We start from the raw sequence: 57671 nt of genomic DNA, 5'->3' as shown, positions 1-57671 counted from the left end.
GGAGTCGATTCAGAAGGTACCGCAGCCGCTCCCGGAAGCTTGGGAGCCTGTCCGATATTCTTGAATAGGGACGGGTATTCTTTTCCCGCCTCCTCTTTCAAAATTTTAATCAGCTGCACATGGAAATCAAACGGCTGGCTGATGTTATATACGTAGTAAAATTTCTGATGAGGATCATCGATAAATTTACTTAGCTTTGAATTCTCCATGATTGCAACCCCGCGCTCTTTTTTCCGCTCGTCGGGCAAATAAGCGATTTCATCCCCTTTCTTCCAGTGGTCATTACTGACATAAAAAGATGACGGTACTTCCGGGTTATACCCCGTTGAAGCGTGCAACGCTTTGTGCAGGTCTAAAAAGGTCTGCTTCGGCAGTATATCAATCTCGCGGATGATATCATCATAATCTTCGAATGAAATCCTAAAACGATAGATAGCCATAACGCTCTCCTGTGATTATTTTTATTGTTATTTTATGCGAATATCCGAAATTAATCCCATTTCCTTCCCTTTTTCGAGCATAAACCGATATGCTTCTTCTTTGTCGTTAGCGATATCGCCCTCCAATATGGCCTCTCGGATCGCATTTTTAATAACGCCCACCTCCCGACCGGGACTCAGCTTAAATGCAGACATGATATCCTCTCCCGTTACCGGAGGCTGCCAGTTCCGGATTTTGTCCCGTTCCTCAACGTCACGCAGTTTCTGCTTTACCAATTCAAAATTCTGCCGGTACTTTTTCCGCTTGTACTCGTTTTTAGTGGTCACGTCGGCATGGCAAAGCGTCATCAGGCTATCGATGTCATCACCGGCCTCAAATAGCAGTCGTCTGACTGCAGAATCGGTAACGATATCTTGTGCCAGTACGATCGGCCTTAAGTGCAGCAACACCAGCTTTTGCACAAATTTCATCCGATCGTTGAGTGGCAACTTGAGGTCTGCAAATAACTTTGGCACCATACGCGCGCCTTTATCTTCGTGCCCGTGAAACGTCCACCCATGCCGCTTGTCAAAACGCTTGGTAGCGGGCTTGGCAATATCGTGCATAATGGCGGCCCACCTAAGCCAAAGGTCATCACTCATCGTTGCCACATTGTCTAACACCTCCAATGTGTGGTAAAAATTATCTTTATGTCCTTTTCCATCAATGACCTCAACGCCATACAGGTTGGCCATCGCAGGAAAAATCAAGGACAGCAGTCCGGAATCGAACAGATACTTAAACCCGATCGACGGCTTCGCCGCCAGAATAATTTTGTTGAGTTCGTCGATAATTCGCTCTTTGGAGATAATTTTTATTCGCTCCCGATGTTCCGAAATTGCCTTGACCGCCTGTATATCAATACGGAAGTGAAGTTGTGTAGCGAACCGGATGGCACGCATCATGCGCAATGGGTCATCCGAAAAGGTTTCTGCTGGATTCAGCGGTGTCCGGATAAGCCGGTGCTGGATATCCGTGATTCCGCCAAAGGGATCGATTAATCGCCCAAAATCATGCTTGTTAAGCGACAATGCCATGGCGTTGATGGTAAAATCGCGTCGGTTTTGATCGTCTTCCAAACTTCCGTCTTCGACGATGGGTTTACGCGATTCCGAACGGTACGATTCTTTGCGGGCTCCTACAAACTCCAGTTGCAAGGAGCCATGATTCAGCATGGCCGTACCGAAATTTTTGTAGACAGCAACCTTAACGCCTAAGCGATTTCCTACCCGGGTTGCAAAATCAATCCCACTTCCAACGACTACGATATCAATATCGTTTTTGCCTTCACGCTTCATGATCTGATCGCGTACGTACCCGCCAACCACGTAGCACTCCATCTGGGATTCGTTGGCAATATCACTCAATAAAGAGAAAATGGGATGTTGTAAAAATTCCTTCATAAATGTCTACGGTATCGCCTTGGTCAATCAATCCCGGTCACGCGTCAACCGCTTTGTAACCAACGGATTGGAAGACAATTCAGCTTGCTCTTTCCGCCGTTTGACAATATGGATCGCCGAGAATATCGCTTCCCGGAAAGATGTTTCCGAAGCCAGATTTTTACCAGCGATATCGTATCCCGTGCCATGATCCGGCGATGTGCGCACAACGGGTAGACCCGCTGTAAAATTAACGCCGCTACGGGACGCAATGTGTTTGAAGGGAATCAGTCCCTGATCGTGATACATCGCCAATACCGCGTCAAATTTGACATACGCATCCGAAGCGAAGAAACCATCTGCCGGATAAGGGCCGAAACAAAAGATTCCCGCCGATTTCGCCTGTTCAATTGCCGGAACAATTAGCTGTTCATCCTCCGAACCAATCAATCCGTGATCTCCGGCATGTGGATTCAGCCCCAATACGGCAATTTTAGGTTTTTGGATCCAAAAGTCCCGTTTCAAGCTCGCATTCATAAGCGATAACTTGGAAACAATGGCTTCGACATGTATACTCGGCGCGATATCCTTTACCGGAATGTGTCCGGTAACCACGCCAATCCGCAGATCTTCACTGATCATAAACATCAGCACGTTCTCACTGTTTGTGCGGGATTGCAGGTATTCGGTATGACCCGGAAACTCGAACTCGCTCCGCTGGATGTTGTGCTTGTTGATCGGAGCGGTAACGAGCGCATCGATCTTGCCAGCTATCAAATCATCTACGGCGTGCTTTAACGAGAGGAATGCATACTTTCCGCCAATCTCATTTTCTTCGCCCAAACTGATTTTCACTTCCTCCGGCCAACAATTGATGATATTAGGGCGTTTATGATGGGCCTGCTCGGGAGAATTGATCACATGAAAACTAAAATCATTAATTCCCAGTGCTTTGCGATGAAAAGAAGCGACCTTGGTATTTCCATACACAACGGGGGTAAAATATTCCAGTATCCGATTATCCATCAAAGTCTTGATAATAACCTCCAATCCGATCCCGTTTACATCGCCTATGGAAATTCCTATCTTCAATTTATCGCTCATATCCGTTCTGTAGTTTGGCTACCAAAAGTATGAATTTAAAGGACGCACTCAAAACAATTTACGCGCGAGCCAAATGACGAAGCTGAGTATAACGCTCAGCAGCAGCATGCTAGTGATTGGCATATAAAAATTAAACCCCGGCCTCTCGATGCGGATATCGCCGGGTAAGTTGCCGAATCCCTTTAACCGGTCGCCCAGGAAATAGACGATCAGCCCGATCACCAGAAGGGCTCCGCCTCCCAAAATCAATATTCTAGCAATTTCTTTCATGATTAAGCCGTAAAGTTACAAAAATACGTCGGCGTTCACGCAACGTGACGATCTGCGGATCACGTTATGATAACGACTGCAGCGACTTTTTGCTGAACCTTGTGTGAAAAAGAATTAAATCGTAAAATATTATCTTTGCCGCAAATCCATGCATTAATGAGCAGCGTCCGCGCAAAAAAACACCTGGGGCAGCATTTCCTGACGGACAAGAACACCGCGGCTAAAATTGTGGGAGCTCTTCGGCCCCAATTGGGATATGACACCGTGTTGGAGGTCGGTCCCGGCATGGGCATTCTATCGGATTTACTACTGACGCAAGAGCCGTATCAAACGTGGTTAATCGACGTAGATGGCGAATCCATTCAGTTTCTGCAGCAGCACTACCCCCAAATTGGTTCCCGGCTTATTCACGGAGATTTTTTGCAGCTGGATTTCGCTGCCCATTTTGAGGGAAAGCTAGCCATTATCGGCAATTTCCCCTACAACATTTCCTCTCAGATCCTATTTAAGGTGTTGGCCGAACGCCACCGTGTAATCGAAGTCGTGGGCATGTTCCAGAAAGAAGTTGCCGAGCGCTGCGTTGCCTCGCCGGGTGGCAAGGACTATGGCATTCTTAGCGTGTTTCTGCAAGCATACTACCAGGTGGAATATTTGTTTACCGTGAAAGCCGGCGCATTTAATCCACCTCCCAAAGTACTTTCCGGTGTTATTAGACTTACCCGTAATGCGATCGAAGCCTTGGATTGCGACGAGGCCCTTTTTGGGCGAGTAGTCAAGGCCGCCTTCAATCAGCGACGCAAAACTTTACGCAACGCACTAGCGTCTCTTATCCCCAAAGAGCAGATGAGCGACAATCCGCTGTACGAGCTGCGCGCCGAACGGCTTTCGGTCGCAAATTTTATCACATTGACAAACGAAATTTCTAAACGTATATGACAACACTTCCTACCAACGTCTTGATCGTGGACGACATTCATCCCGTTTTTACCGAGCGGCTTCAGGGCGAAAACATTGCATTTAACTATCAACCCGCAATTAGCAAAGAAGAGACGTTGCGTATCATACCGCAATATACCGGATTAGTTATACGATCGAAGTTCAAAGTCGATGCAGCTTTTATTGATGCAGCTCCGCAATTGGACTTTATCGCCCGCGGCGGTGCAGGGATGGACAACATTGATGAAAACTACGCCACTGAGAAGGGGATTACCTTGCTAAACGCCCCCGAAGGCAACCGAGATGCGGTAGGTGAACATATGGTGGGAATGCTCCTTGGGCTGATGAATAACCTCTATCGTGGTAACGGCGAAGTAAAGGGCGGGCTGTGGCGGCGAGAAGAAAACCGTGGCGTGGAATTAGGCGGCCGTACCGTTGCCCTGATTGGTTACGGCAATAACGGGCAGGCCATGGCTCGCAAGCTGTCCGGATTCGGGGTCACGGTAATTGCCTATGACAAATACAAAACGGGATTCAGCGATGCCTATGCCCAGGAGGCAAGCATGGAAGAGGTGGTCAAACGAGCCGATGTACTCAGTCTTCACATCCCACTCACCCGTGAGACACGCAACCTCATAGATGACGAATATCTCCGTCACTTCCGTAAACCCTTTTTCTTTCTCAACGGTGCACGCGGCGAAATTGTTAACATCCCTTCCATATTGAAAGCACTTGACGAAGGAAGGATATTGGGAGCCGCATTTGACGTACTGCCTGTTGAGAAATTTCCGGACTTAACCCGGCAGTCTTGGTTTATTCCGTTGATCAAGCATGAAAAAGTGGTGCTAAGTCCCCATGTTGCAGGCTGGAGTGTAGAAAGCTACTTCAAAATAGCTGATGTGCTGGTTGATAAAGTCATCCGGTTTTTAAAATCTCACGCTGAATAATCGCGCTTCCTCATTGTCGCCATTCAAGCGGTCATAACAAAGGCAACCCAGTTGTTCCGCCCACACGCGTGTCAACGGCTTTCAAAGAAGGTACACAAAGGGTACACAAAAGGTACGGAAGACGTGCGTATCACGTGCGGATGGGATATGTTGCATTATGCTATCCATACCGCCAGAAACTGAAGGGCCATCATTCCGTCCAATAGGAAAAAATAATAGTATTCATTTTTTTTTACCGGTGGAAACAAAATCATGACCAAGCAAAATACCGAAGTGACCGACAGTGCAAGACGAACCTGCAAAGAATAACCGCTTATCCAGATCCAGCCGGCATGCAAAACCAATAAGGCAGCCGATAAGGCCAGCGCCTTACGCTCTCCAACCATAACGGGAATGGTTTTCAATCCATAGTACCTATCCTGATAAATATCACGGATATCAAAAGGAATTGTAATGGCGACGACAAACAAAAACACCCATACAAATAATTGGGCTACCTGCCAGCCGTCGATGACAACGCCCTCATAATAGGCCCTGGCAACGGGCAGCAATACATTGCTCATTGCCCACATCAGCCCAATATAAAACAGTTTCAGTCCGGTAATCTGTCTCAATCCGACCCAATGACGTTTACCCTGTATGGGAAGCACGGGAAGGTTGTAGGCCAAACCCATTACGCCCATGACGCCCAACAACAGAAAAGCGGGCCAATGAAGCTGTAATCCCAGTGCCAGTAGCGTTACCACCGCCAAACCGGTCCACCCCCAAAGTGATCGTTCATGCTTGAACACCCAGCGGACACGACGGAAACGAGATTTCTCCGGTTGCGGTGGCTTTCCCAATATCATGCTGAAATTATAAAGCGCTAAGGTCGAGCAACCCAATATCGTGAGCACCACACCGTCGAGAGGAAGCGACAGCAATAGGTAAGTCAACCCGCCCTGGGCTACGGCACATAGGGCTATAAAGACATTACTAAACAATAAGGTGTCAACGGCACGTTGTATATAATTCCGCAGCATTTGGCAGAAAATTCTCTTTTTTACAAAAAGTACGTAAATTAGCCAGCGTTTAAAACCAAATGTAGGCCAATGTGTCCAACAAAATAACACATAAAAAAGTTAAACTAAACATGGATTTACAAATCAAATCATTTGAGGAATACCAACGGGTTTACCAAGAGAGCGTAGAAAAACCTGAGGAATTTTGGGCGGGAATTGCAGAACATTTTTACTGGAGACGTAAATGGAACCGAGTGTTGGATTGGAATTTCAAGGAACCCAAAATCAAATGGTTTGATGGTGCACGGCTCAATATCACCGAAAACTGCCTTGACCGGCATATTTACAAGCTGGGCGACAAACCCGCTATCATCTGGGAACCTAACGACCCCAATGAAGCCTTTCGGGTGCTTACTTATAAGCAATTGCTGGAAAAAGTCGAACAGTTTTCCAATGTACTCAAAAATAACGGTGTCCGTAAAGGCGATCGTGTATGCATTTACCTGCCCATGGTTCCCGAATTGGTGATTGCAGTACTTGCTTGTGCTCGCATCGGGGCTATCCATTCGGTGGTTTTTGGTGGATTTTCCGCTCAGTCCATTGCTGATCGTATCAACGACGCAGACTGCCGATTGGTGATCACTTCGGACGGTGGATTCCGCGGCACCAAAACCATTGAGTTGAAGAGCATCGTCGACGACGCATTGGTGCAATGCAAATCGGTAGAGCGCGTTATTGTGCTTACGCGCACCCGCACACCTATTTCCATGATTAAAGGACGCGATGTTTGGTGGGAAGATGAAATCAAAAAAGTCGAAACCCAGGGCAATCCAGCCTGTCCGGCCGAAGAGATGGACGCCGAAGACATGCTATTTATTCTCTACACGTCTGGTTCTACCGGCAAACCCAAGGGAGTAGTCCATACTTGTGGCGGATATATGGTTTATACCGGATACACCTTTTCCAATGTGTTCCAATACCAGCCGGATGAAGTGTACTTTTGTACCGCCGACATCGGATGGATCACAGGACATTCGTATATTATCTACGGCCCGCTGTCACAAGGCGCGACTTCGCTGATGTTTGAAGGCATTCCGACATGGCCGGATGCCGGGCGTTTCTGGGACATTGTTGACAAACACCAGGTAAACATCCTTTATACCGCACCGACGGCCATCCGATCCTTAATGGCTATGGGCGATGAATACGTCGACAGCAAAAACTTGAGCAGCATCCGGAAGCTAGGCAGTGTAGGCGAACCCATTAATGAGGAGGCCTGGCATTGGTACGACGAGAAGATCGGAAAAGGGAAAGCCCCGATAGTGGACACCTGGTGGCAAACCGAAAACGGAGGGATCCTGATCTCGCCAATAGCGGGTGTAACGCCTACGAAGCCGGGCTATGCGATGCTACCTTTGCCCGGTGTGCAGCCGATATTGGTGGACGAAAATGGCAACGAAATTACCGGCAACGACGTAAGTGGCAACCTTTGTATCAAGTTTCCCTGGCCAGGCATGCTACGCACCACCTATGGTGATCACGAACGCTGCCGCCAAACCTACTTCTCGGCGTATGAGAACATGTATTTTACCGGCGATGGATGCCTTCGGGACGAAGACGGTCATTACCGCATTACCGGTCGTGTAGACGACGTACTGAACGTATCCGGCCACCGCATTGGCACCGCAGAAGTAGAAAATGCCATCAATATGCACAGCGATGTGGTTGAATCAGCCATCGTAGGCTACCCACATCCGGTCAAAGGACAGGGCATTTATGCATTTGTCATTGCCAGCCAACACCATATCGACGAAGACCTTACCCGGCAGGATATCAATCAAACGGTCAGTCGGATCATCGGCGCCATAGCCAAACCGGATAAAATCCAGTTTGTATCCGGTCTACCTAAGACCCGGTCGGGAAAAATCATGCGGCGGATCCTACGGAAAATCGCCGAAGGTGATACGTCCAATCTGGGGGATACTACGACCCTGCTTGATCCAAGTGTAGTGGATGAAATTAAAGCGGGGGCCGAGAAGTTAAGGTCCTAACCATTTTTGAACGCGGATGACAGCCGATTGACGGATCGCGGATCTGTTAACCGGCTGTCATCCATGTTCAATTTTCTAATCCAATTCAAACGTAAACTGGTCGTAGGCTGCCGTGCGCCAGGCAAGTTGCCGGGTAGACGGAGAAATCGCAAACAAAGGCGAAAAGGTACGGACATTAACCGTCTTTCCATCGGGCAAAAACTCCAGGTAGCGCAGCCAGCCGTCGCCACCATTACCGTGCCATCCACCACCTAACGCCTGCGCATTGAAAACCATCTGTTGCACGCGTTTGCCTCCAGCGTTGGTATCCGTCCGGAATCCGATGTGCCCAAGGATATCGTCGGGTTTACCGATATGCCCACTGAATACCAGCTGGATATTCTTGGAAGGTTTGACCAGTTTTTCCCAAACTGCGGCACCATAGTTTCCATCCGTGATGGGATACCCTTCCTTCACGATATGTTCACTTTCCGAATTCAGGTACGAGTGGGTTAACAGGATGACGGTATGGTCCGCATATTTTTCTTGGTTGACAGTTTGCAACGCCCAGTTAAGCACCGTATCTCTTGGCGCGAATTCCAACACCATGACCAAGAATTTACGCCCATGGGGCGATGTGAATTCATAGGTGGCATTGGTAAGGGAGGGATAGCCTTCGGCGTCGGTACCTACATCCCGGAGCAATTTTTGAGACAATGGATTTTTATCTACCGGAAAATACTGGTTGTAATTTGTCCGGCGGTACTCGATATTTTTGACGCCATAGTCGTGGTTGCCTGTACCTGCAACATAGGGCACCTTGCCATCCAGACGGCTAAAAGCGCGAGCCACAGCCTCCCATTGCTGTTTACCTGCTTGATTCCCTTGGGTCTCGTTCGGATTCAGCCAATCGTTATGCTCTACTAAGTCCCCCGTACACAGCACCATCCCGATATTCAAAGGCTCGATCTGTTCGCTGATCCATCCGGTCATTAGCTCGAGGACGCCTTGGTTCCGTTCAAACTTCACGTAGCTCTGCGGATCAGGCAACAACACCAACGACCATGAATCGGGATTACTTAATGCGGGGGGTTGATAGGAATGCGTCTGTGCATTACTGACAAAAGGCGAAAAACTGACTAGAACAATGGCGACGAGCCGGATAAAATAGTGTTTGTACATGCTTGATAAGAATAGTTTTTATTTGGTTTTATATGTATGCATCATTTGATTCCCAATGCGGCGATTAAGTTACCTAATTGCAACGCCGTGCGTGTAAGGTTTATGCCCGTGAGCGGCAACGCTTCCGCCAATGAAGTCGGTGCGTTTCCAATCGGCATCAACCCATCAAAATACGCATTCAGTTCGTCTGCAATTTGAACAGGCACTCCGCCTGCCAGTCCGAGAACGGGCACCCCCATTTGCCGTGCGCTTTTCGCTACTCCGTAAGGTCCTTTGCCCCGCAACGTTTGGCTATCAATGCTTCCCTCGCCGGTGATGACCAGTTGGCTTTTGGACAAGGAATCGTCAAAATGCGTCAATTGCAAAAAATAATCAATGCCATTCGCCAGCTTGGCATTCAGAATTCCAACTAACCCTGCGCTGGCGCCACCAGCCACTCCACCCGATGGAAAATCAGCGATATTATGTCCGGTTACAGACTCTACGACCGCCGCAAATTGCCGCAACCTTTCTTCCAATGCTCCGACCATCTCGGGGGTTGCCCCCTTTTGCGGACCGAACACGGCTGCCGCTCCATTCTTCCCTAACAAGGGATTGTCCACATCGCACAATACAGTAATCTCGCAATCTGCCAATCGTCCGTCCATTGACGTGCAGTCCAATGAATGCAATCGCGAAAGACCGAAGGGCAGATCGGTAATCGTTGCCCCCGCTGCGTCCAAAAATCGGACGCCAAGTGCTGCGAGTATACCGCTTCCTCCGTCAACCGTAGCTGATCCCCCCATACCAATAATAATCTTTCGGACCCCGCGGTCCATCGCAGCCTTCATCAATTGTCCCGTTCCAAACGAATTCGTACGCAACGGATTCAGCTCATTCTGTTTCAAAAGGTGCAACCCCGATGCATGTGCCATTTCGATGACAGCCGTCTGCCCATCCGCTATCAGTCCGAAGGAAGCAGTTACCGGCCTTCCCAAAGGATCATCCACCCGTACCTCAACCGAATAGCCTCCCAGCCGGTCTAATATCAGCTCACCAGTCCCATTGCCACCGTCCCCTATCGGGAAACACTCGCACGTACACGTCAGTTTACTGGCTTCCAAACCGGCTTGAATAGCCAAGGCCGCTTGCTGCGCTGTTAGCGCGTGTTTAAATGCATTAGGAGCAATGAGGACATGCATGGCTACGTATTGACGACATGAATCGGTTGGCCTTGGAGGTAGGCCACCCAATTGGCGACTACTTTTTCCATCATGCGACTCCGAGCCTCCCGGGTAGCCCACGAAATGTGTGGCGTAATCAGGCAATTTTCAATACCAATTAGCGGATGGTCTGACGGAGGCGGTTCAGCCGAGAGGACATCCAGTCCCGCGCCGGCGAGTTGCCCGCGTTTCAATGCGTCGGCTAAATCTTCTTCAACGATAATCGGCCCCCTTGACGTATTCAGCAAAAAGGCACTCTTCTTCATTTTGGCTAACGTTCCTGCATGGATCAATCCCTGAGTCGCCGGTGTAAGCGGGCAATGAATGCTCACCACATCCGACTGTTCCAACAACTCATCCAAGCTGGCCCAACTAAAATTCCGGCGATGTGATTGGTCTGTATGGGTGCGGCTATAGCCCAATACCTTCATACCGAAAGCCGACGCCACATCAGCCACTCGCTGACCGATGTCACCGAATCCGATGATCCCCAGGGTCTTTCCGGATAGTTCCACCAAGGGATATTCCCAGAAACAGAAATCGGGTGATCGGGACCACTTGCCTTTTGACACGCTATCGCTGTGTCGCTGCACCCGTTGACACAACTCCAGTAAGAGCGCAAATGTCATCTGTACGACGGAATCGGTACCATATCCCGGCACGTTGGACACCACGACGCCCCGTTGCTTGGCTACGGCTACATCTATGATGTTGTAGCCGGTCGCCAATACGCCGATATAACGCAATTTAGGCAACTTCCCCAGGGTATCGGCGTTGAGAGGCACCTTATTCGTAAATACAGCTTCGGCATCTTTAGCCCGCTCCACGATGTCTTGCAAAGGGGTGCGGTCATAAACGGTAAGGTTTCCTTTTTGTTGCAGGTTGTCCCAACTTAGGTCGCCCGGATTTAACGTATAGCCATCTAATACAACTAGATTCATTTGCAATTTCCTTTGACATTTCAATAATAAGAAGAACTTTTCAAATAGCAGAAAAAGTGGAAGCCCAGCGTAAAAAAAAGAGGAATATTCACTTTTTTTCAAATTTTAAGCAATGGCGTTGGCAAAATTTATATATTTTAGTCACCCGTCAACAAAAAAGACAGATGTTAATTGCGATTCTATCAGGCCTGATTGTCTCCATTTTATATATACCCTTCGGTAAATATCTGAAGGGTAGATTCGCCATCTATGTGTCGTTTCTGCCGATCGCCTTGTTTACGTATTTTGCCAGTTTTATTCCGGTCATCGGCAGAGGGGAGGCGGTATCTTTCCATGCCCCGTGGGTTCCTTCATTGGGCATCAATTTTGATTTCCGTCTTGACGGGCTTTCGCTGTTGTTTAGTTTACTGATAACCGGCATTGGATCGTTGGTCTTTTTATACGCCGCCCCCTACTTAAAGGGCCATCGGTACCTCGATCGTTTTTACGCCTATCTAAGCTTGTTCATGGCAGCGATGCTCGGTCTTGTCTTAGCCGACAACGTGCTGCTGTTGTTTATTTTTTGGGAATTAACCAGCATCAGCTCCTTTTTCCTCATCGGTTTCAACAATGACCATGCGGAGTCGCGTAAAAGCTCATTGATTGCATTAGGCATAACCGGCGGAGGAGGATTCCTATTAATGGCGGGGTTGATTTTGATGGGGCATCTTTCCGGCAGTTATTCGATCCAGGAAATGCTTGGAGCAAATGAATACCTGAAAGGCCATGCGCTATATGGCTGGATATTGGCATTGGTTTTTGCCGGCGCATTCACAAAATCGGCCCAATTTCCCTTCCATTTCTGGTTACCGGGAGCCATGAAAGCGCCTACACCCGTATCTGCCTATTTACACTCTGCTACGATGGTGAAAGCAGGCGTTTACCTGCTGGCCCGGCTCCATCCGGTATTAGGCGGCACCGATTATTGGATGTACCCGCTGGTCGTTGTAGGCGGCGTCACGATGCTTTACAGCGCTTTCCATTCCGTATTCCGCATCGACTTAAAAGCGATACTGGCCTACTCAACGATTGCAGCACTCGGCATATTGGTCTTCCTTATTGGCATCGGCACGCCGGAATCCTTGCTGGCTGCGACCGTATTTATTCTTGTCCACGCGTTATATAAGGCTTCATTATTTCTCGCCACGGGCGTGATCGACCACGAGACAGGCACGCGTGATGTTACGCAGCTGTCGGGCTTACGCAAGGTTTTAGGGCCCCTGTTCGTTGCAGGAATGTTAGCCGCTTTGTCGAGCGCCGGAATTCCCCTTACTTTTGGCTTCATTGGCAAAGATCTAATCTACGAAGCGACTTTGCATACGCCGGGTGTATTTCCGGTCGTGCTTACCGGTCTGGCTGTACTTACCAACGTGCTGGTTCTATATGCAGGCTTTCTTGCAGGCATTAAACCGTTTACCGGTCCGCTTCCCCGACAGTATGCCGACATCCACTTACCTCACCCACTCATGTGGGCAGCCCCACTGTTGCTGGCTCTTCTGGGTTTATTATTTGGCTGTCTGCCGTCTCTCGTAGACGGCGGGTTATTGAATCCCGCGGCCCAGGCCATGCTCCATGCACCTGTAGATACGCCACTGAAAATCTGGCATGGGTTCAACCTCGTATTATTGCTCAGCGGCGTTACGTTGGCATGCGGTGTTTTACTGTATGTAATCCGAAAACCTTCAGCAAACAGCTTGGCCGCAATTGAGCGATTCAACGCCCTATCACCCCGTTATCTTTTCGGTAAGCTTGCCAGTTATGTAAAACTAATTTCTCGCCGCTATACACAGATACTTCACAATGGTTTTCTGCGGGTATATCTATTTCGCATTATTGTGTTTGCAGTCTTACTGCTTGCCTTTCGGTTATTTACCGGAGGCCCTGTCCGCTTAACCCTGGATTACCTTTCTCCAGTCGGGCTTTACGAAATTAGCGTGGCTGCGATTCTCATTGCTGCCATATTCCTGGCGGTTACGACGCCATCGCGGCTTACGGCAGTCGTGGCCACCAGTGTTATTGGCTACTGCATCTGCCTACTGTTTGTGTTTTATAGCGCTCCTGATCTGGCAATGACCCAGTTTTCCATCGATACCTTAACCGTCGTCTTATTCGTCTTGGTACTCTTCAGGCTTCCACCCTTTCTCAATTTTGCTAACCGCGCGGCCAGAATACGTGATTGGATGGTTGCGCTGGCTTTCGGCGCAGTAATCTCGCTCATTGCGCTCCAGGTGCTGAACCAACCTATTGACGGCGAGGTAAGCCGCTTTTATGGAGACAACGCCTACACATTGGCGAAGGGTAAGAACGTGGTCAACGTAATTCTCGTGGATTTCAGGGGGGTTGATACGATGTTCGAAATTGTGGTCTTGAGCATCGCAGCCATCGGCGTATTCAGTTTATTGAAATTACGGCTTAACGCATCGGAAAAAGAATAAGTATGAACAGCACTATTTTAAAAACCGCTTCCAATTACCTGCTTCCTATTTTGCTGCTCTTTTCAATATTCCTGCTGCTACGTGGCCATTATCACCCGGGCGGCGGATTCGTGGGCGGCCTTATTGCTTCCATCGCATTCGTACTGCATAGTTTTACCCATGGCACCGACGCTACCTTGCGGCTACTCCGTATCCCTCCTGGCTCGCTAATCCCGGCAGGCCTTGGGTTAGCGGCACTCAGCATGTGTGCCCCCCTGCTGGTCGGCCAGCCGGTCATGACCGGACTTTGGATGGAAGACCCGCTACCGGTAATCGGTATGGTCGGCTCCGCTTTGTTCTTTGACCTTGGAGTATATTTGGTGGTAGTTGGCGTAGTACTCACCATCTTGTTTACCATTTCTCAATACAGCGAATAGATATGGAGATTGTACTGGTTCTTTTAATAGGAATTCTCTACGCTTCAGGCATTTTCATGCTGCTTCGCCGGAGTATGGTCAAATTACTGATCGGGCTTATTCTGTTGGGCAATGGAGCCAATCTGTTGATTTTCCTGTTAGGCGGAATTACCAAGGGAAAGCCGCCGGTTATCGATGCAGCGGCGAAACTGTTTACTGACGTGTATGCCGATCCGGTCCCTCAAGCATTGATCCTGACCGCCATCGTCATCAGTTTCGGATTGCAGGCGTTTGCGATCGTTTTATTAAAACGGGTTTATGTATTGGTCAATTCGGATGACCTTGACGACTTAAACACACCGGAGGAAGAAGACATATGACGGACAACACACTCATTTCTCCGGTACTGATTCATCTGTTTACAGCCGTCATAGCCTTATTTTTTTGGCGAAAAACGGTGACACAGCGCATTATCAGCGTCGTGGGTAGCGCCTTAGCAATGTTGCTGTCCATCGAACTATTTGCGAAAGTATGGCGGGGCGGTATCCTCACCCTCCAGGCAGCCGGCTGGGACGCCCCTTTTGGCATCTCCTTCGTTGCAGATGTATTCAGCAGCAGTATGGTATTGCTCACTTCGTTTTCCGGATTTGCGGTATCCCTGTATTCGGCTACCGGAATCGCGCGTGCGCGGATGCTGTATGGCTACTTTCCTATTTTCCATTTTCTACTGATGGGACTTAACGGAGCGTTCCTTACCGGAGATATTTTTAATCTGTATGTGTGGTTCGAAGTCATCATCATCGCATCCTTTGTACTCATGACGTTGGGGGGTAGGAAAGCCCAGATCGAGGGTTCGGTCAAATACATGGCGATGAACATTCTTGCGTCAACATTTTTCCTTACCGGAATCGGTATTTTATACGGCATCACCGGCACGCTCAATATGGCCGATTTATCCCTGAAAATCGGCGTCATGGAGAATCGCAAACTGGTGGACATCACGGCCATCTTTTTTGTCATCGGATTTGGAATTAAATCGGCTGTATTCCCCTTGTATTTTTGGCTTCCCTCTTCCTATCATACCCCACCGTCGGCCGTTGCCGCGATATTCGGGGGGTTGCTGACCAAAGTTGGCATTTATGCCTTGTTCCGTATTTTTACATTAATTTTCATACCCGATAATTTCCTCAGCACGCTGCTCGTGATATTGGCAATACTCACCATCCTGACGGGCACATTCGGAGCGGTCATTAAAAACAACATCCGACGGGTATTTTCATACCTGATTGTTTGCCATATCGGCTTTATGGTAGGCGGATTGGGCATGTATTCAGAAATTGCCCTTACGGGAGCGCTGTTTTACCTGTTTCATGACATGATGGTCAAGACCAACAGCTTTCTTATTGCCGGGCTCATCCGGAAGCTGCGCGGCACAATGAATATGGAAAAATTGGGTGGGCTCTATGCAGAGTACCCCTTGCTATCGCTGCTGATTGCGCTTGTCCTCTTTTCATTGGTAGGTATACCTCCCCTATCTGGATTTTGGCCTAAAATTTATTTATTTGAAGCTGGCTTTATGGATCGTCAGTACCTATTGATCGGTGCTATTATCATCGGCAGCTTTGCAACGCTCTATGTGATTGCGAGACTGTGGGCCAAGGTATTTTGGAAGAGCTTACCGGATACGCAGGACGGCAGCTTCATCGTCGATGAATTCAAACCGACGTCCCGTTTCCGGAAGGCATTGCTGGTTGCCCCGATTGCTTTTTTGGCAGCGATTACCTTGTACATCGGGTTAGGTGCAGAGAACATTACGCAGGTTGTCCAGCATATTGCACGGGAGATGAAAGACCCTTCGCCTTATATCGAAGCCGTTTTAGGAACAAATGTATCACCGTAACACACGACGCCATGGTTAAGCAATTTTTGATGAACCTTCTGCTCGCCTTCATTTGGGTCGCCTTGACGGGGGTGCTGTATTATACAAACTTTCTGTTTGGCTTTGCCATTGGCTTTTTCCTGATGTGGCTGATGAACCGCAATGAAAGCGATCATCGCTATTTTACGCGCGTACCGAAAATCATTGGCTTTTTCCTGTACTTTCTCTACGAAATGATCAAGGCCAATTTACAGGTTGCCTATGACATGGTGACCCCGAAGTTTTTCATGAAGCCGGGAATCGTGAAATATCCAATGAATGCAAAAAGCGATGTTGAGATCAACTTGCTTTCCACGGTTATTTCGCTAACGCCGGGCACACTGATCCTTGACGTAAGTGAAGACCGGAAGGTACTGTATATTCATGTCATGTACCTAAAGGATAAGGAACAGTTTATCCAACAAATCAAAGACGGCTTTGAACGGAGGCTATTGGAAATCTTACGATGACACTGAGCACTTACATAGACTACGTAATTTTACCCATCCTGGGACTATCCTTGTTATTGGTTTTTATCCGGTTATTCCGCGGACCTAGCGTGGTCGACCGGGTCATCGCATTGGATTTGCTGATTACGATCGGCGTAAGCGTTATCGCTGTTTACAGCATCAGTACGCAGAAATCGACCTTCATTGATGTGGCAATGATCCTGGCGCTCATTGCATTTTTAGGCACCATTGCCTTTGCTTACTATTTAGAAAAGAGAGGAAGAAAATGACAGCTATTCTGATCGGCATGTTATGCACGGTAGGTGCATTAGCCATTCTTATCGCGGCAATCGGCATCTTACGGATGCCGGATTTTTACTTGCGACTATCCGTTACGGTGAAAGCTGCTACGCTGGGTGGTGGGCTATTGCTTTTATGTGCGGCCTTCTATTTTCCCGATGAGGTGTCTGTAACCACAAAAGCACTGGCTATCATCTTTTTTTTGACCCTCACCGCTCCCGTCGCCGCCCACCTTATTGCACGGGCTGCCTATTTTATCGGTACCGAAAAATGGCGGGGTACGGTGCGCGACGATCTTGCGGGCATGTACGATAAAGAAACGCACAAGCTTAGTAGCGAGGGGAATGGGGACTAGTTCCCTAGTTCACAAAAACCAAGCATACCGGCGAAGGCACCTCAATGCGTTTCCCCGTATCCGTAAGCATGCCCGTTTCCGTATCCCTTGCGAAAACGACTACCTCGTCTGTATTTTGGTTGGCCACCAAGAGATACCTATTATCCGGAGAAATTGTAAAATTTCGGGGTCCCCGGCCCAAAACCGATTGATTGCCTACTTTGGTAAGCCTGCCATCGAGGGGGTCTACCCGATAAATAGCCAACGTATGGGCTTCGCCCCGATTGGAGGCATATAAAAATTTTCCATCGAGTGATAACTTGATATCGGCCGCACCATTTTGGCCGGAAAAGCCTTCTTCATTTATCTCCACCTCTTGGATGCCTTCCAAGCGTCCATCTTTTTGCCGGTACACCCTTACTTTAGCGGTCATTTCCTGCACCAGATACACTAAGCCTCCATCGGCGGACTGCGCAACGTGTCTCGGCCCGCCTCCCGGCGCACTTTTCACAAAGGGTTGGGCCGCCGGAACCAATGGGCCATCCGCATTTGTCGGCTGAAAATCGTAAATAGCGATTTCATCCGTTCCCAGATCCTGTACATAAACGCGCTTTTCATCGGGCGTAAAAAATGCAGAATGCACATGCGGAGCCTGCTGTCTGCTTTTATCCGGACCGCTGCCTGTATGTTGAATACGTTGCTTGAGCGTCCCTAAGCTACCATCCTTTTCGATGGGAAACACGCTAACACTGCCCCCCGAATAGTTAGAAATGATCACGTGCGTACCACGGCTATCCGTAGCAACATGACACGGCGCATCTCCCTGCGTCAGCTGTTGGTTTAAGAAAGTAAGCTTCCCGGTAGCACCCTCGTAAGCGTACGCGCTAGCCGCTCCCTGGCCATCCCCATTTTCATTGGCCACATAGATGTAGCTACGGTCTGCACTGATGGATAGAAAAGAAGGGTTTTTGGCCCCTTGGGTGCTTCTCAAGGTTGCTGTGCCCGTGACGGGATCGAACGCATACACGTAAATACCTTTACTTTTTCCATTATTTGTATAGGTACCGATCAACAAATCAATCGGCTGACGTTGTGCAAAAATCATGGCGGGAAATGCAAGTAAGAAAACAATAAAACAGCTCTTCATTCAATAAGGTTATACAGTCGTAGGAAAAATTATAATCCTCCTTTAGCGCCGGGCAGCCAGAATGAAATCAAATGGGGGCGGCGGCATTTACCGCAATGCGGTTTGCAGCCGCCCCCGAACGTTGTCTAGTCTATGCCTAATAACCGGCGATTACTGGCTTCATCCGCTTGTCCGCCAGCAAAATCATCAAACGTCTTTTCCGTTACGCGAATGATATGATCTTGGATAAATAGCGCGCCTTCACGGGCGCCGTCTTCCGGATGTTTCAGGGCACACTCCCACTCCATGACGGCCCAACCTTTGAAGTCATACGCCGTCAGCTTGCTGAATATCGCTTTGAAGTCCACCTGACCATCACCGAGTGAGCGGAACCTGCCGGCACGCTCTACCCATCCCGAATAACCGCCATAAACCCCTTGTTTACCCGTAGGATTAAACTCGGCATCCTTCACATGGAACATCCGGATTCGGTCGTGATAATGATCGATATAAGCGAGATAGTCCAAACATTGCAGCACAAAATGCGAGGGATCATACAGAAGGCATGCCCTTGGGTGGTTGTCCACTTTTTCCAGAAAACGCTCGTAGCTCACTCCGTCGTGCAGGTCTTCGCCCGGGTGAATCTCATAGCACACATCCACGCCATGTTCGTCAAACACGTCCAATATCGGACGCCATCGTCTCGCCAATTCTTCGAATCCGGTGTCTACCAGGCCTTGGGGACGCTGAGGCCACGGATAGACGGTGTGCCACAACAGTGCCCCACTGAAGGTCCCATGTGCATTCAGCCCTAAGTTCGCGGACGCTTGGGCAGCGTATTTCAATTGCTGAACGGCCCACTCCGTCCGGGCTTTCGGATTGTTGTGGTACGCTGCGGGTGCAAACCCGTCAAACAACTGATCATACGCCGGATGCACCGCCACCAACTGTCCTTGCAAGTGTGTGGATAACTCGGTAATCTCCAGGCCGATTTCATTTACCAAACCCTTAATTTCATCCGCATACGTCTTGCTCTCGGCCGCCTTTTGCAAGTCGAAATACGAAGTCGCCCATGTCGGAATCTGAATACCTTTGAACCCCAGTTCCTTCGCCCAGCGGCAAATTGCCTCAAAAGAATCAAAGGGGGGCTGATCGCCCAAAAACTGCGCCAGGAAAATACCTGGTCCTTTTATTGTCTGCATCTTTATCTGTTAAAATAAAACCATCATTTTCGACCCATCACAGGGTAAAAGACGTCCACTTTTCGTTGCTCTCGCTACTGCGGACCACGTGATCCAGAAACGCCATTCCACGTACCCCATCGTCAATCGACGGGAAATCAAACCCATCGCCTTCTTCTCCAGTTAGTTTCGCACGCAACGCATTGCCAAATAACTTATATAAGTTAGCGAAGGCTTCGAGGTACCCCTCCGGATGCCCTGCCGGTGTACGGCACAATGAAGCTGCTTCGGCAGATAGGCCGGCTCCGTTTGCCCGGTAAATTTGCATCGGTTGGTCAAGCCACCTTACAATCAGCGAATTGGGTTCCTGCTGATGCCATTCCAATCCGCCATTTTCCCCGTATACACGGACTTTCAAGGCGTTTTCCTCACCTGCTGCTACCTGCGAAGCAATCAGCACACCGCTGGCGCCGTTGTCAAACTGCAGCAGCACATTGCCGTCGTCATCCAGCCTCCGTCCTTCCACATACGCATATAAAGAAGCGCAGAGTTGCGTGGTCCGCAATCCCGAGATGAATTCGGCCAAATGCAATGCGTGCGTACCGATGTCGCCCATACAGCCCGCCTTGCCTGACTTTGAAGGATCTGTACGCCACGAGGCTTGCTTATTACTATCATCCTGTTCCCGACTCAACCAACCTTGCGGATACTCCACATAGATTTTCCGGATTTTTCCCAATGCACCGTCGCTCACCAGTTTTCTGGCCTGTCTGACCATGGGATAGCCGACATACGTATGAGTTAGTAAAAACAACAAGCCTGTCTCATCCACCTTCTTTTTAAGTTGCTTGGCTTCTGCTAAATCAAAGGTCATCGGTTTGTCCAACACCACGTGAAATCCGTTTTCCAGCGCCAACATTGCGGGTCCAAAATGAACGTGGTTCGGCGTGACAATACTGACAAAATCCATTCGCTCGTCTTCCGGCAACGCACGCTCCCGTTCGATCATCTCCTGATAGCTTCCATATACGCGGTTTTCGGGAAGAAACAGTGAGCGACCGCTTTCTTTCGATTTGGACGCATCTGAACTGAATGCTCCGCAGACCAATTCAATTTGATTATCCAGCTGAGCAGCAATGCGGTGCACTTCTCCGATGAACGCTCCTTGTCCGCCACCCACCATTCCCATCCTTAGTTTACGATTGATCCTGTTATTGACCATAGTTATACTGATTTTGATTTATTTTTCTGCTATCGTTGGCATTACCCTTGGCTACCGGCAACCAATTGCGTGGACCGTCGGTACGCAAAAATAACATTAATACCCAAAAACCCGTGTTTTACTTTAAAGATTTTGCGAGCAGAGAACAATGTGTTAAAATTGGTTAAAATCCCTCTCCATTGGCTACAAATATGTACTTTAGCTTCTTGAATTAGGTAAATGATATCGTGTCGCTTGGAAACTAAATGGTTAGGGTATTTATATCAATCGCCGTCATTTCAGCTATGTTGCTAGTGGCATGCCGTCATGAAAAGCCAAAACCATTGGCCCGGTCGTTTGATCGTTTTCTTTATCCTGAAGATTTGCAAGGGGTTGTACCTGTAGGTGTCACGGGCGCCGACAGCATTCAGCTAGCGAGGGCCTACATTGAACAATGGCTTCGTCAACAGGCGTTATTGCATTATGCCCGGCGCAATATTGCGATCAACACGGAACGGTTGGAGGCGCAGGTTGAAGAGTATAGAAACGGATTGATTGTCTATGAATATGAGCAGGAATTAGTAAGCCAGAAACTCGACACAGTGGTTACAGACGCAGAAATACGCAACTATTACGCTACTCGACAGGAGCTATTCATGCTAAAGCAACCTATTTTGAAAGTCTCGTATATTCAATTGCCGAACCGTGCACCTGAGCTGGACCGGGTAAAGCGGTTGTTCTTGTCGGGAGATTTCGAAGCGCAGGATTTACTGGAAAAATATTGCGCCCGGTACGCGAGGCAGTACAGCTTGCGCGACACCACCTGGCAGTATGCGGATGACCTGGCAAAGAAAGTTCCCCTTTCACGCATTGGTGAAGAGAACTACAGCCGTACCGGGCGAATTTTTGAAATAATTGAAAATAATGAATTATATCTGATAATTTTGCACGATTCGAAATTCAGGGATAGCCGCTCGCCGCTGTCATTGGTATATGACAACATCCGCAACCTGATTTTGAATAAACGCAAGATACATTTGGTTGACCAAATGCAAAAGAGTATCCTGATGGATGCCCGCAAAAAAAACGACATTGAAATATATAACTAGATGAGTAGAAATCGCTGCATTTTTCTGTTTTTGATACTAATAACTATCACCTACCGGGCGTCTGCCCAAGAAGCCAAGGTAATCGACAAGGTAGCAGCCGTGGTAGGATCCAACATCATCCTACAGTCGGAGATTGAAATGCAATATGCCCAATACCTCGCTCAAGGTAATAAAGCAAACGACGATTTCAAGTGTTATATTCTGCAACAACAACTTACCCAGAAATTGCTGGCCCAGCAAGCCGCCATCGACTCCATTGATGTAAGTGAAGGCGAGGTAGATGATAACATCAATTCCCGCTTACGTTACATGTCTAATCAAGCAGGTGGACAAGAACGGCTCGAACGGTTCCTAAACCGCTCGTTGCTCCAATACAAAGAAGAAATGCGGCCAAGCGTATATGAGCAGTTGAAAGCCAATAAAATGCAGCAGAACATCGTATCGGGCATCGACGTAACTCCTTTGGAGGTAAAACGGTATTTCGAGTCGTTGGAAAAAGACAGCCTACCTTATTTCAATACCGAGGTGGAAGTAGGCGAACTGGTTGTTTTTCCACAGCTTACCCGCGAAGAGAAGCAGCAGTTTCGCGACCGGGCCGAAGACTTACGGCGCCAGGTAGCGGAAGGAGCTGACTTTGCAACGATAGCCCGGTTATATTCACAAGATCCGGGATCAGCTCCTTATGGCGGCGACCTCGGATTCAATACCCGTGATGGGTTCGTCAAAGAATTTTCGGCGGTTGCCTTCCGGCTCAAACCCGGCGAACTTTCCCCTGTATTCGAATCCGAATATGGCTTCCACTTCCTGGAAGTACTGGAACGCCGTGGCGAGGAAGTCCGCACACGTCATGTCTTGATAACGATCAAGCCTACTCCGGCCAGCTTGGAACGTGCTAAAGTCCACATCGATAGCATCTACCAACACGTGGTCGATAAAAAACTTGATTTTTATACGGCTGCAACACTTTATTCGGACAATAAAGAAACCAAATACAACGGAGGTATGTTGCTAAACCTGGAAAACCAGCAAAACCGTACTACGTTGATTCCCGCCGACAAGCTTGATGCTTCGATTTTTACGGCTATTGACACGTTGCAACCCGGGCAATATTCCCGTCCCGCGGAGTTTTCGGACCGTACCGGAAAAACGGGCTACCGTTTCACCTATCTCAAATCACGGACACCTCCCCATCAGGCCAATCTTGAACAGGACTTTGCTAAAATCAAGGAGGCAGCCTTACAGGACAAGATTAACCGCAAACTAAGCGAATGGTTTGAAGGCCGGCGCAAAGTGACTTTCATCGATATCAATCAGGAATACCACGACTGTGACGACCTGAAGATCTGGTTGAAAGAACAGGAGAATACGACCGTTGCTCAGCTTTAATCGCTACGTTGCGAAGGCCTTGTTTGCGAAACCGAGAAGTCGCCGAGTTGCGAATCAGCGACTCCGCGACTTGGCAAATCAGCGACTTGGCAAATAATTACGCCTCAAATAGCATCTCAATGATTACCCGCCATTGAAAGTCGGGTTGCAGTTGCCAAATCCGGACGTAGTTACATTTCATTTGCTCAGTCTTCGTTGCTACGGTAGCAGTGCCATACGAGTAAGCGAGTTCGCCGCTGTAGGATCGATTTGCCACCAGCGATTCCGCTTCAATGGCCATGTCTCTCTTTTTAACGAAAGCCAAGATGTTCTTTTTTCCCACAACCGGCGTATTCCATGGGAAATAAAAGCGAGCGTCGTCTGCCAGGAATTCGCCATAAGCGATGGACGCATCTGATTTCAATACCGCGGAAAGCAGCTGATCGTTGCTTAGCACAATTTCCTTGCGTTGTTGAATCCGCTCTTTGGTCCTGAATCTCGTATAGTCCTTTTCGTCGGGTTCGATGTATCTCAATTCAGGTTCTTCTTTGCCGCCTTTGTGTTCAATCTGCGCACGCAAATTGATCTTCCAGTTTCCCTTTCGGTCGCGATGCCAAACGGTAAGGTACTCGCCATATCGTTTTATTGCCCCAACACGCTGAAAGGTAAGTGAACCGGCGGTCACCCCCCACTCCATACTTTTTGCAACCGCGGCAAAAGCCGGCTTCCACGTCATTACATCCGGGATATTGGGGCGATTATCCAGGTATTCCAATGCCCCAACGGGCGCAGGCGTAAAAAACAGCGAATTACGATCGACAATGGACCGTAAAGCCGTATAAGGTCCTTCCGTGGCCGAAAGCCGTGCCGCCGTTCGGTCGGCGGCGAGCAAACTGCCTACTTTCCCGAGCACCTGTGCTAACGCCGACCCGGATAAACAAAGAAAATATACCGATACGCAAATCGAAACAATGTATCTCATCGTTAGTACGTTCAAATCTTATTCCAAAGTGTCCCCTCTTTGCTGTCTTTGAGTTGAATACCTATGGCACTCAACCCTTCCCGTATGCGATCGGACGTCGTGTAATCTTTGTTTTGTTTAGCTTCGTTGCGGAGCCTGATGACCACCTCCATTAATTTTTCAAAGTCATCGGATCCGGTATTGTCATCGAGCAAACCGAGCACGTCATGCACGAAATGGCACATCAGCGTCTGAAGGTTTTCCAGTGAGGTTGAATCGATCGCCAGTTTACCGTCATATACGCTGTTGACGACGCGGACGGCCTCAAACAATTCCGCAATCAGGACCGGACTATTGAAGTCATCGTCCATAGCAGCATAACACCGCTGTTTCAGCGCTTCTATATTGCTTTCCGCCTTCTTGCCCGTTGCTTTGAGCTTGGGCAGCAATGCCATCGCGTTCATTAGCCGCTTATACCCTTTATCTGCCGCTTCTAGAGCCTCGTTTGAAAAATCGAGTGTACTCCGGTAGTGTGCCTGCAACATGAAAAAGCGTACAGCCATGGGCGAGTACCCACGATTCAGCAACGGGTGGGATCCACTGAAAAGTTCGTGGGGCAAAAAGCCATTGCCTGCCGACTTCGACATACGCGTACCGTTTACCGTCAGCATGTTCGTATGCATCCAATATTTTGCGGGCTGGGTGTGGTTGCAGGCTTGCGATTGGGCAATTTCATTGGTATGGTGCGTCGCCGCCAAGTCCATTCCCCCTCCGTGAATATCGAATTGATCGCCCAGGTATTTGCGGCTCATGGCCGAGCATTCAATATGCCAACCCGGGAAACCCACTCCCCAAGGTGACGGCCAACGCATGATATGTTCTGGTTTAGCCTTGATCCATAACGCGAAATCCAGCCTTCCCCGCTTTTCGTCCTGCCCATTCAACTCGCGCGTATTGTTTAGCAAATCATCCAGTTTCCGATTGGTTAGAATGGTATAGTCGTACTCTTTCACGTACTTTTCCACATCGAAATAAACGGTCCCATTGACTTCGTAGGCATATCCCTCTTCCAGGATTTTTTGAACCATCGCAATCTGCTCCGAAATATGGCCGGTAGCGGTCGGCTCGATGCTGGGGGGCAGGGTATTAAATAGCCGTAGTACCTCATGGAATCCCAGCGTATACTTCTGGACGATTTCCATGGGCTCCAATTGTTCCAATTTGGCCTTTTTCGCAAACTTGTCGTCCCCTTCGTCATTGTCCCCCTCCAAATGCCCTGCGTCGGTAATATTACGGACATAACGTACCTTGTAGCCGAGGTGAGTCAGGTAGCGGAAGATTAGATCGAAGGATACAAACGTACGGCAATTGCCGAGGTGGACGTCACTGTATACGGTAGGACCGCAGACGTACATCCCCACAAAGGGTGGATTCAGCGGCTCGAAATTTTCCTTTTTTCTTGTTAATGTATTGTAAAGAACCAAACGGTTATCCATGGGCGCGAAAATACGAATTTATTTCTGCCTGAAATACACCTGCACAGGCACGCCTTCAAAATCAAAATTTTCGCGGAGCTTGTTTTCAATGAAGCGTCTGTAGGGTTCCTTAATGTATTGGGGCAGGTTGCAGAAGAAGGCAAACATCGGCGATCTGCCTGCGATCTGGGTTACGTATTTAATTTTGATGTACTTACCCTTCGTAGCCGGTGGCGGGTAATTTTCGATAATGGGCAACATCACATCGTTTAGCTTCGAAGTAGAAACCTTTTTCGTTTTATTCTCGTAAACCTTGACCGCTGCCTCCACGGCCTTAAAAATCCGTTGCTTTTCGGTGACGGATGTAAAGACGATCGGCACATCGGTGAACGGGGCAATTTTCTCCCGGATCAGGTCTTCGAATACTTTCGTGGTCTTTTGGTTTTTTTCAATCATATCCCACTTGTTGACCAGAATAACGATGCCCTTTTTGTTTTTTTCCGCCAAGTGGAAGATATTGATATCCTGGGCCTCGATGCCTTCTGTAGCATCCAGCATCAGAATTACCACGTCCGACTCCTCCAGCGCTTTGATTGTGCGCATAACCGAGTAAAACTCGATGTTTTCCTTCACTTTGGTTTTGCGTCGTAACCCAGCGGTATCGATGAGGATAAAATCATGCCCGTATTGATTATAATGGATCCGGATCGAATCGCGGGTGGTACCTGCGACCGGCGTTACGATGTTACGCTCTTTGCCGATCAGTGCGTTGGTCAGCGACGACTTTCCTACGTTGGGCCTGCCGACAATGGCAAACTTGGGGCGGTCTTCTGCTTCCTTCTCTTCCTGTTCGAAGTGCTTGACCACCTCGTCCAGCAACTCGCCGGTACCGGAGCCCGTCATCGAGGAGAGTGGGTAGATTTCTCCCAGTCCGAAGCTGTAGAAAATACTGGCCTCTTGCTGCAAAAGCGGGTGGTCCACCTTATTGGCGACTACAAAAACGGGCTTTTTACTCCGGCGCAGCACATCCGCGATGGCATCATCCAAATCGGTGATTCCGGTGGTCACATCCACCATAAACAGGATAACCGAAGCTTCTTCAATGGCAATCAACACCTGTTCACGGATGGCGGATTCAAAAACGTCCTCCGAGCCGTGCACGTATCCACCGGTGTCGACCACCGCAAACTTCTTCCCTATCCATTCTCCCTGTCCGTAATGCCGGTCGCGCGTTACTCCACTATAGTCATCGACAATCGCCCTGCGGCTTTCTGTCAAGCGATTATATAAAGTGGATTTCCCGACGTTTGGCCGTCCTACAATTGCGATGATATTTGCCATCAAATTCTCTTTTATCCGTTGATTGCCTTCACTCCCGGCAGTTCCTTGCCTTCCATATACTCAAGCAGCGCACCGCCACCCGTACTTACGTAGCTTACGTGCTCGGTCATTCCAAACTTGCTCACCGCAGCAGCCGAGTCACCGCCGCCGATCAACGAAAACGCCCCGCGCTCGGTGGCGGCCACCACGGCATCCGCTACAGCCTTGGTACCTTTGGCAAATTTATCCATTTCAAACACCCCCATCGGACCGTTCCATAGGATGGTATTTGAGGCCAAGATCACCTGCGCAAAATGCTCGCCAGATTCTTTGCCAATATCCAATCCCATTTTATCAGCCGGAATGGCATCGTTCGGTCCATCGTAAGCCGGCGAATCCGGAGAAAATTCGTCAGCAATCTGGCAGTCAGTGGGCAATACCAGGTTAACGCCCTTTTCGTCCGCTTTCTTCACCAAGTCGTTGGCGAGATCCAGTTTATCCAATTCCACCAATGACTTACCGATTTCACCACCGCGCGCCTTCACGAAAGTATAGGCCATGCCTCCACCAATGATCAAGTTATCGACCTTATCCAGCAGGGCCTCGATCAGTTCCAGTTTATCCGACACTTTCGCTCCCCCCATAATAGCGGTAAACGGACGCTGAGGATCGTTCAGCACCTTTTCGGCATTTCCTACTTCCGCAGCCATGAGGTATCCGAAATATTTTGCATTGGGAAAAAACTGGGCGATGACCGCCGTCGAAGCGTGAGCGCGGTGTGCCGTACCAAATGCATCATTCACATATACATCCCCCAATTTGGCCAGTTTTTCAGCAAAGTCTTTATCGCCCTTCTCTTCTTCTTTATAAAACCGAAGGTTTTCGAGCAACAATACCTCACCGGGTTTTAGTGCGTGTGCCTTTGTAAGGGCTTCCTCACCGATACAGTCGTTGGCAAATTGTACCGTGACACCCAGCACGTCGGATAGATGTTTAACAATATGCTTCAACGAGAATTTTTCCGTTGGGCCCTCTTTCGGCCTGCCAAGGTGAGACATTAGGATAGCCGATCCGCCGTCGTTCAGGATCTTTTTAATCGTAGGCGCGGCCCCTTGTATGCGATTATCGTCAGTAATATTGTAATGCTCATCCAAGGGTACGTTAAAGTCCACTCGTATCAGTGCCTTCTTACCGGAAAAATCTAAATTGTCTATGGTGTTCATTTGTTCGACATTATTTTTTCAATGGTCCGATGATCCTTCACCTGCCGGATTCATCTAATTATTTCAACTAATTTGGGGAAACAAAGCTAAGATAAGTATTGGAAATTCAAAACACCTCATTGCTATAAGCCAAGGCTTCTGCCCAAGCCTCCTCCTTCAAACCCGTTTCTATCCCGCGCTCGTAGAGAAGTTGCAATAAGGTTTCGGTAGCGATGTTGCCGGTCAGCTGATCGTCGGCCATGGGGCAGCCTCCGAAGCCGCGTAGAGCGGCATCGAACCGGGTACATCCAGCGTCCAGCGCAGCAATCAGTTTATCGCGGCCCTCCGCCGGTGTGCTATGTAGGTGCAGTCCCAGCGAAATTCCAGGAAATGTACCGCCGATATATTGGTATAACCGTGCGATGCCTTCGGGCGTAGACGTGCCAACGGTATCCGCTAACGCGAAATCGCGCACGCCCATGGCAACCAGCCGATCCACGTAATCTGCCACGATCGCCGGGCTCCAAGGGTCTCCGTATGGATTACCAAAGCCCATGGAGAGGTATATCAAGGGGACTTTTCCATTTACGTGGCAGGTGGCCACGATCTCCTTTACTATTTCCAATGCCTGAGCTATGGTATGATTGGTATTTCTCAACTGAAAGGTTTCCGACACGGAAAACGGAAAGCCAACAACGTCCACATCCGCGTAGCTCACCGCTTCCTCCGCCCCTCGCACGTTAGCCACAATCGCCAGCAACTGCGTAGCGCTAACCGATCGATCCAATTGCTTCAATACCTCAGCCGTATCCTTCATCTGGGGAACGGCCTTTGGTGATACGAAGCTACCGAAGTCAAGCCGATCAAAGCCTACGTTCAAGAGCAATTGGATATAGGCCGCTTTCACCTCCGTAGCAATAAAGTGGCGTATTCCCTGCATCGCATCGCGGGGACATTCGGTGATCGAAATGTGTGGCATCAATAAATATCAAACGTGAGGGGAAGCCTCGCCTGAATTCCCCGTTGCCGGAGTGCGCTTTTCACCTGTTCGTAATACTTGTATTGATCGCCCAGTTCCCGTTGGGCGAACCAGGTACTGATCCGGTCGGTCGAACCACCCAGCAAGGATTCAAACGGGTTCTTAATAGCCGGATAAGTAACCAACCGGTAATCCTCCAATCCTGCTTTTATGGCGGCTGCGGCGATAGCATCTTCCAGACTGCCCAACCGATCTACCAATCCGTTGTCGACTGCCTGCTGTCCGCTCCAAACGCGTCCCTGTCCAATGCTATCCACCTCTTCCTTAGACAGATGGCGCCCATCGGCCACACGCTGTAAGAAGGTGTCATAGATCCGATTCACCTCCATTTGAAGAATATTCCGCTCATCAACGGTGAGTGGCCGATCCACGTTACTCAGGAAATCAGCGTATTTACCGGTTTTAACCTCGTCGAAAGTGATGCCCAACTTCTCATTCATCAGGCCTTGCATATTCGGGATCACGCCAAAAACACCAATGGATCCGGTAATGGTATTCGGCTGCGCGAAGATCGAGTCAGCCGCCGCCGCAATATAATAACCTCCCGAAGCGGCTACGTCGCCCATGGATACGATCACAGGCTTTTCCTTGCGAAGCAAATCCACTTCGCGCCAGATCACATCCGATGCCAATGCACTGCCACCCGGAGAATTAATGCGGAAAACTACCCCTTTCACTTTATCATCCCTGCGTACTTTACGCAGTTCACGTGAAATGCGCTCAGAACCGATCATGTCGTCGCCCCCCTCCCCCGATACGATATCTCCCACCGCATATACCACAGCAATCCGGTCGCGTACCGATGTGCGGTTGGATTGTCCGGATGGCTTATACTTCGTTAACGCTACGGCGTTGAGGTCTTTATCAGGGTCGATATCGAGTGAATCTTTTAATTCGCCGAGTAGTTCGTCTTTATAGCGCTTACCGTCGGCTAAACCGTAGGTCACCGCGTCGTCTGCGGTTTTCACCAGAAAATTATCGGCGATGGCTCGCAACGAATCCGCGGGTATGCCTCTACTGGTTCCGATTTGATTAACGAAATGATCATAGATGCTTCCTAAAAAGGACGTCACCTGCTGGCGGTTTGCCTCGCTCATGCGATCCAAGATGAAGGGTTCTACCGCACTTTTAAATGTACCGACCTTGACCACTTGCATTTCCACCCCTAATTTATCAAGCGTCCCTTTTATAAAGGGCGTCTGTGACGCCAGTCCCCGGAAATCAATCGTTCCTTCGGGGTTTACGTAAACTTTATCCGCGGTCGATGCCAGGTAATAGGCTCGTTGGGTATATCCTTCACTATAAGCGACAATGAACTTTCCGGAGGTTTTGAAATCCAGCAGCGCGTCGCGGATCTCCTGTAACGTAGCGAAACTCGCCGAAACGGCTGAAAGATCGAGGTAAATTCCCTTGATCCGATTGTCATTCTTCGCTCCTTCAATACCTTTTAAGATGTCGTTCAGCCCAAAACTTTTGGTGGTGGTAAAACCTGGCACGTCTAGTTCTTCAAACGGGTCGGGAATTGTCCGTTCCGTGATTTGGTGCTGCAAATCGATATGCAGCAACGAGTTGTCTGCAACCACGGTCTCTTTATCGGCGGTCATCGAACTGATCATCGCGCCGAGAATAATAAGTCCAACGACTACCAGCAAAATGGATGAAATGATGATACCCGTTACAGTGGCCAATACATATTTAAAAAACGATTTCATAAACGTGCTATCTTTGTGTCCAAACTTAGCCAAACTCGGCTGTATATGCAAGCTACAACCGATCGTAGCTTTGTGGGATTGGACGGCGGGAAAGGAAAAAAGTTACGATGGCCAAATAGCGTGCATGGTTTATACTGTGCAGTAAAAGCGTCGCTCGCCTTGTGAAGGTTAAACCTGTCGATCATGCGCTGATGGGTTTGGGGCGCGCCTTCACCGGAGGTAAATGCACCCGTCATATTGCATATAAAACCGAATTTATCTAAGTTTACCGCACCAAAAAATCAGCACATTTACATGATCGACGAGACGAATCCCATTCCTGAAGAAAACCAAGATAACGAGTCCAAAGACAATCAGCTTGGCAGCAGCCAGACCATTCCGTTATCGGGATTGTATGAAAACTGGTTCTTGGATTATGCTTCCTATGTGATTCTCGACCGGGCTGTACCTCATATCAACGATGGACTCAAACCGGTTCAGCGCCGCATTTTGCATTCGCTGAAAGAAATGGACGATGGGCGGTTTAATAAGGCCGCCAACGTCATTGGTAACACGATGAAGTACCACCCCCATGGCGATGCGTCCATAGGCGACGCCATGGTGCAGATCGGCCAGAAAACCCTGCTGATTGATTGCCAGGGTAACTGGGGTGACCCGGTTACGGGCGACTCCGCTGCTGCCCCGAGGTACATCGAAGGACGCCTGTCTAAATTTGCCAACGAAGTGGTTTTCAATCCTGACACCACGGAATGGCAGTTGAGTTACGACGGCCGCAATCGCGAGCCGGTTACGCTGCCGGTCAAGTTTCCGTTGTTGCTCGCACAAGGGGCCGAAGGCATTGCCGTAGGACTCGCCACCAAGATTATGCCTCATAACTTCATTGAACTTATCGACGGATCTATTGAGGTGCTACGCGGCGGGCGGCCTAACCTTCTACCCGACTTTCCTACAGGAGGGTTGGCCGACTGCTCGGCTTATAACGAAGGGCAACGCGGGGGAAAAATCCGGGTACGCGCAAAGATTGAAGAGCGTGATAAAAAGACGCTTGCCATTACGGAAATTCCCTATGGAACGACCACCGGAGGTCTGATTGACAGCGTCGTGACGGCCAACGAAAAGGGCAAGATCAAGATTAAGAAGATTGAAGACAACACCGCTCAAAACGTCGAAATCATCATTCATCTGGCCCCGGGTATTTCGCCAGATGTGACCATTGATGCGTTATATGCCTTTACCGCCTGCGAGGTATCCATATCGCCCAACACCTGTGTTATCCGGAATGATAAACCCCATTTCATGAGCGTCAATGACGTTCTCATTGAAAACACCAAACAGACGAAGGCACTGCTCAAGCAAGAGCTTGAAATCCGGCTACGCGAACTGCAAGAGAAAATTTTCTTCAGCAGCCTGCTGAAGATTTTTATCCAAGAGGGCATGTACAAACATCCCGACTACGAAAATTCCGGCGATTTCGAAACCGTAGTGCAGGTGCTCACGCGACTGTTTACTCCATTTTTTGATCAGTTTTACCGGGAGATCTTGCCAGAAGATTACAAAAAGCTCATCGAAAAACCGATGAGTAGTATCACCCGCTTCGACGTAAAAAAGGCCGATGAGCAGATGGCCGCGCTGGAAGAAGAGATCAAAAAGGTAAAACATCACCTCAGACACCTTACCGACTATGCCATTGCCTGGTTTGAGCGACTTAAAGAAAAATACGGCAAAGGCCGCGAACGGCGTACCGAGATCCGGGCATTTGACCGGGTGGAGGCCGCCCAAGTAGCCCTCGCCAATGTCAAACTTTACGTTAACCGTATCGACGGATTTGTGGGAACCGGCATGCGAAAAGATGAATATGTGGGCGACTGCTCCGATCTCGACGATGTAATTGTTTTCCGCGCCGATGGCAAATGCGTAGTTACCAAAGTACAGGACAAGGCATTCGTGGGTAAGGACATCATTCATGTGGCAGTATTTAAAAAAGGCGATGACCGTACCGTATACAACCTCATCTACCGCGATGGCAAATCGGGGGTGTCTTATGTGAAACGCTTTTCGGTATTGGGTGTAACGCGCGATAAAGAATATGACCTGACCAAAGGTGAAAAAGGCTCCAAGGTACTCTATTTTACTGCCAACCCCAACGGTGAAGCGGAGGTAGTCAATGTGCAACTGAAACCGCATTCTAAACTCCGGAAACTACAATTGGACATCGACTTTGCCGAAATCGCCATCAAGGGACGTAGTTCACAGGGCAACATTGTAACCAAGTATCCGGTCAAAAAAATCGTACTTAAAAGCAAGGGTGTATCTACCTTGTCTGGCCGGAAAATCTGGTTTGACGACGTGCTTAAACGACTGAATGCGGATGGGCGTGGCCAGTACCTCGGCGAGTTTGACGGCGATGATAAAATACTCACAGTGATGGCCGACGGCACGTATGAATTAAGTAGTTTTGATCTGAGCAATCACTTTGACGATAAACTTATCCGAATTGAAAAGTATAACCCCAATCAGGTCTATTGCGTTGTGCACCGTGACGGAAAGTCTGGCCTTCATTATGTAAAGCGCTTTTACTTCGAGGATATGCCAATTGGTAAGCGTACTTCGGTTATCAATGATGAGCCGGGCTCGAAGTTGGTGATCATCACCAACGCGATGCACCCTCTGGTCAAAATGACGGTACTGAAAGGCAAATCAAGAGTGGCTGAGACCATTGACCAGAACCTTGTCGAAATCATCGATATCAAAGGCATGCGGGCCCAAGGCAATCGGTTGAGCCCACACGAAGTGCAAAACGTGGTATTGGTGGCCGATGAGGCCGATGAGGCCGAAGAGGCACCTGCTGCAGCGCCGGAAAATCACCCCGACCCCGAAAGCCTTCCCAGCCAATCGCAAGAGGAGGCGCCTCAATCCAAGGAACGACCTCAGGTGGACTTTGAGATTACCAACCCGGACGATATCCGGGTAGATGACAAAGGCCAAATGGGATTATTTTAGCGCGGTCCGATGTGGCTTATGGGTTGAGGTGAAATCGGAGTGTAGCATTATCCCGAAAAGGCCGCCCTAAAAGTAGGGCACAAATTTGTAACGACATATTACCTAAATCAAAAATGACGATCCAAATCGTCATTTTTCGACCTGAAAACCCAAAAAACAACACTAAAATCAAAGATTTTCTTATTTTCTTATTTCTCGCAAAGAATAAATGGCATGTTTTTTGAAAAGTTTCTACTCATCTACCGATTCTTTTGAAGAATCACTACTAAAACAAACAAAACGTTAATAATTTTTTAACACCAAACACATTTTATTAACGTTACTGGTACTAAAGGCAATTTTTTTCACCATTTAGTAACAAAATATGCAAACGCGCTACATTTTCCTAATGAAATTTGTATTGGCCTTTACTGATTTGCTGTTTTTTAATGCAGCGTTCTTGGTTGCCGGTGAAATCACCCGACTCTATTTCTTTGCAGATACGGAGATACTGTATAGATACTACCTACCTGTCGCAAACCTGCTTTGGTTGCTTTCAGGAGGCATGTTCCGTATGTACATGCAGGCGACGATGGATAATCTAGAAAATATCTACCGGGCGACATGGCGCACGACGATACTTCACGGTATATTGTTTTCGATTTACTTGTTATTGGCTCATAGACAAGGGGTGGATGCCAGCGCATTCCTGGTGGGATTCTATACGCTATTGGCCGTTTTATTGGTATTCAGCCGATTGGTCGGAACCTATACGCAAGACGTACTTCTCCGCCATTTTCATATGCGGAAAACCGTTGCAATCATGGGCAAAACCGAAGGTGGACGAAAATTGGCTAATTATTTCAGAGCCCATGAGCGTAATTATCATTTTGAGGGCTACCTGGCTGAAAACGACGCATCGCTTCTTACTGAACGGGGAGAGGTTACACAGGCCGCCCGTAAGCAATTCATGCGAGCAATAAAAAAGCAAATACAAGAGGTTTATATCTCACTACCGTCAAATCGGATATCCCAGGCCGCAGCGCTATTGGAAGAGGCTGATCGGAATTGCCTTCGGGTGAGATTGGTTCCCGACTTAATCCGTTCTGATAGCCTGCCCTACGAAGTGACCCTGTTAGGCCCGGTACCAGTGGTAAGCACGCGGCAGGAGCCCGTATATGATATTGAAAGCCGGTTTAAGAAACGGCTGTTCGATCTGGTATTCAGCACACTGGTCATTGTCTTGCTGTTAAGCTGGCTTTATCCGGTGATCGCCTTGCTCATCAAATTGGAAAGCCGTGGCCCGATTTTGTTCAAGCAGCAACGCACTGGCCGCGACAACAAACCTTTCTGGTGTTACAAATTCCGCAGTATGCGGGTCAATTCCGATAGCGACAGCAGGCAGGCCACCCGTAACGACGACCGAATCACCCGGATCGGGCGCTTTTTGCGCAAAACGAGTCTCGACGAACTACCGCAATTTTTCAACGTATGGCAAGGCCACATGAGCGTCGTTGGCCCCAGACCGCATATGCTTAAACACACCGAGGAGTACCGCGTAATCATCGACCACTACATGGCACGGCAGTTTCTCAAACCTGGGATCACAGGTTGGGCCCAAGTCAACGGTTATCGAGGCGAAACCACCGACCCCCGTTTGATGGAACGGCGGGTGGCGCATGATATTTGGTATCTCGAAAATTGGACGGCAATGCTCGACGTACGCATCGTCTTTCTTACCATCATTAACGTACTTGTTGGCGAGAAAAACGCCTTTTAGGTTACCCTGAAATTTTGTTTATCCTTCTACCGGGATGTTTACATTTTTGAATAAAGCAAGGAATCTCACCAGCTTGGATTGGCTGGGTATGGATGTTCACTCACACCTGTTACCGGGCATAGACGACGGAAGTCCGGATTTAGGCACGTCCCTTTCATACATCGGGCGATTGGAAATTTTGGGATTGACGCGCTTTTATGCAACCCCGCATGTTCATAGTGAATTTTATCCGAATACGGCTACCACCATTCACCCGGCGTTGGACCGCTTAAAACAAGCATTGTCACCGGGGGTTGAACTGAAAGCTGCCGCTGAATATATGATCGATGATGCCTTCGCTACTTCCTTAGCCAAAGGCGATCCGCTCTTAACGCTGCCGGACAATCATGTGCTCATTGAAATGTCCTATGCCGCCGAAAGCCTGCATATCGAGCCCGTCATTTTTGATCTCCAAATGCGGGGATACCGCCCGGTGCTTGCCCACCCGGAACGGTATGTGTTTTACCATAGCCGGCCTGAGCGATATAAGCAGCTCAAAGATCTCGGTTGCCTGCTGCAAATGAATCTGCTCTCTCCTACCGGCTATTACAACCCGCAAGTGAAAAAGATAGCACACCATCTCCTGAAACGGGGCATGATCGACTTTGTCGGCACCGATCTGCACCATCAAAAACACCTCGCGGCTATCGAAAAATTCGTTTTGAGCGGCGATGCGCACGGTCTATTTAAAAAGAATCCTATCAAGAATCAAAAGTTTAACAGTATATGAAACGACGATCGATCACAACTTTCAGCGCGTTCGCTTTATTTCTATCTTTGGCGCTGGGCCTCAGTTCGTGTGTATCTACCAAAGAGACCATTTACTTTGGCAACCTTCCAACCGATTCCCCTCAAGTTAAGCTGCCGGTCTACCAAGAACCGGTTATCCAAGTAGATGACATTTTGCATGTCACGATCCAAACGGTGGATGGCGGGTCAACCGTGGCACTAAACCGCCTTTCAGGCGGAAATGAATCGGGAAATCCGGCTCCGGTCGCAAATGGAGGGACGCCTAACGGTTATCTAGTAGACGAGAATGGCCAGATTACCTTGCCGATGCTGGGCTCTTTTCACGTAGCGGGATTAACCACTTCAAAAGCACGCCAACAGATTCATCAAGCAGCAACCAAATATTTTAACGACCCTACGGTGCAGGTACGTTTCGCCAACTTTAAGATAACCGTTATCGGCGAAGTGGCTAGACCTGCAACCTATACCGTACCGAACGAGAAAATTACGCTTTTGGATGCGATCGGTATGGCGGGAGATTTAACCATATACGGAAAAAGGCAAACCGTCATGCTAATCAGAGATACCGGCGGAAAAAAGGAGTTTACACGCTTTGACCTCACCGATTACAACACCTTTGAATCTGAATATTTTTACCTGAAGCAGAATGACGTAATTTACGTTGAACCTACACGAAGCAAAGCAAACGCTAACAATGCGGCCACCTTTCAGATCGTGTCCCTTGCACTCTCAGCGCTATCCGTGATCACGTTAGCGATTACCCGACTCTAGTTAAACAAACATACTGTGAAGGAATCATACGAAGATCGAATTGAAAAAACGGGGCCGACCACACAAAACGGACTGGCCGAAACGATAAACCGATATAAACGGCATTGGTATTGGTTTGTGCTTTGTGCCATACTTGGAGTTTCCATCGCTTTCCTTAAACTGCGTTTTACAACCCCGATGTATAAAACACAAGCCCAGATCCTTGTTAACGGAAACAAATCCGGCACATCCGCCACAACCGATCAAAGCGGATTCGGCGGTGATTTTGGCGTGCTTTTAGGCGGACCCAGTTCCGTGGATAACGAAGCGGAAATCATCAAGACCCGCTACCTGATGGAGCAGGTGGTACAAGCCCTGAACGAACAGGTAACTATTTTCCGGCCCGATAGGTTAGGCGATGTAGAATTGCATCCCAAACCGCTTTCGATCACACTGCTATCTTCCCCGGACTCCATACGGGGCGGAGTTTTCTCTGTCGAAATACACGATGAAAAACGCGGTACGATTTCCCACGGCGACGAGTTCTCAAACACATTTCTCTTCGGAGAAAAGATGGAATTACCGGGCGTCGGAAGACTCATCATCGAACAGGCGGACCCGGCTATCCCGGTTGCCAGACAAGTTTTCAAGGTAAGCGTGAAAGCGCTTGACAGTCGCGTAAGTGATTTTATGGGCAAGCTTAGTGTCTCGATAAAAAGCAATTTGGTATCTGTTATCGACCTAAGCTTTGACTACCCGTTACCCAAAAAGGGAGAATACATTCTCAATAAGATGATCCAAGTTTATATGGCGAATAACCTGGCCAATAAAAATGCGATCGCGGATAGTACCATCGCGTTTGTCGATAGTCGTTTGGACATAGTCGAGAAGGAATTATATCAGATCGAACAAAAGATACAAAGCTTTCGCCAAAGCCACAGCCTCGCAAACATGCCGGCACAGTCGCAACTATTATTAGAGAGCTCTACCGACTACGTCAAGCGATTGGCGGAAATTGAGACCCAATTATCCATTCTCTCCGATGTTGAAGGGTATTTAACCAATGAAAACAATACAAGGGTGCTGCCGAATGCCGTAGTAACCGGGGATGTCGTATTCAACACCCTGATTGAACGCTACAATGAATTGTTATTGGAACGCGGCAGACGACTACTCAATGCCACTCCTGAAAATCCAAGCATCGTCAATTTAGATGAGCAACTGAACGGGCTTAGGCAGGACATGCTCGCCAACTTACGCAGCACGCAAAGCCGTCTTACAATTACCAAGGGCGATCTGGAGAGAAAAACCCGACAACTCGATTCGGAAGTAAAAGACATACCGGCTACAGAACGCGTTTTTTTGGATCTCTCCCGGCAACAGCAGCTTAAGCATGAACTTTATGTGTTCCTTTTGCAAAAAAAGGAAGAAACCGCCATTAGCAAGACGGCAACGGTATCCAATAGCCGGGTCATCGATCCGCCGAAGGCAGCCGCCTCGCCGTTTAGTCCCAAGCGTTCCGCAACACTATTGGCAGGCCTGCTGATCGGATTGATAGTCCCTTCCGCACTTATCTATTTCCGGGAGTTGCTGGACACGAAGGTGCGCAGCAAAGACGAAATCAAGAATCAAACGTCTACCCCGATCATCGGCGAAATCATCCGGAGTCGTTACAAGAATACGCTGGTTGTCAACCAACATTCCCGCTCAGCGATCGCCGAGCAGTTCCGGACGTTGCGTACAAACTTAGCTTTTTACTTGACCGATCCTACCCGAAAAGTGATTTTACTGACTTCGAGCATGAGCGGCGAAGGGAAATCGTTTATAGCGTTAAACCTGGCGACTATCCTCTCACTCTCTGGAAAGCGCGTCGTTTTAATGGAGATGGACCTGCGAAAACCTAATATTTCCATAAAGCTCGACCAAACGGTACGCATCGGTTTTACCAATTACATCATCGATAACACCTTGACACCCGCCGAAATTGTAACAGCATCCGGCGTCAACGACAACCTCTTTCTGATCGGATCGGGACCCATCCCGCCAAATCCGGCAGAAGTTTTATTGAACCCGCGTTTAGGGGAACTGATGCAACACTTGAAAAATCAGTTTGATTACATCGTTGTCGATGCACCACCGGTCGGGTTGGTAACCGACGCCCAATTGTTAAGTCCGTATGCCGACCTCACCTTGTACCTGGTGCGACAAGGTTATACACATAAAAATCAATTGCAGATCGTGGATGAGCTGTTCCGCAATCAGAAAATGAAGCAACTGGCCATCTTAATCAACGACATTAATCCGAAAGCAAGCCATGGATACGGTTATGGCTATGGTAGCAGTTACGGCAACGGATACTACGAGACCGACGAAGCTAAAAAACCGTGGTGGAAATTTCGAAAATAAAAAACAATTCTCATTAACGAATGGACAAGACAAGCAAAATATACATAGCGGGCCACCGGGGCATGGTGGGCGGTGCAATTACCCGTTACCTCGAGAAACAGGGATACCTCAACCTGATCTTGCGAACCTCAGCCGAACTCGACCTGCGGGATCAACGCGCCGTCGAGGATTTTTTCGAGAACGAGCGCCCGGACTACGTTTTTCTGGCGGCCGCAAAGGTTGGCGGCATTGTCGCCAACAACACGTATCGGGCCGATTTCATCTATGACAACCTGATCATAGAAACGAACGTTATCCACGCAGCCCATCGGCATGAGGTCAAAAAGCTGCTGTTTCTCGGCAGCAGCTGCATTTATCCCAAGATGGCGCCTCAGCCGCTGAAAGAAGAATACCTGCTCACGGGGCCGCTGGAAATCACCAACGAACCCTATGCAATCGCAAAAATCGCGGGGATTAAGCTTTGTGAGGCTTACCGCGATCAATACAACCGGGATTTTATCAGCGCCATGCCTACCAATTTGTACGGTATCGGCGATAATTATCATCCGGAAAATTCGCACGTACTCCCGGCGTTAATCCGCCGCTTCCACGAAGCCAAACAGGAAAATCGGCCTAGCGTCACCATCTGGGGCAGCGGCACCCCCAAACGTGAATTCCTCTATGCCGATGATCTGGCAGAAGCTTGTGTATACCTGATGGAGCACTACAGCGGACGTGAACTGGTGAATATCGGCACCGGCGAGGACCTGAGCATCCGTGAACTTGCCGAATTGGTGAAGGACGTGGTCGGATACAAAGGCGAACTGGACTTTGATACAAGCAAACCCGATGGCACCCCCAGAAAGCTTATGGATGTCAGCAAACTGCACCGATTGGGTTGGGCCCATAAGACGGAATTGAAAGAGGGTGTCTCAAGGGCATACCAAGATTTCCTTTCACACAGTTATGCCGAGCGCTAATTAAAAAAACGAAAGGTTTGAGTCCCTCAATTACACTTGTTAACTAATTAAGAAAATATGAAAACAGCACTCATTACCGGCATCAATGGACAGGATGGCGCCTACCTCGCGGAATTACTTCTCGAAAAAGGTTACCGGGTACATGGCGTTAAACGCCGTTCGTCCCTCATCAATACCGATCGGATCGATCACCTGTACCAGGATCCGCACGACGAAGATGTACGATTCAGTTTGCATTACGGCGACATGACCGATAGCACGAACCTCATCCGCATTATCCAGGAAACCCAGCCGGACGAGATATATAACCTGGCAGCCATGAGCCATGTCAAGGTCAGCTTTGACACACCCGAATACACGGCCAATGCCGACGGCATCGGCACACTTCGCATTTTAGAGGCCATCCGCATACTCGGATTGGAAAAAAAGACACGCATTTACCAGGCATCGACATCCGAATTATACGGTTTGGTACAAGCCGTCCCCCAAAGCGAGACCACCCCTTTCTATCCGCGCAGCCCTTATGCCGTGGCCAAGCTTTATGCATACTGGATTACCGTGAACTACCGGGAGGCGTACGGTATGTTTGCCTGCAACGGCATCTTGTTCAACCACGAAAGCCCATTGCGGGGGGAGACGTTCGTAACCCGTAAAATTACCCGGGCGGTCGCCGCCATCGCACTGGGCTTACAGAAAAAAATGTTCCTCGGCAACCTGGACGCCCGCCGCGATTGGGGCCATGCCAAAGATTACGTGCGGGCCATGTGGCTCATCCTCCAACAGGAGCAACCGGAAGATTACGTCATCGCCACGGGAATCACCACACCGGTGCGGGATTTCGTGAAAATGGCCTTTGCCGAGGTGGGGGCGGAAATCGAGTTCAGCGGCACCGGCGTGGACGAAAAGGGAATCATCAAATCAACCTCCAATCCGGACTTCGCACTGGCCGTGGGCCAGGAAGTGGTGTGCGTAGACCCGGCATACTTCCGCCCTACTGAAGTGGAACTGCTCATCGGCGACCCGACGAAATCAAAAACCAAGCTGGGATGGGAACCCGAATACGATCTTTCCGCGCTGTGCCGGGAAATGGTTGCATCCGATGTGGAAATATTCCGGAAAGACCACAAGACCCAGTGGGAACACCTAGCGGGCTGATCGACTCCGAAAGCATCGTACCCATGACAGACAACACAAAACAAAGGCTGGCAAAAAACACCTTGTTCCTCTATGCCAGGATGCTGTTTTCCATGGCCGTGAGCCTATACACTTCCCGGGTGGTCTTGAATGCCCTCGGAGTATCCGATTACGGCATTTACAACGTGGTCGGCGGTGTACTGGCGTTGTTTGGCTTTTTTAATTCGTCCATGTCTGTGGCAAGCCAGCGTTTTCTGTCATTTGATCTCGGAACCAAGAACCAAGCCCAGTTAAACAAGACGTTTAACGTTACGCTGAATATTCATATCGGAATCGCCTTGTTGGTATTCATTGTCGCGGAAACCGCCGGCCTGTGGTTGGTAAAAGATCAGTTGGACCTGCCCGCGGACCGGATGGAAGCCGCGCTGTTCGTGTATCATTTTTCGATCGTATCCAGCATGATTTCGATTACCCAGACGCCTTTCAGCGCATTGATCATTGCACACGAACGGATGAATATATTCGCCGTGGTCAGCATAGCCGAAGCATCCCTGAAATTGGTAGCGGTATACCTGCTCCAGCTGTCACCTTTTGACAAGCTTAAAACCTACAGTGTCCTGCTCTTGCTCATAACGCTCTTTATCAGCACGGTTTACAAGCTATACTGTGTCAAAAAATTCGATGAATCGAAGTTCCGGCTGGTATTGGATAAAACGCTGCACCGGCGAATCCTATCCTTTTCAGGCTGGAACCTATTCGGGAACATCGCCGGGGTCGCCAAAGGACAGGGAACAAATGTGCTGCTTAATATCTTCTTCGGAACCATCCTGAATGCCGCATACGGCATTATGATGCAGGTACAAAATGCGGTTAATCTGTTTGTCAACAATTTTCAGATGGCCGTGAACCCACTGATCACCAAATCGTACGCAACGGGCGACCTTGTCGGGATGAAAAAATTGGTATTCCACAGTGCGAAAATCTGCTATTTCGTTGTCTTTATGTTGATCTGCCCGATCATTTACAGCGTTGATTTCATTTTGGGGTGGTGGCTGAACCAATCCGTACCGTATGCGGCTGGTTTCACCACGTTAACCTTAATCAACCTATTGATCGAAAGCATTTCCAGGCCGCTGATAACCGCAGCGATGGCCACCGGCAACATCAAACTATACCAGATCGTCCTGGGATCCATCCTTTTTTTGAACCTGCCGTTAAGTTACCTGGCGTTTAAATGGTTTTCTTTGCCCACTTTATTCCTGCACATCGCGATCGCCTTGTCTCTGGTAATTCTGGGTTTACGGTTGCTGTTTCTGGTTAAATTGATACACCTCGACTTGCTGAAGTTTGCCAAACAGGTATTCATTCCCATTGCAGGGGTATCGGCTTTATCGGTCGGCGTGATGTACGTCATCCGCACTGCGGGCTTCACCGCCGACAGCTTCATCGAATTCATAAGTATCAGCGCGCTGCTATGTACGGTGAATGCAGCCAGCATCCTCTTGCTGGGACTGAAAAAATCTGAACGGACAATGATCTGGAATCTGCTGAACCGAAAGATTAAAAAGAAGCAAGCGCTCAACATTACACATTGACATCAAAGGATTATGTACCGTAAAACGATTTGGAGAATCAAAAATACCCCCACGTACCTCAAACGAGGTTACCGCCGGTTGATGGAATATGCCGTCAAGCTGGCGTCGTACCCTTATTATCTATCAAACCGGAAGGACCACATTCTTTTAACGGTTTCCCTGCCCGTTTTCAAAACCAGTCAGACGAATTGGGGAGACGATGTCAGCCTTGTTTTGGTGGAGCATTTATCCGGAAAACAGGTCATCCCCTACAATCGGGTTCTTCCCAGCAAACCCAATTTCGCCTGTATCGGAAGCATTCTCACATCAAGAATCGACGGAAAGTCGATCGTTTGGGGATCCGGAGCAATCGCATCGACACATAAGATGAAGCACATCCCTGCGAAGGTCTTGGCCGTCAGGGGACCGCTGACCCGCGCGTACCTGACTAGGCAGTGCATCGACTGCCCCGAAATATTCGGTGACCCCGCCCTGTTATTCCCTTACCTGTATAATCCCCCAATCCCGCAGAAGAAATACCGGCTGGGCATCATCTGCCACCACCTGGAATTGACGGACCGCAAACTCATCGATCGGCTAAACACCTTCCCCGATTGCTTGCTGATTGACATTGTTAACTACGGTAAGTGGACCGGATTTATCGACCAGCTCTATGCATGCGATTTCATTATTTCCAGTTCGCTGCACGGGTTAATCGTCGCCGACGCGTACCGGGTACCTAATTATTGGTTTTGCTTTTCCGGCAAATTGGTGGACGATGGATTTAAATTCAAGGATTACTTTTTGTCCGTAAACAAGCCCGAAATCACGCAACCCGTGTTTTTTAACGAAGCGATGTCGTATGAACAGATCCTTGCTTACCAACAGAAATGGCAACCCGCAAAGATCGACCTGAGGCCTTTGGTTGAGGCTTGCCCATTTTTACAGGACGGATCGCCCCTCCTGGCCGAAAAATTAATGCTGGAATAACGTAACATCTACCGACAATGATTCATATCGCATTTTATGTCGCTAACGAAAAAATCGCCGGGGTCGATTGCCGGGATATCCTACAGGGAAATCCGGGAATCGGAGGCAGTGAATATGCGATATTATCCATTGCGACCTACCTGACGGCAAACTATTCCGCTTGGTTAACTGTCGAAGTGTTTGCAAACGCCATCGACAAACTGCCCCATGGGCTCAACGTGACCCAAGTGAAGCGATTTGAGGAATTGCCTGCTGCGCTGGACAAATCCCGTACGGAGATTCTCGTACTGAAACACTCGGGCGAGGTACCACGGGAAGATTCCCTGCGTATGTTCGCAACGCATCCGGTCCGGATCGTCATGTGGGCGCACAACTTCATGACGCGAAAGGAGCTTGCCTATTATGCTGCCCATCGTTCGGTATCACGTATCGTAACCGTAAGCCGGGAGCAACTCGACCTCTACCGGGACCATCGCGCGTTCCGGAAATCCGTTGCAATTTACAATGGGTTCAATTTAGCACCCGCACAACAGCCAATCCCTCCTTTCACCGCGTTTAAGGATCGGCAACCCATCGTCACGTACATCGGAAGCCTGATACCAGCCAAGGGATTTCATGTGCTCGCAAAAGCCTGGCCGGATGTGGTACACGCCATTCCGGCGGCCAGGCTGCACGTGATCGGCTCCGGGCAGCTTTATGACCGGAATCGCAAACTTGGAAAGCTGGGCGTTGCCGAAGAAAGCTACGAAAGGATGTTTGCAAAGTACATTACCGACGGCAACGGATCCCTACTGGACTCCATTACTTTCCACGGTGTGCTCGGAATCGAGAAAAACAACTTGCTGCGCATCACCAAGGTCGGGGTGCCGAATCCGTCGGGAAACACAGAAACATTTGGCTACACGGCGTTGGAACTCCAGGCACACGGCGCCCTTGTAACCACGAAGAAATGTCCCGGGTACCTCGAAACTGTCTTCAACGGCATCCTTTATGCCGACAGCAAGGACTTGGCAAAAACCATCGTCAGCCTGCTGAAGCGAAACGAAAACAACCTGGATGCCTTTCATCGCTATGCCGAAGAAAAATTCTCGTTTCCGGTAATCGCACAGCAATGGCATACGCTGTTCGGCGATATTGCCGCCGGAACCGTGCGTACCGCGATAGCGAAACCCCTCAACTTGGGGTACCGGAACAAATGGCTACGTGAACTAAACCGGCGGTTGAAAGCGGCCCTTCCGTTTGGTTCCGCGTTGCCCTCGGTCATGTTTTTCGAAAATGCCGTGGACCAAGCGAAGCGGCGCGTCCTTGTACTATTAAAACGTAAAGCATGAAAACAGCAATTGTTGTCGTAGCATTTAATCGGCCGGCTAATCTGGCCAAGTTGCTCGATTCATTGGGCGGAGCAGACTTTGAGACGAACGACGTGCCGCTGGTAATCAGCATTGATTACACGGATTCATCGGAACACGAAGAGGTCGTCCGCACTGCAGCACGGTTTGAATGGCAGCATGGCGAAAAGTTGGTCATCGAACACAAAAAGAACTTAGGCATACGCGACCACATCCTGTCTTGCGGCGATCTGACGGCCAGGTTCGACGCAGTGATCATCTTGGAAGACGACCTGCGCGTTTCCCCCAGCTTTTATCAGTATGCCACGCAGGCAGCTGTGTATTACCGACACGAAGACAGCATTGCCGGAATATCGCTTTACGCGTATGAATACGACGAAATCGGCTGGTTTACACTCTATCCACGCGCAATTGGAAGCGACACGTACTTTATGCAATGGGCCGCTTCCTGGGGCCAATTGTGGACACGCAACCAATGGAACGCGTTCAGGTCCTGGTACCATCCGGATAGGGAAATTAACGCAATTAACATTCCGGACACCGTCAAACGCTGGAAACATTCCTGGAAAAAATACTACATCGCTTACCTGGTTGACCAAAACCGGTATTTCGCATATCCGTACCGGTCGTATACCACCCTACTCGACGAAAAAGGTGTCCATAATCCGTACGACTCACGGATAAACAACGTTCCGCTCGCTGAGCATCGCGTTAAGAGACCGTTTCTCTTCGCGGCGACGACGCATGACGAACTTAAATACGACTGTTTCTTCCAGCCCCTAACGCGGCCGGTCTACGTGCCGTCATTGGGCCGTTCGGTCGAAGTCGCATTCGACCTATTCGGCACCAAGCCGTTACAACTCGTAACCGCAGCCTACCTGTGTTCCATAAAACCGTGCACCAACCCGGTTTTTTCGTATTCCAACAAGCTGATACCCTATGAATTGAACTGGGAACAAGCGGAGCCGGGAACGTACTTCCACCTCGCCCGGAAAGAAGATTTTTCGGACCAGATGCCGTTTCTCCACGAAGGAAACAAGCTGTACGCAGCCCGCAAAATCTTCCGGATGAAAGAAATGTTCACGGTCTTTTTGAGCCGCGTGGTAGGCAAGTATTTAAAACCAACAACGAAACGCCGATGAGTACCTTGTTTTTCGACATACAGATTACCGGCCACCATACCGAATACATCGGTCACCTGATCGACTATTTCCGCAGTCGCCCGCCCTCCGGGCCGGTTACCTTTGTGGTGCATCCGCACTTTGCCGATCGGTTCCCGCAGCTGGCCGAAAAAGCTCGCGGGAGTGAGCAAGTACGATTGGTAAGCGTGAGCGAAGCCGAATACCAAAAGGCTACGGCAGGTAGCCTCACCCGGCAATCGTTCGCTACGCTCAGGCTCGTCAACGCGTATGCGGAGCGGTACCAGGCCGACCGTGTTTCGCTCTTATCGTTCAATGTATTCCAGATCGCCTTAATTTTTGCAAGGCCGCGCTTCAAAATCAACGGCATCCTGTTCCTTCAATTCTACCGGATGAATACCGACAGCTGGAAAGACCGCCTCAAGTATTTCCGGAAGTATTGGATTACCCGGCTGTACACCAGAAACAAGCAGCTCGAGCGGGTTTTTATTCTGAACGATCCGAAAACAGCCGACTACCTGAACCGTACCTTCGGAACCGGTTTGTTCCACGCGCTGAACGATCCGATCCCGGTACTTGAACCCCTTCATGGGTTCGACTGCCACAGCCAGTACGGCCTTGAACCCGGGCGGAAAATCCTGCTGCACCTGGGCGCGCTGGATCACCGTAAAGGCACACTGGAGTTTATCCGCTCGGCAACGTACATGGCCACGGAACGGCAGGAGGAACTGGCTTACCTTGTGGCAGGCTCTCCCAGCAGCAACGAAATGGGAGAACAAATCGAACGGCAGATCCGGCTTGTCAATGAAACTACCCGCATCAAGGCGATTTACGAACCGGGATTCCTCCCGGAAGCCAAGATGAAAAGTATGCTCGACCAGTGTTATGCCATCGTCATCCCATACAAAAATCCCGAAGCATCCAGTGGCATACTTGGCCATGCCGCTTCAGCAAACAAGCCGTTAGTGGCTACCGGTAAGGGTTTATTGAAAGAACTGATTGAAGATTATCGATTGGGTCTGCTGGTTGAACGCGTGGAGCCTACGCTGATCGCGGAGCGGATCGAGTCGTTGCTCCGTTCGGGCGACTGGAAAAGCGCTTCTAACGCGTTTACAGCCGAACGGACACCGGAAGCATTCGCCGCAACGATTGTCGGTGATACCATCCTCTCACAACGAAAGGCAAAATGAACGGCACGACGCGACATACCGATTGGAAGACCTTTGCGATCTATGGCCTGATAGCCATCATGGTGTTCTTCGCCTCTTTCCGGGCGCCCAATGCCGAAGCGGAGGCGCTTTCCTATTCGGTTCCGGGCTATATCCGTACGCTGCAGAACCTGTCATTGCCCATCGTGCTGCTATGCGCCCTGATCGCCCTTTACCTGACACTTGTGTACCGGAAAACGTCGCACATCGTCCGGTCGAATCTGGTCATTTATTATTACATTTTTCATGTCGTGGTCCTTGCGTCCGACCTGGCGAATTCCGGAACATTGGAAGATTTTCTCACCCGAGCGGTGTTTGCTACGGTGATGTTTCTCTTTTTCTATTACGTGGTTTCGTCCCTTCCCTTTTACAACGGAGGCCATTACAACGTGCTGAACGCATTTTTCCTGGGGGCTTACCTGTTTTTGCTGCTGAACCTATTTTTATACTTGAGCGGATTGGGATCGCTTTCCTGGAAAGGCCGCTTCTTTGGGTTGACGACCCATCCCAATTTTATCGGTCTTTGCGGGTCGGTGACCACCGCCTTCTCCTTCTGCTTGTTTTACGCCGAAAAGTCCAAGTTTGCCCGGATGGTCTATTTCAGTGGGATCGTGGTGGGCCTTTGGGTTTGTCTCCTATCCGGATCCCGGACGTCGATGCTGGGCGCTGCGGTTTCGATCGTAACGGTGCTGTTCTTTTCCATGAAGGACTATTCACTGAAACCGCTCCTGATCTTATTGATCATGCTGGCAACCGTACTGGCGGTTTCCTACGTGGATCTCCAGTCGCTCGACTACGCGAACCGCGGCAATACCCGCGAAGAAACGTGGGCATCGATGTATGAAGAAGCGTCGAAGCTTCCTTTCTTCGGACGGGGTCGGGTAGGTGCCACCACCAACGCCTATTTGTTTGCCGTGGTGGCCGGTGGATTGTTCGGGGCATTCTTCTTTTTCCGGACCATTGTTTCGGCCATTGGCGTATTCTTTACCCGGAACCTTTCCGCCCATTACCGCACCGTCATACACTGTGCCCTTGCCGGATTGATCCTGGTTACGTCGATGCTGGAAGGATATTTACTGGATGCCGCGGGCATCCCTGTGTTTACTTACTGGATGATATTATGTTACCTTAAATAGCTTGCTGATGAAACCTGCGGGAGCCACCGGCGAACGCAAGCTCCATCACCGCTGAAAGTAAAAACGCTATGGAAATGCAGATCCATTACCTTTAATAAACAATATTTTCTAATGAAACGCATTGCCTTATTGAATCCCATTGTTCCCCATTACCGCGAAGAGTTCTACAGGAAGCTGAGCGAGCGGTATCCACTGGATGTCTTCGTTTATGAACCGGATCTGGGAAACCGAGGGGGCTTCAGTTTAAGCACATTTCCCATAACTCCGCTAAAGTCGATTTCTTTTTTGAAACAGCGTTTCATCGCCTATGACATCCGGCCTTTCCTGTCTTCCCGGTACGATACCATTGTCCTTATGTTGCATTTCGGCCACCTATCGACCTGGCTGCTGTTGCTGCTGAATGTGTTCTTCCGGAAACGGATTATACTTTGGGGGCAGGGCATTTCGATCAAGCGGTACTTGAAGGAAATCCGGAAACCGAGCCTTCCGCTCCGTTTGATGCTTGGACTCAGCAACGGTGCCTGGATTTATACCGAGCCTGAAGCCGTTCTGTGGGGCGACCGGTTTCCGCGAAAACCGATCCGGGCGATCAACAACACCATCTCGGGGGTTACCGACATACTGAACAACGAAATTTCCGCATCCAAGGAAACCCTGAAAGCGCATTTCGGGATTACTGAGCCCCTGTGTTTTATTTTCTGTGCCCGTTTCAACAACCCGTTTCGCCGGGTTGACCTCCTGCTGGAAGCTATCGCAAAGCTGGACGGGAACACTTATGGGTTCATCATCATCGGCGATGGCGCGCTGAAACCCGACTTTTCGGAATTTGACAACGTATACGATTTCGGGGCAGTATACGATGAAAAGACCAAATCCCATCTTTTCCACATTGCCGATATCTATTTCCAACCCGGGTGGATCGGTCTTTCGGTCGTGGAAGCCATGGCTTATGGAAAACCCGTCCTGACATTCCGCCGGTCAGACCAGACCCTCCAATGTGTGGAGTACCACTACATACAAGATGGAGTCAATGGCTACATCGTCGATGATATGGACGGCTTACTCCGGCGGGTGCGGGACACGCCCGAAGCTGCCTGGGCAGCACTGGGCAATGCCTCCAGGGAACTGGTGGCGAAGACGCTACGGATGGAGCAGATGGTTGACCGGGCTGCCGAGGTCATCGAAGCGGTTTAACGGATTACTTATCGATATACGTAAATAGGATGAACAGGATGCTGAAGCGAATCTTACTGAACAAATGGACGAAGAAATTAGCGGGACAGCTTACGGTTTTCGGCCAATACCACCGACTCGTCAGGCCTTTCCAGGTCAATTTGATGTACTTCGATGAACGCATCGGGCCCGGAAAAAAGCCCAATGTCGGTGATCTGCTCTCCAAGGTCACCTTCCGTTACCTACTTGACCACAAAGGCATCCGATCGCTGAAATCAAAACGTGGCACCGTACGGATCGCCTTTATCGGTTCCGTGATCCAGTTTTTAACGGCCGACGCGGTGATTTATGGAAGCGGCTTCCTGTTCGAATACGTAGCCCAGCAATTCGCGAAGAAAAGACTCAAGCTGGACGTGCGGGCCGTACGGGGGCCGTTGACCCGGGAGAAACTTATCGAAATCGGCTACACCGTACCGGAGGTTTATGGAGACCCCGCCATCCTGCTGCCGCTGTTTTATTTACCCAAAGTAGCCAAGGACAAAACGGACTTCCTGGTCATCCCGCACTGGAAAACAGTCGACAAATATGCTAGCATGGGGTACCCCGTTTTATCGCCGCTCACGGACGACTGGCAAAATTTTATCGATGAGATCGCTTCCGCAAAGTTGGTTATCAGCTCGTCGCTCCACGGTCTTATACTGGCCGAGGCCTATGGAACCCCGGCGATCCTACTGAACGAGGTGGAAAAGGGCAACCTATTCAAATATCGGGATTATTACTTCAGCACGGGAAGAACCGAGTTTCCGAGCGCCCGCACGGTGGAGGAAGGACTTGCGATGCCCGCACCCGAGGTACCCGACCTGGAGCACTTAAAGCGAGGCCTGCTCGAAGCGTTCCCCGCAGACATTTTCAAGACGAATTAACACCATCCAATCCGCCAGCAAATGGAACAACGAAAAAAAATTGCTTTCCTCATCGCCGCCCACAGCGATCCCCCGCATCTCCAACGGTTGGTGAACGCATTGGATGCCGATGCAGATTTTTTCATCCATATTGACAGGAAACAGCCAATAGCTCCGTTTACGGAGCGAATTAATAAACCAAACGTGGTCTTTTTAACCGATCGCGACCGTGTTAAGGTATACTGGGGTGGTTTCTCCCAGGTACAGGCCACGCTTAACCTGTTGAAGGCATGCATGGCGGCAGGCGATCGCCGGCAGGTAACGTATAAAAAAATCGTCTTTCTGTCCGGCGCCGACTATCCCATCAAAAACAACGATTACATTCACCGTTTTTTCGACGAACACCGCGACACCAACTTCATCCGGGGCATGAACATCACCCAGGCAAACACCGCCAAATACAATTATTGCATACGCAACTACCTGTTTTTTAACTTTCAGTTGCACTCACCGATCCTGACGCGTATAGTCCGGAAATTCCTTAACGTAACGGTCAACTGGTTCGCCCGGAAACCCAATCACCTCCTAACGGAGCAGGGAAACCGGATGGATGTTTTCCATGGATCCTCTTGGTGGGCGCTGAACAGTGAGGTGGTGCGGTACATACTTGCCCAAGCCGACCGGCAGAACGAGGCATGCAGGTACTTCAGGTTGTCGCTGGCTTCCGACGAGAAATTCTTCCATACCGTATTTTTCAACTCCCGGTACGCGACGAGCAATCAGAAAGGAGGGGAAGAACCCTACGTGCCCTATACCTCGGCCTTCGCAAACCTGCACCTGATCGATCAGTCACTGCAGAAATGGTTCGGCCCGGAAGATTTTGAAGCCATCCGAACCAGCGATAAACTATTTGTCAGAAAGGTATCGTCCCGGCATTCGGTTGCGTTGCTGGACCGGATTGACCGTGAATTGCTGCGAACGAACAGGAGTACCGAATGAACATACTGCACATCATATCGGATATGGATCCACGGGCCGGAGGGGTCTGCCAGGCGGTCCGCACCCTGATCCGCGGATTGTCGGTTCCAGGCTTTGCCCACGAAGTCGTTTGCCTGAATCCGAAAGACAGCGCGGCGCTGAGCGACTGCGATTATCCCGTCCACGCGCTCGGCCACGGGATTACATCCTGGAACTACAGCCGAAAGCTTGCCGCCTGGCTGGCCGATAACCTCCACGGGTATGACGCCGCTGTCCTGCACGGACTGTGGCAATACCAAAGCTATGCCTTGGTGAAACATCTCCGGTCCGCTCCCGACACCCGAATCTTCGTCATGCCGCATGGCATGCTCGACCCCTATTTCCAACGCGCATCGGGAAGAAAACTGAAAGCCCTCAGAAACAGGTTCATCTGGCACCTCCTCGAACGAAAAATCGTGAATAAAAGCCACGGCGTATTATTTACCTGCGAAACCGAGAAATTGCTTGCCCGCACCACTTTCGCGGGCTACCGCCCGAAAAGCGAACACGTTGTCGGCCTTGGGGTCGACGCTCCCCCTCCCGTCCCGGCCCCGTTGTGGGCACCTGGCTATTGGCTGTACATCAGCCGCATTCATCCGAAAAAGGGTGTCGATCTGTTGGTGAATGCCTATATCCAGCTTAAGAAAAATCGGACGCAACCCCTTCCTCCGTTGGTGATTGCCGGTCCGGGATTGGATACCGCATATGGCAAAAAAGTAACGGAGCTTGCTGCCGGCGAGCCGGATATCCGATTTACGGGGATGCTCACCGGCGACCAAAAATGGGGAGCCTTTTACGGTTGTGAAACGTTCATCCTGCCCAGCCACCAGGAAAACTTCGGAATTGCGGTTGTTGAAGCGCTGGCTTGTTCCAAGCCCGTGCTCATCAGCGACCAGGTGAACATATGGCGGGAAATCGATCGAGAAGGCGGCGGCCTGGTCGCTCCGGATACGGCCGAAGGAATCACGTCCCTGTTAACCAGCTGGCTCGATATGCCGGAAGACCGGAGGCTACTGATGGCCCTGGCAGCCAGGAAAGCTTACGATACGTATTTCACCGTTGAAGCAGCTGCTGAGCGACTGAAAAAAACCTTGAGTAACGATGCATAAACCCATAGATACATACAAAGAGGCTTCCTTTTCGGTGGCTAACCGCTTGATGCGCGTCGTTTGGGGGGTGGTGTACGTTTTGTTTTTCCGGTATTCACCCCGCCCTTTTCATGGCTACCGCGCGTTCATCCTGCGCTGCTTTGGTGCGCGGGTGGGGAAGGGTGCACATGTCTACCCCGGTGTCCGGATCTGGGCCCCCTGGATGCTCGAACTGGGCGATGAATGCGGAATCGCCAATGGCGTCGACCTGTATTCGCAGGGCAAAATTACCGTCGGGTACCGGGCCATTATTTCGCAGGGAACGTATGTCTGCACAGGAACGCACGACTATACGAAAACCGGGCACCCCCTTTACACAAAGCCCATTGTCATCGGCGACCGCGCCTGGGTAGCTGCAGATTGCTTCATCCACCCCGGCATCACGATCGGCGCCGGCGCCGTAATCGGTGCACGCTCGGTAGTGACCAAGGACATGCCTCCGTGGACGGTCTGCGCGGGGCATCCCTGCAAACCGTTAAAGGACCGGGTTATTGACGATGAGCAAACAACTGATATCAACTGATAAATAAGGAAAACATGATTTCCGTATTGATACTTACTAAAAACGAAGAACAGGATTTACCCGGATGCTTGGCGTCCGTGTCTTGGTGCGATGACGTGCACGTGTATGATTCCTATAGCGATGACGGAACCGTGGAAATCGCCAAGCAGTATCAAGCAACCGTAACCCAGCGCAAATTCGACAATTGGTCTGCGCACCAAAACTGGGGACTGGCGAACATTCGGTTCAAATACCCTTGGGTGTTGTACATCGATGCCGACGAGCGGGTATCCGATAGCCTACGAACGCATCTATTGGATTTCGACGGCACTCGGAGCAACTATGTAGCGTTTGAAATCCAACGTCGCGATTTCGCGTGGAACGGCAGGTGGTTAAAACATGCGCAAATATCGCCATATTATCTCAGACTGTTCCGCCCGGAAAAAATGCGCTATGAACGCCTCGTTAATCCGGTTTCCATACCCGACGGGGCGACAGGGAGATTGCCCGGTTACCTCGATCACTACCCCTTCAGCAAAGGAATCCGTTATTGGCTGCAACGACATTTGGGCTATGCCGACATGGAAGCTGCCATGCGACTCGAAGACCTGAATAAGGGAATCGATTTTTCATGGAAAAAGGCATTGTTCAGTAAGGATTTCACGGAAAAACGGTATCACCAAAAAGGGCTATTTTACAAGATGCCCGGAAGGCCCTTGATTAAGTGGCTCTATATGGTAATCGGCCGAAGGGCCTTCTTGGACGGCAAAGCGGGCACTACGTATGCCACCCTCCAATCCATCTATGAATATTTTATCGTACTCAAAACTCGTGAACTGCAACGGGCGACGAAAGAAAACTAAGGCTCATGCGCATTTTGATTTTTGGCATCAATTACACGCCGGAACTTACAGGCATCGGAAAATACACCGGCGAAATGGGAAGCTGGCTGGCTGATCGGGGGCACGAGGTTACCGTCGTGACGGCAAAGCCTTATTACCCCGAATGGGAAATACATCCGGCCTACCGGAGGAAAGGATGGCTGACGGAGCGGTTGGCAGGGGTAACCGTACACCGGGTTCCTCTATATGTGCCCAAAGAAGTAACTGCCAAAAAACGAATCCTGCACGAGCTGTCCTTTCTGGGCGGCGTACTCCCCCAATGGTTTGTCCTTCTGCTGAAAAAGAAATATGACGTAGTCATCAACGTAACACCGCCCTTCCACCTCGGCTTCTATGCCCTATTGTATGCCAAACTGCGGAGCGCCAAACTGGTTACCCACATCCAGGACCTTCAGGTAGATGCAGCCAAAGAGCTGGGGATGATCCGCAACAACAGCTTACTGAACGGAATGTTCCGTGCAGAACGGTTCCTATTGAGCCGCAGTGACGCCGTTTCGTCCATTAGCCTGGGCATGAAAAAGAAAATCCTAGCAAAGGGGATACCGGAAGCCAAGTACATCCTGTTTCCCAATTGGGTGGATGTAGAGGCCATCCGGCCGCTCACCAAGGCCGAATCGCTGCGCGGGGAATGGAACATTCCGGATGAGGATACCGTTGTCCTCTATTCGGGCAACCTGGGCGAGAAGCAGGGACTCGAAATCATTTTGGAAGCCGCCGGGCATTTCCGCGACCGCAAGCATGTGCATTTTATCATCTGCGGTTCGGGCGGCGCCCGCGACCGGCTGAAGAACCTAGCCGAACAAGCTGGCTTGCAGCAGGTACGGTTTTACCCTTTGCAGCCCTACGAGAAACTGCCGGCGTTGCTGGCTACAGCCGACGTGCACTTGGTATTGCAGAAAAAATCAGCTTCCGATTTGGTTATGCCCAGTAAGCTGACCGGTATCCTTGCCGCCGGAGGTTGCTCGGTCGTGTCGGCCGTTCCGGAAAGTTCGTTGTATGAAGTCATTGCCGACCATCGATTGGGCTTGATCATTGAACCGGAATCAGTCGAGGCTTTGGTGGATGGTTTGCACCGGGCACTCACAACCAACCTGACCCCTTTCCGGGAAAATGCCCGTCGCTATGCAGAACAGTTTTTAGGAAAAGAAGAGGTCCTGCTCGAATTTGAACGGTGCCTTCAAAAATTGATTGCTTATGAAAACACTTAGCTTATTAGCCGTCATCCTTCTTGGATGGACGGCCCCTATTTTTGCTCAACGGTGGGCAGATTCACTTCGTATGCGGGTGGGCGCCACGACGTCCTTTGCATCGAAAGATTTCCAACCGCTATGGATAACCGCCAACCGTTTCGGCATGCTCAGTGAAGAGGGCTTGGACGTCGCCGCTTACGCAGGCATATGGAATGCGCACAACTTTCCCACTACCAAACACGACATCCGGCTGGCTTACGGTATTAACTTGGTGAATAACCAGCACTTTCACCGGACGGACATCCAGCAAGGTTATGTAAAAATACGGTATGGGGCGCTGGAACTCCGCGGCGGGCGCTTTCAAGAGATACTGGGAGAAGTGGATCCTTTGCTGTCCACCGGATCGCTGGGTCTGAGCGGCAATGCGTTGCCGATACCCAAAATCGGCTTTGCCTTCCCCGAGTTCACCAACGTTCCGTTTACCAACGGCTGGCTTCAGGTGAAAGGGTCGATCAGCCACGGTTGGATGGGCAACGAACAATCCATGAAACGGGCTTGGTTGCATGAAAAGAGCTTTTATGCCAGGCTAGGAAACGGTCCGTTCAAACTATACGGCGGGTTGCAGCATTTCGGTGTGTGGGGCGGACAGCGCGGACATATCCGTCTAGATCGCACCATAGGCGGCTTTTTTGACGTACTTTTTGTTAAGGAAGCCAACGATGGGTACGATCCCGATGGTGTCTTTCCTAACCGAGCGGGCGATCAGCGTGGGTTGATTGAATTCGGTGGCGACCTCGAAACAGACGGGGCACTTTGGCACATGCATTTCCAGGTACCTTTTGAAAGCGGAATGGGTTTCGATATCCGCAACATTGACCGCGTAGGCGGACTCAACGTTACCCTGAAAAACCACCGTTGGCTGGACCGCGTGCAGGTTGAATTCATCTATACCAAACAGATGGAGAGCTTCCAGCATGCCGAGCTCCAGAGTTATTATAACAATGGATTGTATGCCAGTGGTTGGGAGTACCATTACCGAAGTATCGGCACCCCCTTATTTCTAAATCGTTACCGGGGCTCGCATTTCCTGCCTTTCGACGCGGTCGATTGGTCGACAAATAACGACCGGGCAATGGGAAACATGAACTTCATCAACAACCGTATCGTTGGTGGGCATGTCGGCATGCTGCACCGGTATGCACCCGGTATTACCGGCAGGACCCTATTGACTTATACCCGTAATTTCGGAACCCATATGTCCAGCAACCCCATTACGGCCATGCCGCGGAACCAAGTATACACGCTGCACGAAGTGTCCGTTGCGTTTAACCGCGTACCCGGACTGCTTCTCTCTGCAGGTGTGGCGGTGGATGCGGGCGGCCTTTACGATAACGTCGGAGGTCTGCTAGGAATCGGTTATCAGTTATCACATTGATCTCATATGCAGTACACACTTTTAATAGACATATTAACCCACTCATTATGGAAATAAAGAATATCTGCTGCATCGGTGCAGGTTATGTAGGAGGTCCTACCATGTCGGTTATCGCCGAGAAATGCCCGCACATCACGGTGACCATCGTTGACATCAATGAGAAACGGATTGCC

Annotated in this window: 51 protein-coding genes (1 of these 51 running past the window's edge); 34 read left to right on the top strand and 17 right to left on the bottom strand. The window is 49.7% G+C overall.

Translation table 11 applies throughout. The features are described from left to right. The 4 genes in view from ACFQRK_RS21395 to ACFQRK_RS21380 are tightly spaced (at most 48 nt apart) and all read right to left on the bottom strand, a layout consistent with a single transcriptional unit that may run on beyond the window. Positions 1-440 carry the 5' portion of a hypothetical protein gene (locus tag ACFQRK_RS21395; RefSeq protein WP_379010259.1) on the bottom strand. It extends 142 nt beyond the left edge of the window, so 440 of the gene's 582 nt are visible here — the first part of the coding sequence; the start codon lies at positions 438-440; its stop codon lies beyond the left edge, outside the window. Between the two features lie 27 nt (positions 441-467). After that, positions 468-1883 carry a CCA tRNA nucleotidyltransferase gene (locus ACFQRK_RS21390; RefSeq protein WP_379010258.1) on the bottom strand — a complete coding sequence of 472 codons (1416 nt, stop codon included), beginning with the start codon at positions 1881-1883 and terminating at the stop codon, positions 468-470. Between the two features lie 27 nt (positions 1884-1910). Further along, a complete protein-coding gene (gene pdxA, locus ACFQRK_RS21385; protein ID WP_379010257.1) occupies positions 1911-2966 on the bottom strand; it encodes a 4-hydroxythreonine-4-phosphate dehydrogenase PdxA in 1056 nt (351 codons plus the stop codon). 48 nt (positions 2967-3014) lie between these two features. After that, positions 3015-3236 carry a DUF2905 domain-containing protein gene (locus ACFQRK_RS21380; protein WP_379010255.1) on the bottom strand — a complete coding sequence of 74 codons (222 nt, stop codon included), beginning with the start codon at positions 3234-3236 and terminating at the stop codon, positions 3015-3017. Positions 3237-3392: 156 nt separating this feature from the next. Here ACFQRK_RS21380 and rsmA point away from each other — a divergent pair, with 156 nt between their 5' ends. Both rsmA and ACFQRK_RS21370 read left to right on the top strand, forming a co-directional pair. Continuing rightward, entirely contained in the window at positions 3393-4172 is a 780-nt protein-coding gene (rsmA, locus tag ACFQRK_RS21375) for a 16S rRNA (adenine(1518)-N(6)/adenine(1519)-N(6))-dimethyltransferase RsmA (protein ID WP_379010253.1), read from the top strand. Then, the gene (locus tag ACFQRK_RS21370; RefSeq protein ID WP_379010252.1) at positions 4169-5119 is read left to right on the top strand and encodes an NAD(P)-dependent oxidoreductase; all 951 of its coding nucleotides are present in this window, start codon (positions 4169-4171) and stop codon (positions 5117-5119) included. Before rsmA ends, ACFQRK_RS21370 begins: the two co-directional genes overlap by 4 nt. Positions 5120-5274: 155 nt before the next feature. Here ACFQRK_RS21370 and ACFQRK_RS21365 read toward each other — a convergent pair whose 3' ends face one another. Further along, positions 5275-6141 (bottom strand): UbiA family prenyltransferase, encoded by an 867-nt coding sequence (locus ACFQRK_RS21365; RefSeq protein WP_379010250.1) that lies wholly within the window; start codon positions 6139-6141, stop codon positions 5275-5277. A gap of 71 nt (positions 6142-6212) precedes the next feature. Between ACFQRK_RS21365 and acs the strand changes: the two genes are divergently transcribed. Beyond that, positions 6213-8171 carry an acetate--CoA ligase gene (gene acs, locus ACFQRK_RS21360; protein WP_379010249.1) on the top strand — a complete coding sequence of 653 codons (1959 nt, stop codon included), beginning with the start codon at positions 6213-6215 and terminating at the stop codon, positions 8169-8171. A 75-nt stretch (positions 8172-8246) separates the two neighbouring features. On the opposite strand, the gene ACFQRK_RS21355 is transcribed toward acs, so the two are convergent. The 3 genes from ACFQRK_RS21355 to ACFQRK_RS21345 are packed head-to-tail and all read right to left on the bottom strand — an operon-like array spanning position 8247 to position 11475. Further along, a complete protein-coding gene (locus ACFQRK_RS21355; protein ID WP_379010248.1) occupies positions 8247-9332 on the bottom strand; it encodes a metallophosphoesterase in 1086 nt (361 codons plus the stop codon). A gap of 41 nt (positions 9333-9373) precedes the next feature. After that, positions 9374-10513: a glycerate kinase gene (locus tag ACFQRK_RS21350; protein ID WP_379010247.1), complete on the bottom strand. Its 1140-nt coding sequence runs from the start codon at positions 10511-10513 to the stop codon at positions 9374-9376. 2 nt (positions 10514-10515) lie between these two features. Beyond that, a complete protein-coding gene (locus tag ACFQRK_RS21345) occupies positions 10516-11475 on the bottom strand; it encodes a D-2-hydroxyacid dehydrogenase (protein ID WP_379010246.1) in 960 nt (319 codons plus the stop codon). Between the two features lie 164 nt (positions 11476-11639). Here ACFQRK_RS21345 and ACFQRK_RS21340 point away from each other — a divergent pair, with 164 nt between their 5' ends. From ACFQRK_RS21340 to mnhG, 7 genes are read left to right on the top strand one after another with little or no spacing between them, the layout of a single operon-like run. Continuing rightward, positions 11640-13949 (top strand): putative monovalent cation/H+ antiporter subunit A, encoded by a 2310-nt coding sequence (locus tag ACFQRK_RS21340; RefSeq protein ID WP_379010245.1) that lies wholly within the window; start codon positions 11640-11642, stop codon positions 13947-13949. 2 nt (positions 13950-13951) lie between these two features. Next, on the top strand, positions 13952-14365 hold the full coding sequence (locus ACFQRK_RS21335; RefSeq protein WP_379010243.1) for a Na+/H+ antiporter subunit B: 414 nt from the start codon (positions 13952-13954) through the stop codon (positions 14363-14365). 2 nt (positions 14366-14367) lie between these two features. After that, on the top strand, positions 14368-14724 hold the full coding sequence (locus ACFQRK_RS21330; RefSeq protein WP_379010241.1) for a Na+/H+ antiporter subunit C: 357 nt from the start codon (positions 14368-14370) through the stop codon (positions 14722-14724). Further along, positions 14721-16244, top strand: coding sequence for a proton-conducting transporter membrane subunit (locus ACFQRK_RS21325; protein ID WP_379010240.1), 1524 nt, complete (start codon positions 14721-14723; stop codon positions 16242-16244). Before ACFQRK_RS21330 ends, ACFQRK_RS21325 begins: the two co-directional genes overlap by 4 nt. A gap of 11 nt (positions 16245-16255) precedes the next feature. Continuing rightward, positions 16256-16732 carry a Na+/H+ antiporter subunit E gene (locus ACFQRK_RS21320; protein ID WP_379010239.1) on the top strand — a complete coding sequence of 159 codons (477 nt, stop codon included), beginning with the start codon at positions 16256-16258 and terminating at the stop codon, positions 16730-16732. Continuing rightward, complete coding sequence (locus ACFQRK_RS21315; protein WP_379010238.1) at positions 16729-17001, top strand: cation:proton antiporter; 273 nt, start codon at positions 16729-16731, stop codon at positions 16999-17001. The genes ACFQRK_RS21320 and ACFQRK_RS21315 overlap by 4 nt, the downstream gene beginning before the upstream one ends. Continuing rightward, the gene (gene mnhG / locus ACFQRK_RS21310; protein WP_379010236.1) at positions 16998-17366 is read left to right on the top strand and encodes a monovalent cation/H(+) antiporter subunit G; all 369 of its coding nucleotides are present in this window, start codon (positions 16998-17000) and stop codon (positions 17364-17366) included. The genes ACFQRK_RS21315 and mnhG overlap by 4 nt, the downstream gene beginning before the upstream one ends. Positions 17367-17370: 4 nt before the next feature. Here mnhG and ACFQRK_RS21305 read toward each other — a convergent pair whose 3' ends face one another. The 3 genes from ACFQRK_RS21305 to ACFQRK_RS21295 form a co-directional block, all read right to left on the bottom strand. Then, positions 17371-18492: a lactonase family protein gene (locus ACFQRK_RS21305; protein ID WP_379010234.1), complete on the bottom strand. Its 1122-nt coding sequence runs from the start codon at positions 18490-18492 to the stop codon at positions 17371-17373. A 125-nt stretch (positions 18493-18617) separates the two neighbouring features. Further along, positions 18618-19673, bottom strand: a complete 1056-nt coding sequence (locus tag ACFQRK_RS21300; RefSeq protein ID WP_379010233.1) for a sugar phosphate isomerase/epimerase family protein — start codon at positions 19671-19673, stop codon at positions 18618-18620. A gap of 37 nt (positions 19674-19710) precedes the next feature. Continuing rightward, positions 19711-20874, bottom strand: coding sequence for a Gfo/Idh/MocA family protein (locus tag ACFQRK_RS21295; RefSeq protein WP_379010232.1), 1164 nt, complete (start codon positions 20872-20874; stop codon positions 19711-19713). A 245-nt stretch (positions 20875-21119) separates the two neighbouring features. Between ACFQRK_RS21295 and ACFQRK_RS21290 the strand changes: the two genes are divergently transcribed. Together ACFQRK_RS21290 and ACFQRK_RS21285 are read left to right on the top strand one after the other, a co-directional pair. Next, positions 21120-21962, top strand: a complete 843-nt coding sequence (locus ACFQRK_RS21290) for a hypothetical protein (protein WP_379010231.1) — start codon at positions 21120-21122, stop codon at positions 21960-21962. Continuing rightward, entirely contained in the window at positions 21963-23348 is a 1386-nt protein-coding gene (locus ACFQRK_RS21285) for a peptidylprolyl isomerase (RefSeq protein ID WP_379010230.1), read from the top strand. It abuts the gene before it with no gap. A 97-nt stretch (positions 23349-23445) separates the two neighbouring features. Here ACFQRK_RS21285 and ACFQRK_RS21280 read toward each other — a convergent pair whose 3' ends face one another. The 6 genes from ACFQRK_RS21280 to sppA all read right to left on the bottom strand — a co-directional run bounded on the left by ACFQRK_RS21280 (position 23446) and on the right by sppA (position 31036). Then, positions 23446-24309: a YybH family protein gene (locus tag ACFQRK_RS21280; RefSeq protein WP_379010229.1), complete on the bottom strand. Its 864-nt coding sequence runs from the start codon at positions 24307-24309 to the stop codon at positions 23446-23448. Between the two features lie 11 nt (positions 24310-24320). After that, positions 24321-25784, bottom strand: coding sequence for a cysteine--tRNA ligase (gene cysS / locus ACFQRK_RS21275; protein WP_379010228.1), 1464 nt, complete (start codon positions 25782-25784; stop codon positions 24321-24323). An 18-nt stretch (positions 25785-25802) separates the two neighbouring features. Beyond that, positions 25803-27104, bottom strand: coding sequence for a ribosome biogenesis GTPase Der (gene der / locus ACFQRK_RS21270; RefSeq protein ID WP_379010226.1), 1302 nt, complete (start codon positions 27102-27104; stop codon positions 25803-25805). An 11-nt stretch (positions 27105-27115) separates the two neighbouring features. Further along, on the bottom strand, positions 27116-28306 hold the full coding sequence (locus ACFQRK_RS21265; protein ID WP_379010224.1) for a phosphoglycerate kinase: 1191 nt from the start codon (positions 28304-28306) through the stop codon (positions 27116-27118). 106 nt (positions 28307-28412) lie between these two features. Beyond that, positions 28413-29264 carry a hydroxymethylglutaryl-CoA lyase gene (locus tag ACFQRK_RS21260; protein WP_379010222.1) on the bottom strand — a complete coding sequence of 284 codons (852 nt, stop codon included), beginning with the start codon at positions 29262-29264 and terminating at the stop codon, positions 28413-28415. Continuing rightward, complete coding sequence (gene sppA / locus ACFQRK_RS21255; RefSeq protein WP_379010220.1) at positions 29264-31036, bottom strand: signal peptide peptidase SppA; 1773 nt, start codon at positions 31034-31036, stop codon at positions 29264-29266. The genes ACFQRK_RS21260 and sppA overlap by 1 nt, the downstream gene beginning before the upstream one ends. A 294-nt stretch (positions 31037-31330) precedes the next feature. Between sppA and ACFQRK_RS21250 the strand changes: the two genes are divergently transcribed. The 22 genes from ACFQRK_RS21250 to ACFQRK_RS21145 form a co-directional block, all read left to right on the top strand. Continuing rightward, positions 31331-34036, top strand: a complete 2706-nt coding sequence (locus ACFQRK_RS21250; RefSeq protein ID WP_379010219.1) for a DNA gyrase/topoisomerase IV subunit A — start codon at positions 31331-31333, stop codon at positions 34034-34036. Positions 34037-34424: 388 nt separating this feature from the next. After that, positions 34425-35795, top strand: a complete 1371-nt coding sequence (locus ACFQRK_RS21245) for an undecaprenyl-phosphate glucose phosphotransferase (protein ID WP_379010217.1) — start codon at positions 34425-34427, stop codon at positions 35793-35795. 34 nt (positions 35796-35829) lie between these two features. After that, a complete protein-coding gene (locus ACFQRK_RS21240; RefSeq protein ID WP_379010215.1) occupies positions 35830-36564 on the top strand; it encodes a tyrosine-protein phosphatase in 735 nt (244 codons plus the stop codon). Continuing rightward, on the top strand, positions 36561-37355 hold the full coding sequence (locus ACFQRK_RS21235) for a polysaccharide biosynthesis/export family protein (protein WP_379010213.1): 795 nt from the start codon (positions 36561-36563) through the stop codon (positions 37353-37355). The genes ACFQRK_RS21240 and ACFQRK_RS21235 overlap by 4 nt, the downstream gene beginning before the upstream one ends. A 15-nt stretch (positions 37356-37370) precedes the next feature. Further along, positions 37371-39740, top strand: coding sequence for a GumC family protein (locus ACFQRK_RS21230; RefSeq protein WP_379010211.1), 2370 nt, complete (start codon positions 37371-37373; stop codon positions 39738-39740). A 20-nt stretch (positions 39741-39760) separates the two neighbouring features. Continuing rightward, positions 39761-40699 carry a GDP-L-fucose synthase family protein gene (locus ACFQRK_RS21225; RefSeq protein ID WP_379010210.1) on the top strand — a complete coding sequence of 313 codons (939 nt, stop codon included), beginning with the start codon at positions 39761-39763 and terminating at the stop codon, positions 40697-40699. A 57-nt stretch (positions 40700-40756) separates the two neighbouring features. Beyond that, positions 40757-41854, top strand: coding sequence for a GDP-mannose 4,6-dehydratase (gene gmd, locus ACFQRK_RS21220; RefSeq protein ID WP_379010208.1), 1098 nt, complete (start codon positions 40757-40759; stop codon positions 41852-41854). A 23-nt stretch (positions 41855-41877) separates the two neighbouring features. Continuing rightward, positions 41878-43428: a lipopolysaccharide biosynthesis protein gene (locus ACFQRK_RS21215; RefSeq protein WP_379010206.1), complete on the top strand. Its 1551-nt coding sequence runs from the start codon at positions 41878-41880 to the stop codon at positions 43426-43428. Positions 43429-43440: 12 nt separating this feature from the next. Continuing rightward, positions 43441-44397 carry a polysaccharide pyruvyl transferase family protein gene (locus ACFQRK_RS21210; RefSeq protein ID WP_379010205.1) on the top strand — a complete coding sequence of 319 codons (957 nt, stop codon included), beginning with the start codon at positions 43441-43443 and terminating at the stop codon, positions 44395-44397. A 17-nt stretch (positions 44398-44414) separates the two neighbouring features. Beyond that, on the top strand, positions 44415-45728 hold the full coding sequence (locus tag ACFQRK_RS21205) for a glycosyltransferase family 4 protein (protein WP_379010203.1): 1314 nt from the start codon (positions 44415-44417) through the stop codon (positions 45726-45728). Continuing rightward, a complete protein-coding gene (locus tag ACFQRK_RS21200) occupies positions 45725-46888 on the top strand; it encodes a hypothetical protein (RefSeq protein WP_379010202.1) in 1164 nt (387 codons plus the stop codon). Before ACFQRK_RS21205 ends, ACFQRK_RS21200 begins: the two co-directional genes overlap by 4 nt. Next, positions 46885-48075 carry a glycosyltransferase gene (locus ACFQRK_RS21195; RefSeq protein WP_379010200.1) on the top strand — a complete coding sequence of 397 codons (1191 nt, stop codon included), beginning with the start codon at positions 46885-46887 and terminating at the stop codon, positions 48073-48075. Before ACFQRK_RS21200 ends, ACFQRK_RS21195 begins: the two co-directional genes overlap by 4 nt. Beyond that, a complete protein-coding gene (locus ACFQRK_RS21190) occupies positions 48072-49229 on the top strand; it encodes a hypothetical protein (RefSeq protein ID WP_379010199.1) in 1158 nt (385 codons plus the stop codon). The genes ACFQRK_RS21195 and ACFQRK_RS21190 overlap by 4 nt, the downstream gene beginning before the upstream one ends. 111 nt (positions 49230-49340) lie before the next feature. Next, positions 49341-50423: a glycosyltransferase gene (locus ACFQRK_RS21185; protein WP_379010198.1), complete on the top strand. Its 1083-nt coding sequence runs from the start codon at positions 49341-49343 to the stop codon at positions 50421-50423. A 38-nt stretch (positions 50424-50461) separates the two neighbouring features. Further along, positions 50462-51325 (top strand): polysaccharide pyruvyl transferase family protein, encoded by an 864-nt coding sequence (locus tag ACFQRK_RS21180; protein ID WP_379010196.1) that lies wholly within the window; start codon positions 50462-50464, stop codon positions 51323-51325. A gap of 21 nt (positions 51326-51346) precedes the next feature. Continuing rightward, positions 51347-52303 (top strand): beta-1,6-N-acetylglucosaminyltransferase, encoded by a 957-nt coding sequence (locus tag ACFQRK_RS21175; protein ID WP_379010194.1) that lies wholly within the window; start codon positions 51347-51349, stop codon positions 52301-52303. After that, complete coding sequence (locus ACFQRK_RS21170; RefSeq protein ID WP_379010192.1) at positions 52300-53430, top strand: glycosyltransferase; 1131 nt, start codon at positions 52300-52302, stop codon at positions 53428-53430. The genes ACFQRK_RS21175 and ACFQRK_RS21170 overlap by 4 nt, the downstream gene beginning before the upstream one ends. Further along, a complete protein-coding gene (locus ACFQRK_RS21165; protein WP_379010191.1) occupies positions 53423-53992 on the top strand; it encodes a WcaF family extracellular polysaccharide biosynthesis acetyltransferase in 570 nt (189 codons plus the stop codon). Before ACFQRK_RS21170 ends, ACFQRK_RS21165 begins: the two co-directional genes overlap by 8 nt. A 14-nt stretch (positions 53993-54006) precedes the next feature. Next, positions 54007-54834, top strand: a complete 828-nt coding sequence (locus tag ACFQRK_RS21160; protein ID WP_379010189.1) for a glycosyltransferase family 2 protein — start codon at positions 54007-54009, stop codon at positions 54832-54834. A gap of 5 nt (positions 54835-54839) precedes the next feature. Beyond that, positions 54840-56081 (top strand): WcaI family glycosyltransferase, encoded by a 1242-nt coding sequence (locus ACFQRK_RS21155; RefSeq protein WP_379010188.1) that lies wholly within the window; start codon positions 54840-54842, stop codon positions 56079-56081. Continuing rightward, complete coding sequence (locus ACFQRK_RS21150) at positions 56068-57498, top strand: capsule assembly Wzi family protein (RefSeq protein ID WP_379010186.1); 1431 nt, start codon at positions 56068-56070, stop codon at positions 57496-57498. Before ACFQRK_RS21155 ends, ACFQRK_RS21150 begins: the two co-directional genes overlap by 14 nt. A 47-nt stretch (positions 57499-57545) precedes the next feature. Continuing rightward, positions 57546-57671 (top strand): hypothetical protein (locus ACFQRK_RS21145; protein WP_379008642.1); only part of this gene is annotated, 126 nt, incomplete at its 3' end.

Origin of the sequence: Parapedobacter sp. GCM10030251 (genome assembly GCF_042666505.1) — a bacterium.
Classification (GTDB): domain Bacteria; phylum Bacteroidota; class Bacteroidia; order Sphingobacteriales; family Sphingobacteriaceae; genus Parapedobacter.
The sequence above is the reverse complement of the archived record's forward strand: the minus strand, read 5'-3'. Positions and strand labels throughout refer to the sequence as shown.

Excerpts from the sequence above, each read along its gene's own strand:
- ACFQRK_RS21225 (WP_379010210.1), top strand. The coding sequence starts at position 39,761 with ATGGACAAGACAAGCAAAATATACATAGCGGGCCACCGGGGCATGGTG.
- ACFQRK_RS21190 (WP_379010199.1), top strand. The coding sequence starts at position 48,072 with ATGAACGGCACGACGCGACATACCGATTGGAAGACCTTTGCGATCTAT.
- ACFQRK_RS21265 (WP_379010224.1), bottom strand. The coding sequence starts at position 28,306 with ATGAACACCATAGACAATTTAGATTTTTCCGGTAAGAAGGCACTGATA.
- ACFQRK_RS21215 (WP_379010206.1), top strand. The coding sequence starts at position 41,878 with ATGACAGACAACACAAAACAAAGGCTGGCAAAAAACACCTTGTTCCTC.
- gmd (WP_379010208.1), top strand. The coding sequence starts at position 40,757 with ATGAAAACAGCACTCATTACCGGCATCAATGGACAGGATGGCGCCTAC.
- cysS (WP_379010228.1), bottom strand. The coding sequence starts at position 25,784 with ATGGATAACCGTTTGGTTCTTTACAATACATTAACAAGAAAAAAGGAA.
- ACFQRK_RS21165 (WP_379010191.1), top strand. The coding sequence starts at position 53,423 with ATGCATAAACCCATAGATACATACAAAGAGGCTTCCTTTTCGGTGGCT.
- ACFQRK_RS21180 (WP_379010196.1), top strand. The coding sequence starts at position 50,462 with ATGCTGAAGCGAATCTTACTGAACAAATGGACGAAGAAATTAGCGGGA.
- ACFQRK_RS21205 (WP_379010203.1), top strand. The coding sequence starts at position 44,415 with ATGATTCATATCGCATTTTATGTCGCTAACGAAAAAATCGCCGGGGTC.
- ACFQRK_RS21290 (WP_379010231.1), top strand. The coding sequence starts at position 21,120 with ATGGTTAGGGTATTTATATCAATCGCCGTCATTTCAGCTATGTTGCTA.
- ACFQRK_RS21280 (WP_379010229.1), bottom strand. The coding sequence starts at position 24,309 with ATGAGATACATTGTTTCGATTTGCGTATCGGTATATTTTCTTTGTTTA.
- ACFQRK_RS21325 (WP_379010240.1), top strand. The coding sequence starts at position 14,721 with ATGACGGACAACACACTCATTTCTCCGGTACTGATTCATCTGTTTACA.
- ACFQRK_RS21245 (WP_379010217.1), top strand. The coding sequence starts at position 34,425 with ATGAAATTTGTATTGGCCTTTACTGATTTGCTGTTTTTTAATGCAGCG.
- ACFQRK_RS21285 (WP_379010230.1), top strand. The coding sequence starts at position 21,963 with ATGAGTAGAAATCGCTGCATTTTTCTGTTTTTGATACTAATAACTATC.
- ACFQRK_RS21320 (WP_379010239.1), top strand. The coding sequence starts at position 16,256 with ATGGTTAAGCAATTTTTGATGAACCTTCTGCTCGCCTTCATTTGGGTC.
- ACFQRK_RS21155 (WP_379010188.1), top strand. The coding sequence starts at position 54,840 with ATGCGCATTTTGATTTTTGGCATCAATTACACGCCGGAACTTACAGGC.
- ACFQRK_RS21170 (WP_379010192.1), top strand. The coding sequence starts at position 52,300 with ATGAACATACTGCACATCATATCGGATATGGATCCACGGGCCGGAGGG.
- der (WP_379010226.1), bottom strand. The coding sequence starts at position 27,104 with ATGGCAAATATCATCGCAATTGTAGGACGGCCAAACGTCGGGAAATCC.
- pdxA (WP_379010257.1), bottom strand. The coding sequence starts at position 2,966 with ATGAGCGATAAATTGAAGATAGGAATTTCCATAGGCGATGTAAACGGG.
- ACFQRK_RS21260 (WP_379010222.1), bottom strand. The coding sequence starts at position 29,264 with ATGCCACACATTTCGATCACCGAATGTCCCCGCGATGCGATGCAGGGA.
- ACFQRK_RS21295 (WP_379010232.1), bottom strand. The coding sequence starts at position 20,874 with ATGGTCAATAACAGGATCAATCGTAAACTAAGGATGGGAATGGTGGGT.
- ACFQRK_RS21380 (WP_379010255.1), bottom strand. The coding sequence starts at position 3,236 with ATGAAAGAAATTGCTAGAATATTGATTTTGGGAGGCGGAGCCCTTCTG.
- ACFQRK_RS21210 (WP_379010205.1), top strand. The coding sequence starts at position 43,441 with ATGTACCGTAAAACGATTTGGAGAATCAAAAATACCCCCACGTACCTC.
- ACFQRK_RS21350 (WP_379010247.1), bottom strand. The coding sequence starts at position 10,513 with ATGCATGTCCTCATTGCTCCTAATGCATTTAAACACGCGCTAACAGCG.
- sppA (WP_379010220.1), bottom strand. The coding sequence starts at position 31,036 with ATGAAATCGTTTTTTAAATATGTATTGGCCACTGTAACGGGTATCATC.
- ACFQRK_RS21345 (WP_379010246.1), bottom strand. The coding sequence starts at position 11,475 with ATGAATCTAGTTGTATTAGATGGCTATACGTTAAATCCGGGCGACCTA.
- ACFQRK_RS21300 (WP_379010233.1), bottom strand. The coding sequence starts at position 19,673 with ATGCAGACAATAAAAGGACCAGGTATTTTCCTGGCGCAGTTTTTGGGC.
- ACFQRK_RS21365 (WP_379010250.1), bottom strand. The coding sequence starts at position 6,141 with ATGCTGCGGAATTATATACAACGTGCCGTTGACACCTTATTGTTTAGT.
- ACFQRK_RS21235 (WP_379010213.1), top strand. The coding sequence starts at position 36,561 with ATGAAACGACGATCGATCACAACTTTCAGCGCGTTCGCTTTATTTCTA.
- ACFQRK_RS21370 (WP_379010252.1), top strand. The coding sequence starts at position 4,169 with ATGACAACACTTCCTACCAACGTCTTGATCGTGGACGACATTCATCCC.
- ACFQRK_RS21355 (WP_379010248.1), bottom strand. The coding sequence starts at position 9,332 with ATGTACAAACACTATTTTATCCGGCTCGTCGCCATTGTTCTAGTCAGT.
- ACFQRK_RS21175 (WP_379010194.1), top strand. The coding sequence starts at position 51,347 with ATGGAACAACGAAAAAAAATTGCTTTCCTCATCGCCGCCCACAGCGAT.
- ACFQRK_RS21150 (WP_379010186.1), top strand. The coding sequence starts at position 56,068 with ATGAAAACACTTAGCTTATTAGCCGTCATCCTTCTTGGATGGACGGCC.
- mnhG (WP_379010236.1), top strand. The coding sequence starts at position 16,998 with ATGACAGCTATTCTGATCGGCATGTTATGCACGGTAGGTGCATTAGCC.
- ACFQRK_RS21195 (WP_379010200.1), top strand. The coding sequence starts at position 46,885 with ATGAGTACCTTGTTTTTCGACATACAGATTACCGGCCACCATACCGAA.
- ACFQRK_RS21335 (WP_379010243.1), top strand. The coding sequence starts at position 13,952 with ATGAACAGCACTATTTTAAAAACCGCTTCCAATTACCTGCTTCCTATT.
- ACFQRK_RS21390 (WP_379010258.1), bottom strand. The coding sequence starts at position 1,883 with ATGAAGGAATTTTTACAACATCCCATTTTCTCTTTATTGAGTGATATT.
- ACFQRK_RS21160 (WP_379010189.1), top strand. The coding sequence starts at position 54,007 with ATGATTTCCGTATTGATACTTACTAAAAACGAAGAACAGGATTTACCC.
- ACFQRK_RS21250 (WP_379010219.1), top strand. The coding sequence starts at position 31,331 with ATGATCGACGAGACGAATCCCATTCCTGAAGAAAACCAAGATAACGAG.
- ACFQRK_RS21315 (WP_379010238.1), top strand. The coding sequence starts at position 16,729 with ATGACACTGAGCACTTACATAGACTACGTAATTTTACCCATCCTGGGA.
- ACFQRK_RS21305 (WP_379010234.1), bottom strand. The coding sequence starts at position 18,492 with ATGAAGAGCTGTTTTATTGTTTTCTTACTTGCATTTCCCGCCATGATT.
- ACFQRK_RS21330 (WP_379010241.1), top strand. The coding sequence starts at position 14,368 with ATGGAGATTGTACTGGTTCTTTTAATAGGAATTCTCTACGCTTCAGGC.
- ACFQRK_RS21185 (WP_379010198.1), top strand. The coding sequence starts at position 49,341 with ATGAAACGCATTGCCTTATTGAATCCCATTGTTCCCCATTACCGCGAA.
- ACFQRK_RS21200 (WP_379010202.1), top strand. The coding sequence starts at position 45,725 with ATGAAAACAGCAATTGTTGTCGTAGCATTTAATCGGCCGGCTAATCTG.
- ACFQRK_RS21240 (WP_379010215.1), top strand. The coding sequence starts at position 35,830 with ATGTTTACATTTTTGAATAAAGCAAGGAATCTCACCAGCTTGGATTGG.
- ACFQRK_RS21340 (WP_379010245.1), top strand. The coding sequence starts at position 11,640 with ATGTTAATTGCGATTCTATCAGGCCTGATTGTCTCCATTTTATATATA.
- rsmA (WP_379010253.1), top strand. The coding sequence starts at position 3,393 with ATGAGCAGCGTCCGCGCAAAAAAACACCTGGGGCAGCATTTCCTGACG.